42 protein-coding genes and 1 tRNA gene (1 of these 43 running past the window's edge) are annotated in these 57,671 nt (G+C 66.3%); 25 read left to right on the top strand and 18 right to left on the bottom strand.

From position 1 onward, the window contains the following. The 11 genes from KF791_14410 to KF791_14360 form a co-directional block, all read left to right on the top strand. On the top strand, positions 1-1,167 hold the end of the coding sequence (locus tag KF791_14410; protein MBX3733774.1) for an ABC transporter permease. It extends 1,281 nt beyond the left edge of the window; 1,167 of the gene's 2,448 nt are visible here — the last part of the coding sequence; its start codon lies off the left edge, out of view; its stop codon occupies positions 1,165-1,167. A 59-nt stretch (positions 1,168-1,226) separates the two neighbouring features. After that, positions 1,227-1,604: a four helix bundle protein gene (locus tag KF791_14405; protein ID MBX3733773.1), complete on the top strand. Its 378-nt coding sequence runs from the start codon at positions 1,227-1,229 to the stop codon at positions 1,602-1,604. 26 nt (positions 1,605-1,630) lie between these two features. Continuing rightward, on the top strand, positions 1,631-4,072 hold the full coding sequence (locus tag KF791_14400) for an ABC transporter permease (GenBank protein ID MBX3733772.1): 2,442 nt from the start codon (positions 1,631-1,633) through the stop codon (positions 4,070-4,072). A 344-nt stretch (positions 4,073-4,416) separates the two neighbouring features. Next, positions 4,417-5,223, top strand: coding sequence for a methyltransferase domain-containing protein (locus KF791_14395; GenBank protein ID MBX3733771.1), 807 nt, complete (start codon positions 4,417-4,419; stop codon positions 5,221-5,223). Positions 5,224-5,441: 218 nt separating this feature from the next. Further along, a complete protein-coding gene (locus tag KF791_14390) occupies positions 5,442-7,871 on the top strand; it encodes an ABC transporter permease (GenBank protein MBX3733770.1) in 2,430 nt (809 codons plus the stop codon). Between the two features lie 110 nt (positions 7,872-7,981). Next, positions 7,982-10,381 carry an ABC transporter permease gene (locus tag KF791_14385; protein MBX3733769.1) on the top strand — a complete coding sequence of 800 codons (2,400 nt, stop codon included), beginning with the start codon at positions 7,982-7,984 and terminating at the stop codon, positions 10,379-10,381. A 296-nt stretch (positions 10,382-10,677) separates the two neighbouring features. Then, a complete protein-coding gene (locus KF791_14380) occupies positions 10,678-13,206 on the top strand; it encodes an ABC transporter permease (protein MBX3733768.1) in 2,529 nt (842 codons plus the stop codon). Between the two features lie 17 nt (positions 13,207-13,223). Next, the gene (locus tag KF791_14375; GenBank protein ID MBX3733767.1) at positions 13,224-14,870 is read left to right on the top strand and encodes an ankyrin repeat domain-containing protein; all 1,647 of its coding nucleotides are present in this window, start codon (positions 13,224-13,226) and stop codon (positions 14,868-14,870) included. A 23-nt stretch (positions 14,871-14,893) separates the two neighbouring features. Then, complete coding sequence (locus tag KF791_14370; GenBank protein ID MBX3733766.1) at positions 14,894-17,356, top strand: ABC transporter permease; 2,463 nt, start codon at positions 14,894-14,896, stop codon at positions 17,354-17,356. Between the two features lie 10 nt (positions 17,357-17,366). After that, on the top strand, positions 17,367-17,666 hold the full coding sequence (locus KF791_14365) for a four helix bundle protein (protein MBX3733765.1): 300 nt from the start codon (positions 17,367-17,369) through the stop codon (positions 17,664-17,666). Positions 17,667-17,765: 99 nt separating this feature from the next. Beyond that, on the top strand, positions 17,766-20,192 hold the full coding sequence (locus tag KF791_14360) for an ABC transporter permease (GenBank protein ID MBX3733764.1): 2,427 nt from the start codon (positions 17,766-17,768) through the stop codon (positions 20,190-20,192). 271 nt (positions 20,193-20,463) lie between these two features. Here KF791_14360 and KF791_14355 read toward each other — a convergent pair whose 3' ends face one another. Together KF791_14355 and KF791_14350 are read right to left on the bottom strand one after the other, a co-directional pair. Beyond that, positions 20,464-20,982, bottom strand: a complete 519-nt coding sequence (locus KF791_14355; protein MBX3733763.1) for a hypothetical protein — start codon at positions 20,980-20,982, stop codon at positions 20,464-20,466. A gap of 250 nt (positions 20,983-21,232) precedes the next feature. Continuing rightward, positions 21,233-22,417, bottom strand: coding sequence for an AAA family ATPase (locus KF791_14350; protein MBX3733762.1), 1,185 nt, complete (start codon positions 22,415-22,417; stop codon positions 21,233-21,235). A 1,358-nt stretch (positions 22,418-23,775) separates the two neighbouring features. Between KF791_14350 and KF791_14345 the strand changes: the two genes are divergently transcribed. Then, positions 23,776-25,710: an alpha/beta hydrolase gene (locus KF791_14345; GenBank protein MBX3733761.1), complete on the top strand. Its 1,935-nt coding sequence runs from the start codon at positions 23,776-23,778 to the stop codon at positions 25,708-25,710. Between the two features lie 418 nt (positions 25,711-26,128). Next, complete coding sequence (locus KF791_14340) at positions 26,129-26,542, top strand: hypothetical protein (GenBank protein ID MBX3733760.1); 414 nt, start codon at positions 26,129-26,131, stop codon at positions 26,540-26,542. 77 nt (positions 26,543-26,619) lie between these two features. Here KF791_14340 and KF791_14335 read toward each other — a convergent pair whose 3' ends face one another. From KF791_14335 to KF791_14305, 7 genes are all read right to left on the bottom strand, one after another. Beyond that, entirely contained in the window at positions 26,620-28,638 is a 2,019-nt protein-coding gene (locus KF791_14335; GenBank protein ID MBX3733759.1) for a hypothetical protein, read from the bottom strand. Between the two features lie 10 nt (positions 28,639-28,648). Then, entirely contained in the window at positions 28,649-29,809 is a 1,161-nt protein-coding gene (locus tag KF791_14330; protein MBX3733758.1) for a hypothetical protein, read from the bottom strand. Positions 29,810-29,945: 136 nt separating this feature from the next. After that, complete coding sequence (locus KF791_14325; protein ID MBX3733757.1) at positions 29,946-30,929, bottom strand: acyltransferase; 984 nt, start codon at positions 30,927-30,929, stop codon at positions 29,946-29,948. Between the two features lie 112 nt (positions 30,930-31,041). Then, positions 31,042-31,959, bottom strand: a complete 918-nt coding sequence (locus KF791_14320; GenBank protein ID MBX3733756.1) for an alpha/beta hydrolase — start codon at positions 31,957-31,959, stop codon at positions 31,042-31,044. Positions 31,960-31,967: 8 nt separating this feature from the next. Next, positions 31,968-32,738, bottom strand: coding sequence for a DUF1080 domain-containing protein (locus tag KF791_14315; protein MBX3733755.1), 771 nt, complete (start codon positions 32,736-32,738; stop codon positions 31,968-31,970). A gap of 663 nt (positions 32,739-33,401) precedes the next feature. After that, positions 33,402-36,152, bottom strand: a complete 2,751-nt coding sequence (locus KF791_14310; GenBank protein ID MBX3733754.1) for an excinuclease ABC subunit A — start codon at positions 36,150-36,152, stop codon at positions 33,402-33,404. Positions 36,153-36,227: 75 nt separating this feature from the next. Continuing rightward, entirely contained in the window at positions 36,228-37,367 is a 1,140-nt protein-coding gene (locus tag KF791_14305; protein MBX3733753.1) for a hypothetical protein, read from the bottom strand. 271 nt (positions 37,368-37,638) lie between these two features. Between KF791_14305 and KF791_14300 the strand changes: the two genes are divergently transcribed. The 4 genes from KF791_14300 to KF791_14285 all read left to right on the top strand — a co-directional run bounded on the left by KF791_14300 (position 37,639) and on the right by KF791_14285 (position 40,821). Next, complete coding sequence (locus tag KF791_14300; GenBank protein MBX3733752.1) at positions 37,639-37,869, top strand: antitoxin; 231 nt, start codon at positions 37,639-37,641, stop codon at positions 37,867-37,869. Continuing rightward, positions 37,866-38,297 (top strand): PIN domain-containing protein, encoded by a 432-nt coding sequence (locus KF791_14295; protein MBX3733751.1) that lies wholly within the window; start codon positions 37,866-37,868, stop codon positions 38,295-38,297. Before KF791_14300 ends, KF791_14295 begins: the two co-directional genes overlap by 4 nt. A 129-nt stretch (positions 38,298-38,426) precedes the next feature. After that, positions 38,427-40,265 (top strand): hypothetical protein, encoded by a 1,839-nt coding sequence (locus KF791_14290; protein MBX3733750.1) that lies wholly within the window; start codon positions 38,427-38,429, stop codon positions 40,263-40,265. Positions 40,266-40,407: 142 nt separating this feature from the next. Next, positions 40,408-40,821, top strand: a complete 414-nt coding sequence (locus KF791_14285; protein MBX3733749.1) for a hypothetical protein — start codon at positions 40,408-40,410, stop codon at positions 40,819-40,821. 184 nt (positions 40,822-41,005) lie between these two features. Here KF791_14285 and KF791_14280 read toward each other — a convergent pair whose 3' ends face one another. Together KF791_14280 and KF791_14275 are read right to left on the bottom strand one after the other, a co-directional pair. Next, a complete protein-coding gene (locus KF791_14280; protein ID MBX3733748.1) occupies positions 41,006-42,739 on the bottom strand; it encodes a hypothetical protein in 1,734 nt (577 codons plus the stop codon). A 137-nt stretch (positions 42,740-42,876) separates the two neighbouring features. Beyond that, complete coding sequence (locus KF791_14275; GenBank protein ID MBX3733747.1) at positions 42,877-43,539, bottom strand: SOS response-associated peptidase; 663 nt, start codon at positions 43,537-43,539, stop codon at positions 42,877-42,879. A gap of 115 nt (positions 43,540-43,654) precedes the next feature. On the opposite strand from KF791_14275, the gene KF791_14270 reads away from it, so the two are divergent. The 3 genes from KF791_14270 to xseA all read left to right on the top strand — a co-directional run bounded on the left by KF791_14270 (position 43,655) and on the right by xseA (position 46,681). Then, the gene (locus KF791_14270) at positions 43,655-44,443 is read left to right on the top strand and encodes a TIGR00282 family metallophosphoesterase (protein ID MBX3733746.1); all 789 of its coding nucleotides are present in this window, start codon (positions 43,655-43,657) and stop codon (positions 44,441-44,443) included. After that, positions 44,440-45,201, top strand: coding sequence for a HEAT repeat domain-containing protein (locus tag KF791_14265; protein ID MBX3733745.1), 762 nt, complete (start codon positions 44,440-44,442; stop codon positions 45,199-45,201). Before KF791_14270 ends, KF791_14265 begins: the two co-directional genes overlap by 4 nt. A 142-nt stretch (positions 45,202-45,343) precedes the next feature. After that, positions 45,344-46,681, top strand: a complete 1,338-nt coding sequence (gene xseA, locus KF791_14260) for an exodeoxyribonuclease VII large subunit (protein ID MBX3733744.1) — start codon at positions 45,344-45,346, stop codon at positions 46,679-46,681. Here xseA and KF791_14255 read toward each other — a convergent pair whose 3' ends face one another. Together KF791_14255 and KF791_14250 are read right to left on the bottom strand one after the other, a co-directional pair. Then, a complete protein-coding gene (locus KF791_14255; GenBank protein MBX3733743.1) occupies positions 46,682-47,269 on the bottom strand; it encodes a type II secretion system protein in 588 nt (195 codons plus the stop codon). It abuts the gene before it with no gap. A gap of 23 nt (positions 47,270-47,292) precedes the next feature. Continuing rightward, a complete protein-coding gene (locus KF791_14250) occupies positions 47,293-48,258 on the bottom strand; it encodes a hypothetical protein (GenBank protein MBX3733742.1) in 966 nt (321 codons plus the stop codon). A 130-nt stretch (positions 48,259-48,388) separates the two neighbouring features. Between KF791_14250 and KF791_14245 the strand changes: the two genes are divergently transcribed. From KF791_14245 to KF791_14235, 3 genes are read left to right on the top strand one after another with little or no spacing between them, the layout of a single operon-like run. Beyond that, positions 48,389-49,210, top strand: a complete 822-nt coding sequence (locus KF791_14245) for an ABC transporter permease (protein ID MBX3733741.1) — start codon at positions 48,389-48,391, stop codon at positions 49,208-49,210. After that, positions 49,207-49,950, top strand: coding sequence for an ATP-binding cassette domain-containing protein (locus KF791_14240; GenBank protein ID MBX3733740.1), 744 nt, complete (start codon positions 49,207-49,209; stop codon positions 49,948-49,950). The genes KF791_14245 and KF791_14240 overlap by 4 nt, the downstream gene beginning before the upstream one ends. A gap of 36 nt (positions 49,951-49,986) precedes the next feature. Next, a complete protein-coding gene (locus KF791_14235; GenBank protein MBX3733739.1) occupies positions 49,987-51,105 on the top strand; it encodes an MCE family protein in 1,119 nt (372 codons plus the stop codon). An 82-nt stretch (positions 51,106-51,187) separates the two neighbouring features. Here KF791_14235 and KF791_14230 read toward each other — a convergent pair whose 3' ends face one another. From KF791_14230 to dinB, 4 genes are read right to left on the bottom strand one after another with little or no spacing between them, the layout of a single operon-like run. After that, entirely contained in the window at positions 51,188-51,913 is a 726-nt protein-coding gene (locus tag KF791_14230) for an ABC transporter ATP-binding protein (GenBank protein MBX3733738.1), read from the bottom strand. Then, a complete protein-coding gene (locus tag KF791_14225; protein MBX3733737.1) occupies positions 51,906-53,189 on the bottom strand; it encodes an ABC transporter permease in 1,284 nt (427 codons plus the stop codon). Before KF791_14225 ends, KF791_14230 begins: the two co-directional genes overlap by 8 nt. Positions 53,190-53,223: 34 nt before the next feature. Beyond that, positions 53,224-53,805, bottom strand: coding sequence for a hypothetical protein (locus KF791_14220; GenBank protein MBX3733736.1), 582 nt, complete (start codon positions 53,803-53,805; stop codon positions 53,224-53,226). Between the two features lie 38 nt (positions 53,806-53,843). Beyond that, the gene (gene dinB / locus KF791_14215; GenBank protein ID MBX3733735.1) at positions 53,844-54,932 is read right to left on the bottom strand and encodes a DNA polymerase IV; all 1,089 of its coding nucleotides are present in this window, start codon (positions 54,930-54,932) and stop codon (positions 53,844-53,846) included. A 710-nt stretch (positions 54,933-55,642) separates the two neighbouring features. Between dinB and KF791_14210 the strand changes: the two genes are divergently transcribed. Then, a tRNA-Thr gene (locus KF791_14210) sits at positions 55,643-55,717 on the top strand. 191 nt (positions 55,718-55,908) lie between these two features. Next, positions 55,909-57,186 carry a nucleotide sugar dehydrogenase gene (locus tag KF791_14205; protein ID MBX3733734.1) on the top strand — a complete coding sequence of 426 codons (1,278 nt, stop codon included), beginning with the start codon at positions 55,909-55,911 and terminating at the stop codon, positions 57,184-57,186. A 236-nt stretch (positions 57,187-57,422) separates the two neighbouring features. On the opposite strand, the gene KF791_14200 is transcribed toward KF791_14205, so the two are convergent. After that, positions 57,423-57,671: hypothetical protein (locus KF791_14200; GenBank protein ID MBX3733733.1), on the bottom strand; the 249-nt coding region annotated here is incomplete at its 5' end.

Raw genomic sequence — 57,671 nt, 5'->3', positions numbered from 1 at the left:
TTCGCCCAATCCCTGATTGTCGGTCAAATGGCGCTCTGCCTCGTGCTGCTCGTCGCCGCGACGCTCTGCCTGCGCAGCTTGAACGAGGCGCGTTCCTTTGATCCCGGCTTTGTGGTGAAGGACCGACTCGCCGTCGGTCTGAGCCTGGGCGACCAGGGGTATTCCCCGGCGCAGACGCGCGAATTCCAGGACAGGCTTTTGGCCCGCGTGGAGAGGTTGCCCGGCGTGAACGGCGCCGCCTGGACGCGGTATCTCCCGCTGGGCCCCGAGCGGAACAACGGACGCCTCCAGATCGAGGGTCGAACGTCGCCCGAGGGGGAGGCGGGCTTCTTTTTCGAACAGTTCGGCGTCGGGCCGGGCTATTTCGCGACGGTCGGCACCCGCGTGCTGAAAGGGCGCGAATTCACTTCGGCCGACCGCACCGGGACGCGCCGTGTGGCGGTCATCAACGAAGCTGCCGCCCGCCGCTTCTGGCCGGGCGAAAATCCCATCGGGCAACGTCTCTTCAACGGGGCTCCCACGCCGGAAAACACCCTGGAAATCGTGGGCGTGGTGGCGACCGGCAGCTATCGCACGCTGGGCGAAGAACCGCTCCCGGCGATCTTCGACTGCTTCCGGTCGCATCCATCGGCCATGCTCGTCGCCCATGTGACCGGCGCATCGGGCCCCGCTTTCGCCGCGATCCGCAATCTGGTTCGGGAGATGGACTCCCGGCTCGTGCTGACCGATGCGACGACCTTGGAAGAACATCTTTCCCTCGTACTGTTCCCCGCCCGCGCCTCCGGACTGCTGCTGGGCGTGCTGGGACTCGTCGCGTTGATCCTCGCCGTGTCGGGCCTCTTCGGTGTCATCGCCTATTCGGTCTCGCAGCGCACGCGGGAGGTTGGCATCCGCATGGCGCTGGGGGCGCGGCGGGGCGAGGTGCGGCGGCTCGTGCTGCGGCAGGGCATGAAGCTGGCCGCCATCGGGATCGGCGTCGGCCTGCTCGGCGCCTTGGCCACCACGCAACTGCTGCGCAGGCTGCTCTTCGGCATCAGCCCGACCGATCCGGTCACGTTCCTCGCCATCCCGCTGCTCCTGCTGGCGGTTGCGTGGCTGGCCTGCTGGCTGCCCGCACGCCGCGCGGCGCGGGTGGACCCGATGGTGGCGCTGCGGAGTGATGGATGAGCCATGAGCCATGAGCCATAAGGTATAAGTTATGAGTTAGGAGTTACGAGTTAGGAGTTATGAGCACTGAACAGAATGCACCGCAGAGTTGTCGCGAGTTGATTGCGTGGCAGAAGGGAATGCTGCTGGCCAGGCTCATTCATCGGTTGACGACCAAGTTTTCCGGCGAAGAGAAGTTTGGCTTGGTTTCCCGGATGCGGCGGGCTGCAGTTTCCATTCCCTCGAATTTGACCGACGGCCAGGCGCGGCGAACAGCGGGGGAGTTCGTTCAATTCATTTCCCACGCCGAAGGTTCCACCGGTGAATTGGACACCCAGGTGACGCTGAGCATCGAACTCGGGTTCTGCTCCATCAGTGAGGCCGGCGAAGTACTCGGCTTGATTCAGGAGCTGCGGAAGATGCTCAACGCTCTCCGCAGATCCGTCTCCCACTCATAACTAATAACTCATAACTCATAACTCTTTTGATTTCCGACCTCAAATTCGCCATCCGCCAACTGCTGAAGAACCCCGGCTTCAGCGCCGTGGCGGTGCTCACCCTGGCGCTTGGGGTTGGAGCTGTCACCGCCATCTTCAGCGTGGTCAACGCCGTGCTGCTTCGTTCGCTGCCCTACGCGGAGCCCGACCGCTTGGTGCGCATCTATTCCGAGTTTCCCGGCTTTCCGAACGGGGGCCTGCGACGGTTTGCGTTCTCTGGGCCGGAGTTCCTCGACCTGCGGCGCGAGACCACGTCGTGGAAGTCGCTGGACGCCTGGGTCACCCTGGGCGTGAACGTGGGCGGTGACACCCATCCCACGCGGGCCACGGCGTCGGCCATTTCGGGTGATCTGCTGGGTTCCCTGGGCGCGGTTCCGTTGTTGGGCCGGGTGCTGACGCCCGAGGACGATGTTCCTGGAGGACCGCAGGTCGTGGTGATCTCATACGGGTTGTGGCAGCGGGCGTTCGCCGGTGACCCGGGCATTCTGGGCCGCGATTTCTTGCTCAACGGCGGCCAGTTCAGTGTCGTCGGCGTGATGCCGGAATCGTTCCAGTTTCCTCCCGGCGAGATGAGTCCTACGGAGCTGTGGGTTCCCATCCAGGTGGACCCCGCCAACCCCGGCGGGCGGGCGGACCATGGTCTGAACCTGGTGGGTCGCCTGCGGGCCGGGGTGTCCCTGGAACAGGCTCAGGCGGAGATCGAGTCGTTGGAGAAGTTCTGGAGCCAAACAGGTTCGGGCCACGTTTTGGACGGAACGAACCACACGATCGTGAGCTACGGCCTCCATGATGAAGTCGTTCGCGGCGTTCGCCCCGCGCTGCGGATGCTTCTGGGAGCCGTCGCCTTTCTGCTCCTGATCGCCTGTGTGAATGTGGCCAATCTGCTGCTGGCGCGGGCCGAGTCCCGGCAGCGCGAGATCGCCGTGCGGTGTGCGGTGGGTGCTGGACTGAGGCGGCTTGGAACGCAATTCGTGGTGGAAGGTCTTCTCTTGGCGTCCATGGGGGTGGCCGTCGGACTGGTTATGGCCTTCGGGGGTCTGAAACTCCTCAAGTCTGCCAGCCTGGCCACCCTGCCGCGCGCGGGGGAGATTGCCATTGATGCCCCGGTGGTGCTGTTCGCGGTGACGCTGTCGCTCGTAACGGGCCTGGTTTTTGGTCTGGCACCGCTGGTTCATGTCGTCCGCCGCAACCTGCACCACGCATTGAAGTCCGCCGCCTCGTCAACGACCGGAGTGGTCCGGGCCCAGCGCTTCCGCCAGGGTTTGGTCGTGGGGCAATTGGCGCTTTCGCTGACCCTCCTCATTGGGGCGGGCCTGATGCTTCGTGGCTTCTGGAACCTGCAGGAGGTCAACGCCGGTTTTGATTCCAAGGGGGTCCTCACCATGTCTGTCGCCCTGCCGGGTGCCACCTACCGGGGACAAGAAGTTCACGAGTTCTGGACGCGACTCAAAGGCAGACTCGATGCGCTTCCGGGATTCGAGGGGGTCGCCTTGGTCTCCGGACTGCCGCCCCACTATTCCAGCACCCACAGTGACACCACCATTGAGGGCTACGTTCCAACCCCGGACGGTCCGCTGCAAAATGTGGAGTTCTACCAGAGCGTCAGCCCGGGCTACTTCGAGACCCTTCGGATCCGGCTTATCGAAGGCCGGTTCTTTGACGAACGCGACAGCCCGGACTCCCCGGAGGTGGTGATCGTCAATCAGACGATGGCGCGGACGTTTTGGGGAAGCGCCAGCGCATTGGGACGCCGCGTTCGCCCCAGCGGGACCACCAACTGGTGCACCATCGTCGGGGTGGTCTCCGATTCCAAGAATGGCGGACTGGAAAACCCGACGGGCACGGAACTTTATCTGCCGTTCACGCAGAATGCGGGACGGGGCCGATCGCAGCGCATGTTCATTGTGGTGCGCGGGGCTGGCGAACCATCGGGCCTTGTTGGCGTGGTCCGGCGCGAGTTGAGGACATTGGACCCCGCACTCCCAGTGGCGGAGATCCGCACCTTGGGTGAGTTGATGACGGCCGCCCAATCGCGCCCGCGGTTTCTCACGGTGTTGCTCACGCTGTTTGCGGGCGTCGCGCTGATCCTGGCCACCGTGGGAATTTACGGAGTCATCGCCTACTCGGTCGCGTTGCGGATGAAGGAGATCGGTCTCCGGATGGCACTGGGTGCGCAGCACCGTGATGTCCTCGGCATTGTGTTGGGACGCGGGATGCTGCTCACCGTGTGCGGCATCGCCCTGGGGCTGGTGGGAGCGTGGGTGCTGACCCGGTTCCTGGGCTCTCTGCTGTTTGGGATCACGGCCTCAGATCCGGCCACGTTTGTCGTCGTCTCAATCATCTTCAGTGCCGTCGCCTTGATCGCCACCTACATCCCCGCCCGCCGTGCGACAAGGATTCAGGCGATGGAGGCGCTACGGAGCGAGTGATGATAGAGTGGTGAGCTTTGAGTTATGAGTTATGAATATCATCCAAGAACAACGCAAAATTGCTAACGCGCTGCGGCGCTCCGTTTCTGGCTCATAACTTGTAACTCTGAACCTATAACTTTCCTATGACCGGCCTCAAATTCGCCGTCCGCCAGTTGCTGAAGACAGCCGGCTTCGGCGCCGTGGCCGCCTTGGGATCCGATATAACCGCCATGATTCTCTTGTCGACAAGGATGCATTTATCCTGCTGTCATCGTGTAGTGCGGACCATGTATGCGGCAGCAATTCCCGCTTAGTGAGCCCCCGCAAGTCAGGGCTTAGCAAGCTATAAACGACGAAAAGGTATGACTGCAACTCAAAGGTTAAATCCAGCGGGAGATGTAAACTATGGTAAGCATGGGCAACATTACTCGCTTCAAAGACGAACAGACCCGCGAATTGCGGACTGGATACACCGCGCACTGGGAGACGCGCGCACAGTGCTTAACGTCGGGGCAGGTGCCGGCTCAATTGAGCCAAAAGACCGCTATGTCGTTGCAGTTGAACCGTCGGAGGCCATGCGAAGCCAGCGCCCCAAGAGCCTGGTACCCGCGATTCATGGCATCGCAGAGCAATTGCCGTTGGATGACCAGTCGGTCGATGCGTCTATGGCGCTTGTTACCGTGCATCAGTGGAAGGATATTGACCAGGGACTGAAGGAACTGCGACGCGTCACGCGAGGACCAATTGTGGTGCTTACTTTCGACGGTGATGCGATGGATCGCTACTGGCTGGCCCACTACGCCCCTGAACTGATTGCGGTTGAGCGCAGGCGCTTTCCAACTTTGGAGAGAATCTCTAATGGCCTCGGCGGGGCGACGGAGATCCTGGGCGTTCCCGTGCCGATTGATTGTGTCGATGGATTCGCCGAGGCCTTTTACGCTCGGCCGGAATCCTTTCTTGATGCCACGGTGCGACGATCCCAGTCTGCTTGGAGTTTTATATCAGAAGAAGATCAACAACGCTTCGTGAGGAAGCTAAGTGATGACCTGAGATCCGGATTTTGGGACCACCAGTTTGGAGAATGGCGTACAATGCCAAATTTTGATGGTTCATTGCGCCTTCTGATCCGGAATCAAAGCACGCTCAATTCCTGTGCTCAACGAGTTTGAAATACGCAGAAGCTCTGCCGTGAGAACCTCAATCACAGCGAGCGCATGGGAAAAGATGTTGCGCACGCTGTTTGCCCGCGCTCTCACCCGGGGATGGCAATGTAATCGAGTGTCTCTTACGCGGCCGAGTATCCTACGTGTCTCTGGAAAGGTCTGATCCGTATGTGGGACCATGACAGCGCTTGGAAGCAATTTCGTAATCATCATGTAATAGCAAGATGAACGACCTGAAATCCGCCCTTCGCCAGTTGCTGAAGAACCCTGGCTTCACCGCCGTGGCCGTGCTCACGCTCGCGCTCGGCATCGGCGCAAACACCGCCATCTTCGGCATCGTCAATGCCGTGTTGCTGAAGCCACTCCCCTATGAGAACCCGCAGCAGTTGGTGACAATATCTGACAGCAACCCAAAGCGGGGCTTCACTCAGATCAATGCTTCGGCGGCCTCTTTCTTTGGCTGGCGCGACCGCACCACATCGTTTTCCAGTCTGGCGGCCGAGGTTTATGAATCCTTCAACGTGGCCACGGAAACAGTGCCCTTCCACGTTCGAGGAGCCTACGTCACGGCCAACTACTTTGAGGTGCTCGGGCCGAAGTTCGCCCTGGGTCGCGGCTTTGCGACGGGTGAGGATGAACTGGGCCGGCACCAGGTGGTGGTCATCACCCATGATCTCTGGCAAACGCAGTTCGGCGGCCGGAGGGACATCGTCGGGCACACGATTCGCTTAAGCGGCGAACAGACGGTTGTCGTAGGCGTGTTGGCCCCGGAGTTCCGGACCTTCAACCCGCGAAACATCGTTGGCCGACCAACGGCAGCCTTCGAGCCGAAGCTCTGGATGCCGTATCCGTTCACGCCGCAGGAGCGGGCTTCGGATGGCCGTTTCTTTATCGGCGTCGGGCGCTTGAAATCGGGCGTAACCGTGCAGTCCGCCCAGGCCGAGATGAATCGTCTCGCCGCAGTCGCAGCCGAAGAAAACCCGGACCGGGTCGATTGGGGAGTGGCCGTGCGTTCGCTGCATGAACAGGTCACCGCCGAGTCGGCACCCATGCTGGTGGTGATCCTGGGCTCCGTCGGGTCGGTGTTGCTGATTGCGTGTGTGAACCTGGCCAACTTGTCTCTGGCTCGTGGCCGGCGGCGCATCCGGGAGTTTGCAATCCGCGCGGCGCTTGGGGCGCACTGGCGGCAGCTTATCCGATTGCCGGTTCTGGAGTGTCTGCTGCTGGCGATGATCGGCGGTTCCTTGAGCCTGCTCATCGCCCGTTGGCTGTTGTCGGTCACACCGGCGTGGGTGCCGGACAGCCTGCCTCGAATCGACTCGCTCGCGCTGGATTGGCCGGTGTTTGGGTTCGCACTCCTCGTTACGGTTGTCACGGGATTCCTGACCGGTCTCTTGCCCGCGCTCCAGGTCGTGCGGAGTGATCCGCAGACGGCATTGGCCGCAACCAATCGTGGTCTTGCTGGCGGAAGAGTGTCCGGGTGGCGAGCCGGGTTGGCCATCGCGCAAGTCGCGGTCGCCGTGACGCTCCTGGCTGGCGCGGGATTGTTCCTCCGAAGTTTTCAACGGCTGGCGGCGGAACGGCCGGGCTTCGAACCGGAACAGGTGTTGGCTGCGGACTTCACTCTTCATTGGCAGGCGTACGGCGATGACTCGAAACGCCTGCGCTTCCTCGCCGACCTGATTGTGCGGATCAGCGCCCTGCCGGGAGTCGAGGCGGCAGCCACGGTGCATGGCGCGCCTTTCGGGAGCATGCTCGCCTCGACCAAACGCATCGCCTTGGAAGGCGAAAGCATGGACATGCAGAACTCCGCCCGCCTCGCCGGCTATCGGCAGGCCAGTCCGGGCTATTTCCAGTTGATGCGAATTCCGGTGTTGCGCGGACGCGAATTCGCTTCCACGGACGACGAAAGCTCGCGGCCCGTGGTGATCATCAATCAAACACTGGCGAAGGAACTCTTCGGCGGCGGCGATCCTCTCGGTCGTCGCATCACTGCAGGGGCGACGGGAACCAACCTCGCGGAAGTCGTCGGCGTGATTGCGGATGTGAAATCAACCGGGCTGGACGCGCCGGCGCGGCCGGAAGTCTATCTCTGCTGCCGCCAGTATGCCGTGTGGATTCATTCGCTCGTGGTGCGCACCCGTGACGAACCCGCCGCTCTGGCGGCGGCCATCAATCGGGAGTTCCTTGCGTTGGATCGCGAAGTGCCAGCCTACAATTTCCGACCGCTTGATGACGCAGTGAGCGGTTCAATTGCTTCCAAGCGTTTCGTCACGCTGCTCACGGCCACCTTCGGCGCCGTCGCGCTCGGTCTGGTCGTGCTCGGCATCGCGGGTGTCCTGACCAACGCCGTCGTCCAGCGCCGGCAGGAACTCGGTGTTCGGAAGGCATTGGGAGCCCAGGATGGTGACTTGGTTCGATTGATCCTCAAGGAAGGGATGAAGCTCGTTGCCTTGGGCTCTGTGATCGGCATTCTCGGCGCCCTGGCCTGGACGCGATTGATTGCCAGCCAGCTTCACCACACCAGTCCCTTTGATTTGGGAACTTGTCTCGGAGTGCTCGCCTTGCTGCTGGCGACGACGCTGTTTGCCTGCTGGCTCCCGGCCCGACAGGCGACGAAGGTCGAGCCGATGGAGGCGATGCGAACGGAATAAAATGAACGCGCAACTTCCATTGGATTCCGTGCCTCAGCCTTGGGTGTATGGCGTTGAATGTCGATTATTCGATGTTTTCATTCGCCAACACTGATTACTGCCTGCCCACCGTGAAAGATCTCAAATTCGCCTGCCGCCAGTTGCTGAAGAACCCCGGCTTCACCGCCGTGGCCGTGCTCACGCTTGCGCTCGGCATCGGAGCTACGACCGCCGTGTTCAGCATCGTGGACTCGGTGTTGCTGAAGCGGCTGCCTTACGACGAGCCAGGGCAGTTGGTGCAGGTGTGGGAGGCTCCCGGCCCCGGTCAGCGAAACTGGGTTTCCCCGGGCGCCTTTCTCGACTGGAAAGAGCACGGGAACTTCTTTGAAGACCTTTCGCTCCTGGACGGTCGCGAGTTGAACCTCACCGGCGAAGGAGAGCCGGAGCGCGTCAGCGGACTGGGAATGTCTGCCAGCGGCCTGAAGATCCTGCGGGCGCGACCGGTCCTGGGCCGGGGCTTCGCGCCGGATGAGGATCAGCCGGGCAAGGACCAGGTGGTCGTGCTGGGCCACGGATTCTGGCAGCGCAGATTTGGCGGTGACGTATCCGTCGTGGGGCGCACGATCCAGCTCAATGACCAAAGCCATACGGTGATAGGTGTCCTTGCCCCAACGGCCCTGCCGTGGGGGCCGTCCGATTTCGTCGTCCCTATTGCGGTCGGCCCAAGCGCCGTAAATGAACGCGGTTCCCACTGGCTCCAGGCCTTCGGCCGCTTGAAACCCGGCGAGACCGTGGAACGGGCCGAAACTGAACTATCGGCGGTGGCCGCACAGCTCCGTCCCCTGTATCCGGCGTGGAAGCAGGGCTGGGGCGCGACCCTCGTGCCGCTGCATGAGCAGATCACGGGCGACACCAAGCCGACGCTGCTCGTGTTGTTCGGCGCCGTGGGTTGCGTGCTGCTGATTGCCTGCAGCAACGTCGCGAACCTGTTGCTGGCCAAATCGTCGGGGCGTCAGAAGGAAATGGCGGTGCGGGCCGCGCTGGGTGCCGGGCGCTGGCGGATTGTCCGGCAGTTGTTGACGGAGAGCGTGCTGCTGTCGCTGGCAGGCGCGTCGCTCGGACTGCTGCTCGCGCTCTGGGGCGTCGAAATGGTCAAGCACCTGAATGCCGTGAACCTGCCCCGCGCGGGGGAACTCGGCCTCGACCTGCGCATGCTGGGATTCGCCATGCTGGTCTCGCTCCTCGCTGCGGTGGTGTTTGGACTGGTGCCGGCCCTTCAGACCTCGCGGATCAATCTCAACGACATGCTCAAGGATGGCGCGCGCACTTCCAGCACCGGTCCACGGAACCGTGTCCGCAGCGGATTGATCATTGCCGAGGTGGCGCTTTCGCTCGTTTTGCTGGTCGGCGCCGGTTTGTTGCTTAACAGCTTCGTCCGCCTCGCCCACGTTCCGCCGGGCATCAATCCCCAGAACGTCCTGACCATGCAGGTGAGCCTGCCGGAGAAAAAGTATCCGGACGCCGCGCGACGGACGGATTTCTTCGAGCGGGCGCTTGAACGGATCGGCGCTCTCCCAGGCGTCGAAGCGGCCGGGGTGGTCGGAAAGCGGCCGGTGAGAGGTGGGTCCATGGACACGACGTTCACGATCGCCGGCCGGTCGGATGCGCCGCCGACCGGCCACGGCGTGGACTTTGATTTTTGCACGCCATACTACTTCCAGGCAGCGGGAATTCCGCTGCGCAAGGGCCGGCCCTTTGCATGGAGCGACAAGGTCGGTTCGCCACGGGTGGTCATCATCAACGAAGCCCTGGCCCGTCAGCATTTCCCGAATCAGGACCCGTTGGGGCAGCGCATCCATCTCGACGTGGCCACGGGCAACCTCGACGAAGGCTGGGAGATTGTCGGCGTCGTCGGGGATGTCCGGCAGCATGGGCTCGGGAAGGAGGTCCGCTCCTGCGTGTATCGACCGCAGGCCTACAGCTTCATGGGGAGTGGAAATCTGCTGGTTCGCACCGCTATCGCCCCGCTCGCCCTGGCGGAGACGGTGCGGAAGGCGGTGCTCGAAATCGATCCCGACCAACCGGTGGCAAACATCCAGACCATGGAGAACGCGATCGCCGGTTCGCTGTCGCAACAACGTTTCGTGCTGGTGCTGCTGGCTGGATTCGCCGGCGCCGCGCTGCTGCTGGCCGCCATCGGCCTCTACGGAATCATCGCTTATGCCGTCACGCAACGCACCCGTGAGATCGGCATCCGCATGGCGCTGGGGGCGAGCCGTCGCGACGTGCTCGGGCTCGTCGTGAGCCACGGCATGAAGCTCGCCGCGGTCGGCCTCGTGCTCGGCCTGGCTGGGGCGTTCGGGCTGACGCGCGTGCTGGTCAGGATGCTTTACGAGGTCAAACCGACCGATCCGGCGACCTTTGCCGGCGTGTCCCTGGTCCTTCTGGGCGTGGCGTTATTTGCCTGCTGGCTGCCTGCGCGGCGCGCGGCGCGGGTGGACCCGATGGTGGCGCTGCGGAGTGATGGATGAGCCATGAGCCATGAGTTGTGAGTTATGAGTTATGAGTTATGAGTCTTCAGTCAGCAGAGATCTGCGTCAACGGGCGTCGCGGAGTTGCCGGGACTCGATGGCGTGGCTGAAGCGAGGGCTGCTGGCCAGGGTGAGCCGTTGTCTGACCGGGCGAACACCCCATCATGGAAGGCTCATGACTCCTCGTCATGCCACTGAAGCCGATCGTCTGATCCGGAAACTGAATGGAGTGCTCCACGTGCTCCCCGCTCCATCTCCAACTCACTACTCACAACTCGTCACTCATAACTAGCAAAATGAACGACCTCCGCTATGCCCTTCGCCAATTGCTGAAGAACCCCGGCTTCACCGTTGCGGCTGTGGTTGTCCTCGCGCTGGGCATCGGCCTGAACACCGCGATGTTCAGCGTCCTCTACGCGCTCGCCTTCAATCCGCGGCCTTTTCCCGAGCCCGAGCGGGTCGTCCAGCTCTATTCCCAGGACAAGAAGGAGGCGGCCAACTTCCGGGCGTTCTCCTACGCCGCCTACCGCGAGGTGCACGAACGTCGCGATCTCTTCACCGGCGTCCTCGCGCAGGCGCTCGCGTTCGTCGCCGTCGGCGAGGGTGCGGAAGCGCGCCGCGGGGTTTCCGCCATGGTCAGCGCCAACTACTTCGAGGTGCTCGGCGTGCCGCTCCTCCGGGGCCGCGGCTTCACCGAAGCCGAGGAGACTCCCGGTGCCAATCTGCCCGTTGTGATTGTGAGCCATTTCTACTGGCGCAACTCCGGCTCCCATCCCGATCTGGTCGGCTCCACCCTGCGCATCAACGGCCGTCTCTTCACCGTCGTGGGGATCACGCCTGAAAAATTCACCGGGGCCAATGCGACGTTCGGTCCTGAGTTCTACTTTCCGCTGGGCGTCTTTGATTCGCTCGGAGGCGAGGGCCGCTCGCTTCAGGATGCCAAGAGCTTCGCCCTCAACCTCGTGGGTCGGCTGCAAGCCGGCATCACCGCCGACAGCGCCCAGTCGGCGCTGGCCGGCACTGCTGCAGGGTTGGAGGAGCTGTATCCCGTCGAGCAAAAGGACCAAACGTTCATCGTCGGTCCGCTGCCGCGATTCGTCGTCGGCTCGGAGCCAAAGCAGAATGGCATCATGCCGGCCCTCCTCGGCACCGTGCTCATGGGCCTGACTGGCTCCGTCCTCCTCATTGTCTCGCTCAACCTCGCCGGGCTTCTGCTCGTCCGCGGCCACGCGCGATGCAAGGAGTTCGCCATCCGTCTCGCGGTCGGCGCCACCCGCGGCCGCCTCGTCCGCCAGCTCCTCACGGAAGGTCTCGTGCTCGCGCTCGTGGGCGGCGCGCTCGGCTGTATCTGCGCGGTCTTGGGCACCAAGCTCCTCATCGCTGCGGTCTCCAGTCGTCTGTCATTCGCGCTTCTTTTCACGACCCCAGCCCCGGTGGTGCCCGTCGTCGCTACGCTGGTCTTCTGCACGATGGCGACGCTGTTCTTTGCCCTCGGTCCGGCGCTCACCCTCCTGCGCCGCGATCTCCTCCCCGATCTCCAGCAAGCCGCTGCCGAAGACACCCGCCGGCACCGGCGCTGGCTGCCGCGCCACCCGCTCGTCGTCGCGCAGATCGCCCTGTCGCTCACCCTCCTCATCGGTGCGGGCCTCAGCGCCCGATGGGTGGGCCGCGTGCTGGGCGCGGACACCGGCATTGATGCGCTTCACACGCTCGTCGTCGAATTCGACGCCAGCCTTGGGGGGCGGGATCAGTCCCGGAACTTCGAGATTTTCCGCACTGTCGGCGACCGCCTCGCCAACGTGCCCGGGGTGGCCTTCGCCAGCATCGCCACCGCGACACTCTACGGCTTTAACTGGAACGAAGGGTTCGTACGGCGGGCCGGCACACGTCCAGCGCCCGATGCCCGTCCGTCCACCGCGGCGGAAGGACTCGCCTTCCTCGCCCCATTCAACGCCGTCGGTGGCGATTACTTTGCCGCCGTCGGCCGGCCGCTGCTGCGCGGCCGAACGTTCACCCCCTTCGAAACCGATCAGGCCGGCGCACCCCTCGTCGCCATCATCGACGAGGCACTCGCCGCCCGGCTCTGGCCCGGCGAAGACGCACTGGGCCGGCGTCTCGATTGGGCCGGCGGCGAGGTGCCAGCGGCCGCCGGTTCGTCCGGCGATGGGACGATCGAAGTCGTCGGCATCGCGCGCAGCCTGCGTCCCGACTCCGCCGAAGCGAAATCGCCCGGCGCGATCTACCTTCCGTTCGCGCAGGGCTTTAAGGAGAAGGTCCACTTCATGGTCCGATCCGTGACCGCCGGCGAGACCACGCTGGCCGCGTTGCGCGAGCCCTTGCAGCGCGAGCTCCAGGCGGCGGCTCCCGACGTGCCCCTTTTCACGGTGCGCACCTTCCGCGAGCACAAGGACGCCGCGCCCGTGCCCTGGCTCTTCCGGCGCATCGCGACGGTCCTGGCGGCGTTCGGTGCGGTGGCGGTGCTCATCGCGATCATTGGTCTTTACGGCGCCAAGGCCTACAGCGTTTCCCGGCGCACGCGCGAGATCGGCATCCGCCTCGCGCTCGGCGCCGAGCCCTCGCGCCTGCGCAACCTGATCTTGCGCGAAGGTGTCATGTTGAGCCTGGTCGGCATCGCCCTCGGTCTGCTGCTCAGCGCGGCGATCGTCCGTTTGCTCGGCAGCCTGATCGCCGATTTCGAGGGCTTCGATCCGGTGGTATTCTGCGTGGCCGCCCTGGCGCTGTTCGCCACCGGGCTCGCGGCCACCTGGCTCCCCGCCCGCCGCGCCATGAAGGTCCAGCCGATGGTGGCGTTGCGGGCGGAATGAGGTGAAAGTTCAAGATCATGACCCAGCCTGAAGAACTGAAACACGACCGGCCGCTGAAGTGGTCGGCCGGCACCGGCACGGATGTCTGGGCGCTGTTCTGCGCCTGCCTGGCGGGTGACTTGGAAACTGTGAAGCGGCTGCTGGCGAAGGACCCGGCGCTGGTGCGCTGTCACCACGCCTACCGCAAGCCGCTTTACTTCGCGGTCCGCGAGAACCGCCTTGAGGTCGCCGCCTTCCTTCTCGACCGCGATCCCGATCCCTTCGGCCTGGCGGTCAACGACAGCCTGCTCGAGATCGCGCGCGACCGCGGTTACGCGGACATGGAAGACCTGCTCGCCTCGAAGCTGGCGGAGCGATGCGGCGCCTCGCCCCGCGGCGAACCCATGGCTGCCGCCATCCGGGAGCATGACCTCGCAAGGCTGTGCGCGTTGCTGGACGCCTCGCCGGACCTGCTCCACGCGGGTGACCAGCGGTCCAATCAACCCATCCACTGGGCGGTGATGACGCGGCAGTTGGATTTCGTTGATGAACTGCTGAGACGCGGCGCCGAACTCAACGCGCGACGTTCCGACGGTGCGCGGCCAATCCACCTGACCAATGGCGACTACCATTTCCGCGGCTGGCGCGACGTGCCGGACGAATGGCCGGTCAAGCCTCGGGAGGTTTACGATCACCTGGTCCGCCGCGGCGCGAACGTGGACCTCGGCATGGCCTGTGCCACCGGCAATCAAACCCGTGTGCGCGAGCTGCTGGATCAGGAGCCGGCACTCGTCAACCGGCTTTCCGACTATGCCGGCTATTACACCGGCTGCGGTGCGCCGATCAAAAACGCCGCCGCCGGCGGACACATTGAGATCGTCCGGCTGCTGCTGGAGCGCGGGGCCGATCCGAATCTGCCCGAGGAAGGCATCGCCCCGGACGGCCACGCGCTGCATTCCGCCGTGGTTCGGGGGCACATCGAAATCGTGAGGCTGCTGCTGCAGCACGGCGCACATCCGAACGTGGAAATCGAGAGCTCTGCGGACACCCTGAGCGCGGCGCTGGGTTCGGCCGGGTACTCCACTCCGCGGAACGCGGCGATGATCGAACTGCTCTGCTCTCATGGCGCCTCGCGGGCGGTTCATCTGCTCGCCTATAGCGGCGACGTGCTCACCGCGGCGGCGGTTTTCGCGGCGAATCCGGCGCTGGCCAACGACCCCGGAGCGCTCGCCAACGCGGCGAGCGAGGGCAGGGAAGCCTTCGTGCGTCTGATGCTGCGCTACCAGCCCGATCTTCCGCGCCGCGTCGAGTTCCCCGGATGGGCAGTCGGAGCAAAGACGCGCGAGCTGAACGAACTGCTGTTCCAACATGGCATGAATCCCGCCGCGCCCGATTGGCTGGGCATCACCCCGCTGCATCACTGCGCGCGCAACGGCGACGTGGAAAAGGCCGCACTCTTCATTGACCACGGCGCGAACCTGCACGCACGGGACGAAGACCTCTGCTCCACGCCACTGGGTTGGGCCGCGAAGTTCGCGCAGAAGGCGATGGCGGAACTGCTGCTCCAGCGCGGCGCAAAGCCGAATCTGCCGGACGACCCGCCTTGGGCCACGCCCCTCGCCTGGGCCACTCGACGCAATCACACGGACATTGCCGCGCTGCTGCGAGACCACGGCACGAAATGAACCGACACACCGCGAGCCGAACCATGAACGACATCAGATTCGCCCTCCGCCAACTGCTCAAGAACCCCGGCTTCTCCGCTGTGGCCGTGCTCACGCTGGCGCTCGGCATCGGGGCCAACACCGCGATTTTCAGCGTGGTCAATGCCGTCCTGCTCCGGCCGTTGCCCTATCCTGAACCCGGCCAGCTGGTGCAGTTGCTCGCGAACCTGGAGGGCGGCCCCGGCACCTACATCGGCAGCGACGCGTTCGTTGAAGTGAAGGCGCAGAGCCAGTCGCTGGCGCGCATCGGCGCCTACAGTGGGGGCGACATGACCCTCACCGGGGCCGGAGCGGCGGAACGCATCGTGTCCGGCGCGGTGACGGCGGACTTCTTTCCACTGCTCGGCGTCCAGCCGGCGTTGGGACGCAACTTCACCCTGGAAGAGGACACGCCCAGCGGCCCGAAGGCGGTCCTGCTCGGATATGGCCTCTGGCAGAGCCGGTTCGGCGGCGACCCGGACGTGCTGGGCCGGACGATCACGTTGAACGAACAAGGCCACACCGTCGTGGGCATTCTCCCCTCGCACTTTCAATATCCCGAACCGTTTCAACTTTGGACCCCGCTGGCGCTCGGAGAAACGGGGGGAACCTTCGTGATCCACGGTGAAGGCATGATGCTGCTGAAGGCCATTGCCCGGTTGAGACCCGGGGTGACGCTCGAGCAGGCGCAAGCCGAGCTGCAAACCATTGCACAGCGGATTCAACCAAACGGACCGGCGGCGACCGGGGGCGAAGGCGGCGCGGGTGGAGGTCGCGAAGTTGGCAGAGGCGTTTTGACCCTGGTTGGCCTGCACGAACAGGTCGTCGGCGAGGTGAAGGGGCCGCTGCTCGTGTTGCTGGGCGCGGTCGCGTTGGTCCTGCTGATCGCCTGCGCGAACGTCGCCAACCTCCTGCTCGCACGCGCGGCGGCGCGACAACGGGAGATGGCCGTCCGCGCCGCCCTCGGAGCCGGACGCTGGCGGGTTGCCCGCCAGTTGCTGACGGAGAGCGTGCTGCTTTCCCTGGCTGGCGGCGGGTTGGGATTGTTGCTGGCGTTCGGAGGCGTCCGGGCACTCGGGCAGTGGAACGACGTCAGCCAGCGGGCGATGCAAGGGATTGGCATGGATGCCTGGGTGCTCGCGTTCACGGTCGGCGTGTCGGTGATCACCGGCCTGGCGTTCGGCCTCGCGCCGGCCGTTCACGCGTGGCGCACCGACGTCAACGCCGCACTCAAAGTGGAGAGCCGTGGCGACACCGGCAGACAGCGCAACCGGCTCCGGCAATTCCTGGTCGTCTCGGAGGTGGCGCTGGCGCTGGTGCTGCTCATCGGCGCCGGGTTGTTGATCAAGAGCTTTTCGCGGCTGACCGATGTCCAGCCCGGCTTCCGGACCGAGGGCGTGTTGACGTTCCAAGTCACGCTGACAGGCGGGAAATCCTCGCCGCAGAAAGTCAATCTCATCGAACAAATCGTCGAGCAGTTGAAGGCGCTGCCCGGCGTCCAGACGGCCGCCGTCACGGATTCCCTGCCGCTCACCCAGTTCAACCGCATTGCGGTGGCGGATGTTGAGGGCCGGCCACCGATTGACGTGAGCAGGCTGCGGCGGGGAGAGCTGAAGGTGACGCCGGTTTCGCGACCGACGGTCACCTTCGATTACTTTAGCGCGATGGGCATCCCGCTGAAGAGTGGACGAGCCTTCACTGCGCAGGATGCGCGCCCCGGCGCGGGCGTGGTGATCGTCAATGAGGCGTTTGAGAGAAGCTTCTTCCCCGGCCAAAGCGCGATTGGCAGACGCATCCGCCTGCTCGGATCGAGCGCCGAGACGCCCTGGCCGGCGGTGGTGGGGGTCGTCAGCGATGTGCGGCAGAGCGGACTGGCCGGCGACGTCATGCCGGAGGTGTACAGCCCGGAGCTGGAAGACGCGGGCGACGCGCTGAGCTTCGTCGTCCGCGTTAGCGGTGAGCCTGCCGGTCTGATCTCCGCCGCGCGGGGCGTGGTGGCGAAGGTGGATCCGAGCCAGCCTCTCCACAACGTGATGACGATGGAGCAGCGCCTGGCGGACACCACGACCTCGCGGCGACTGAACACGGCTTTCCTCGGCGGCTTTGCGGCGGTCGCACTGTTGCTCGCCGTCCTGGGCATCTACGGCGTGATGTCGTACGCGGTGACGCAACGCCGGCGCGAGATCGGCGTGCGGATGGCCCTGGGCGCGCAACGAAGCGATGTGCTGGGCCTGATCATCCACGGCGGGTTGCGGCTGACGCTGCTGGGCGTCGTGATCGGGCTCGCCGGTGCGTTTGTCGTGACGCGCTACTTGTCGAGTCAGCTTTACTCCGTGAAAGCGTCGGACCCCGTGACCTTTCTGGGCCTCGCGGCGGCGCTGACGGGCGTGGCCGTGCTTGCCTGCTGGCTGCCCGCCCGTCGGGCGGCGCGGACCGATCCGATGGTGGCGCTGCGAAGCGAGTTATGAGTTATGAGTTATGAGCACTGAACTCCGAGCGCCGAGGAATTGCCGGGAGTTGATCAGTTGGCAGAAGGGTGTGCGTCATGGCAGACGGACCGACCGACTGACCGCCAAGTTTCCCAACGAGGAGAAGTTCGGGCTCGCTTCCCAGATGCGAATAGCCGCAGTTTCGATTCCCTCCAATCTCGCAGAGAGTCAGGCCCGGCGAACTTCAGGAATGGTTGTTCAGTTGATCGCTCATGCGAGAGGGTCCACCACCAAACTCGACACTCAATTGACGCTGAGCATTGAACTTAGAGTTTTGCACTGCGGTTGAGGCCGCCAAAGCCACCGGCCTGACCCACGGACTCCGCAAAATGCTCAACGCCCTCCGCCGCTCTGTCTCCAACTCATAACTCATAACTCATAACTTCCCATGTCCGACCTGAAATTCGCCCTCCGCCAATTGCTGAAGCACCCATTCACCAATGGCGTGATCCTGCTGACCGTCGCGCTCCTGATCGGCACCGTGAGCGTGTTGTACGCGTCAATGCGGGATAATCAATTGAAGCTGATGCCGTTTCCCGAACGCGAAAGGATGGTGAAGTTTTTCCGCATCGGCGAACGCCAGGTCGAGGCGGCGTTCCCCGCCTCGCTGGCGCTGGGCTATCGGGAAAATCTGTCGTTCCTGGACGAGGCCGGCACCATGGTGTGGGGCGACCCCATGACGCTGACCGACGTCGGCGAACCAACGGGGTATGCAGCGGTCGGCATTTCCGCGAGCCTGTTGCGCATGACGGGAGTGGTGCCGGCGCAGGGCCGGCTGTTCCACGAGACGGACGAACTGACCTCGGGCGCGGGCGCGGGTGGGGTTATCATTTCGGAACAACTGTGGCGCGAGAAGCTGGACGCCGACCCAGACATCATCGGCCGTGAACTGCGGCTCAACAACGAACTCCACACGGTGGTGGGCGTGTTGCCTGCGGCGATGCGTTCCACCTGGCTGGCCTTCAACACCGACCTTTGGTTGCCCGTGCGTTTTGTGCCCGAACATTCCGGACGTTGGCTGTGGCTGTTTGGCCGATTGAAGCCGGGCGTCTCCCGGTCACAGGCCCAGGCGGAACTGGACACACTCGCGCCCGTACTGGAACGGGAGTTCTCTTCTGCTTCCAACTCTGCGGAGCCCGGCCGGCAACCCTTCGCGTACCAGGGCGCACGGGTCGCGCCGCTGGACCGCCGACTCGACCAGGAACAGCATGGCATCCCGCCCGAGGCGATGATCATGTGGCTCTTCGCCGGGATCATCCTGGCAAGTGTGGTGGGCATTGCGTGTTTCAACATCACCCATCTCCTGCTCGTGCGGGTGCTCGCCCGGCAGCGTGAATTCGCCATCCGGCTTGCGCTCGGCGCGAATCGCTGGCGCGTGGTGCGGCAGGTCATGGGCGAATCCATCCTGGTCGCGCTGCTCGGCGGCGCGCTCGGACTCGCGGTGTCGTTCTGGTTTCACGATCTCCTGCGGTTGCAGCAAATCGACGCCAAAATGGACTGGCGCTTGTACGCCCTCGCGGCGGGAGGTTCGGTGCTGCTCGGATCACTGATCGCGCTGCTGCCCGCGCTGCAATCCTCCCGCGCCAACCTGACGGACGCCTTGAAGGAGGGCGGACAGATGGTCAGCGGCCGGCGACGACATCGCTTTCGCAACTTCCTGGTCGCTTCCGAGGTGACGATGGCGTTGATCCTGTGCGTGGTCGCCGGGTCGTTGCTGCGCGTGTATCTCAATGTGCGCAACACCGACCTCGGAATACAACCCGCGCACCTGCTCGCCGTCAGCGTGGACTTGCGGAACGATTCGCATCCCGAACCGGAGGATCGCAACGCCTATGCGGACCAGGCGCTGCGCGCGCTCGGGGAGCTGCCGGGCGTTGAACTGGCCGCCGTTTCCCGGAGCGGGGTGCTCTCCGCCTGGGCGCATCAAATGGAGTTCACGCTGCCCGCGACGGCGGACGGGGTGGAACACCGCCTGACCGCCGCGACCCTGTACACCAGCCAGGGGGCGGCCGCCCTGGAGGGGATGCGGTTGCTCGCCGGTCGCGACTTGTCGGCGGACTCGCGGCAGGCCGCCCGCGAGGCGCTGGTGAACGAATCGTTCGCCCGGGACTATTTTCAGGGCGGCGATCCCTTGGACCGGCAGTTGAGCATTCCCGGGAGCACGAACCGCGCGGTCATCGTCGGCGTGGTCGGGGATCGCCATCCGCTGACAAATCATCAGCGGGTTGGCCCGGAAGTAATCTGCGGGCATCGTGCCACCGCCCTGCCCAGTCCGTTCACCTTCCTGGTGCGCACGCGGGCTGAGGCACGCACGATGGCCGGACCTGTTCGCGAAGTATTGCGCCGGATCGACGCACGCCAGCCTGTGGCGCAGGCGGTGTTCATCAAGGATCTGATCGACCAACGCCAGGGGGAGGTCTGGCAGCGCGTGTCTGTCCTCGGAAGCATTTCCGGAGTGGGGTTATTGATTGCGCTGCTGGGCGTTCACGGCGTGGTGGCGTTCTCCGCGATCGAGCGCACCCGCGAAGTTGGGGTGCGCCTCGCAGTGGGTGCGACCCGGGCCCAGGTATTGCGCCTGATCATGTGGCAGGGCGGCCGGTTGCTGATCCTCGGTGCCGTGCCGGGGCTCCTCATCGGGACCGCCATCATGTCCGCACTCCCAAAGCGCGGCCGGGCGAAAGCCCTGAACGCGCTGGATCCCTGGACACTGCTGGGAGTGATCTTGGTGGTCGGCCTCGTGGGCCTATTGGCGTGCCTGCTGCCCGCGAGAAGGGCAGTCAGCCTCAATCCCATGGAAGCGCTGCGAACCGAGTAACGAAATGAACATCCCGCCCCGAGACAGGGGACAGGACAACTATTCGCCCCGAGCCAAGGGACAGGACAGCTATTGGTGCGCGTATTGGAGTCCGTCTGGCACTTTCAGAGGAAACGAACGGGACGAGCGACCGATGGGGCTTCTCGGCTCAGGGGCGAACTGGAATCACATTCTCCCGAATTTCTGGCGGACCCAAGGCGGCAGGCGGCAGCCCGGCTGGAGTGCTTGAGCCATCTCGAGAGTCAGCTCACCCTGCGACTTGATGGGGTATTCAGTCCGCACCCGATCCCCCCCTCAGCCAAAGACCTGCTTTCGCAGATCCCGCAGCACGCACTGGTCGCCGGGCAGACCCGATCATCGGCCGGGCGCCGTCGCGGCGCCGGTGGCCCCAGCGCCCCTGCAGGGCGTGGAACACCCCGTCCACATACTCCCGCGTTCCCAGCACCGCCCCGTCGGCGAAGTACCGCACCCGCAGTTGCAGGTACTCCGGCAACGAAACCTTTCCCCGCGCCGCCAACACCGCCAACACCGCCAGCACCGCCTCCCGCGAAAATCCCTTCCGCGCCGATCCACCGTCCGGAGCTGTTCCTTCCCGCTCCTCCCCCTGTCCGAAGAGCCACATCCGGTACGTCGCCAACGCCTGCCCGGGTTCTTGCGCGACCTCCCGCCGTCGTTGGGCCATCGCCAATACCGCGGCCAGAGCTTCACGGGCCGTGGCATTCCCGGCGGCCGCCGCCCCGTACCCGCACCAGCGACAGTCCTTGGGATCCTCCACCAATCCGGCCCGCACCGGATTGAGATCAATGTATGCCGCTTCACCACCCGCGACAGGCAGTGATCATGGGCCACCGGAAATGAGGCGGGAGCCTTCAGACGACGCTGGCGCATGAAGACAGCATCCAAGGCTCCATCAGCCACCCGTCATCGCCTGATCTACGGATCGTTGTCCTGTCCCTGCTGGTTTCTTGTCCCTCCGCTACTTGGGCGCGCATCCATTGCTGCGGGGACGCCGGCGGACATCCACTGACAATCAACGAAGATCAGCCCGTGGTCAGTTCGCCAAACGAGGCGTCGTAGAGGGTCTGACAGCGGGTGCACTGCGCCTCGTCAAGATCCAGCTCCGGGGTCCAGGAATAGAGGGCGCCACAGGACGGGCACTTGAGCTGATAGCGCCGCGAAGACGGGGGCGGGAGCACATCCGTGAGTTCGGGGGGCCACGCCAGATCATCCAGCACGAATTCGCTGAGCGCGCGGGCGTTCGGAGGAGGTCCCGCCACCAGACGTGACGCCTGGGCGGCGATGAGATGCTCAAAGCAGTTGCGCACCAGACGGGCGTTCCCGAACCGGCCATCGCGCTGGTGATGATACGCGTGGAACAGGGCGATGAGCCGCTCCTTCAACGTCGGGGCCAGGCGGAGGTCGTGGCGGCGGCACATCAGGGCCAGGATGCGACAGAGCTCATGCGGACTGTAGTCTGGAAACGAGATGATGCGGTTGAAGCGGGAGCGCAAACCCGGATTCGAATTGATGAAACTCTCCATCTCCGCTGGATAGCCAGCCACGACGACGACGAGTCGGTCCCGATGGTCCTCCATCCGCTTGAGCAGCGTGGCGATCACCTCCTGACCATAATCCTCCCCCTCGCGCGCCAGAGTAAAGGCTTCGTCAATGAACAGGAGTCCATCGAGTGCCGAATCAATGACCGCGTGGGTCTTGGGCGCTGTTTGCCCGACGTATTCCCCCACCAGCGCGGCGCGGTCGCATTCCACCAGATGGCCTTTGCGCAGGACGCCCAGCGCCTTGTAGATGCGGGCCAACAACCGCGCGACCGTCGTCTTGCCGGTGCCGGGATTGCCGATGAAGACCACATGATAACTGGTGGCAAGGGTCGGGAGTCCCTGGGCGACACGAAGTTGTTGTAGTCGGGCGATGTTGGCCACGTCGCGGACCTTGGCCTTCACGGCTTGGATGCCGACGAGCCCATCAAGTTCACCCAAGACTTCAGCGATGCCCTCCTCGGTCAGCTCCGCGCGACTGTGGACCTGTGCGCCATATTCCTCGACCGATCGGGTGGTCTGATGGATGAGATACTGGAGGAAGCGGTCCTCCCGCGCGGCCAGATGTCCATCGAGTCCTGCCAGGGCGTCGCAGGCCTCGCGCATCAGGTAGTGGCAGAATTGCATGACCAGCGGAGGCAATCCGATTTTCATCGCCTGCCGGGTCATTTCCGCGAAGAGCCGTTCGGGCCCTTCCCGAACCCCGGCGGCCACCGCTTCGTGCAGCTGGCGGAGCCGGTCGTGAGCGGAATTCACGTGCTCGCTGATCACGTCCCGAACCCGCAAGGTGCGGTCGGGCACCAACCCGGAATTGAGTGCCCGAAAGCGGTCGGCGTGAGGGAGGCGGAAGTAGCCAATGAAGCCCGAAGCCATCTCGTCCGGGCGCGCGTGGTGCAGGCAGGCCACCCAGAACTGCGCCGACGCATCGGCCACGAGTGACATTTGGTCCGCAGGGAACAGCACGGACCAGGTGGCTCCCACGATTCGGCGAAAAGCCTGGGTGAAACTCTCCAGCACGTCCACCGTGCCTTGTGGCCCCTGTTCGTAGGAAACCTGGGGCGGTGTGAGCACTTCCAGACATTCGGCGACCAACCGGAAGGCGAACAGCGCCCGGGCGAGGCGATCCACGCTGAGTTCGTGACAACCCGTCACAGTCGAGACTTCCGGCAAGACCCGCCTCAGGTCGGAAAAGCACTTCCCGAATTCGCGATGGGCGTCCCGCAAACGGCGGGTGGCATCAGGACTGGCGCCGGACTCGTGGAATTCCTGCACGACTTCCTCCCAGGGCCGCTGATTCAACTGGGCCACTTCCAGAGGGGAGGTGGGTGCTGGGGATCCCGCCACGCTCAATCTGGTCAGGCGGACCAGCACCGCGGTGGGAAGGAGCGGGTGTTGCGTCTGGTCCGCGAAGACACGCGTGAAGGGCATGCGACCGGCGGAGTGTCGCAACGGTCCGGCCCTCCTCGCCAAGAGAATTCCGTCGGATTTCGGACCCCAATGATCTGGCACACTGTGGTGATGGACTCCGCAGCATCTGAAACGGTGGTGCCGACCGACGCACTTCGCCCCGCCTCGTCCACCGCCCTCGGCGAGACGGGCAAGGGACAGGACAGCTATTAGCGAGCCGGGTGGAGTCTGTCCTTCATTTCCCGCGGAAGCGATCTGAACAAGCCCCCGACCGGGCGGCCCAAACCAGAGGCGAACTGGAGTCGCCAGAGCCACCGACAGGTGTCCTGTCCCTGGTGGTCCCGACAATTTGACTGTCGCGAGGCGTAACGCGGAGGTGATCGCTGCCGCACAGAAGTTGATCCTGCTCGATCCCGAATCCCGCGCGCGCCAACGAAATCCGGGCTGGGCGTTATTTCTCGCCGGTCAATCTGACGATGGGCTGAAGGTATTGAGCACCGCGACCTGGACGATGTGGGTGACGCCGTGCGGATCGTGGACCGCGGCCAGGTTCCGGCAGCCGATGAAGACGCGGCCAGAAACTCCTGTCCCTGCCCAACCTCGTCGGGGGACCATCGGTCATGCCGATCGCTTCCGGTCGCCTCAATACCCCCACCTTTGCGTCCTTGTGCTCCGGTGTCGTGCTGTTGGCAGCGATCGGCGGGTCGGGCGGTTGCGCGATCCCCATTGGCGCGGAAAAGGTTTCTCCACGTCAGAGCTTCCGTGAGGAGACCCGGACGGCACTGGGCAGTCCCGAACTCAGCAATGAGACACGGGAAGTCCTGGGCCGGTTTGGCCTGCATCGTCAGTACACCCGGGCCCCGGAAGAAACGCTGCTCGCGCTGCATCAGCGGGCGCTGCTGGACGACCGCCGCGACCTGCTGAGTGCGCTCGCCGAACTGAACTACGCCCAGGCGGAGCAGTCCGCCCGCAGTCCCCGGCCCTGGGTGCCGCGACAGGCCCGGGATTACTACTTGTCCGCTGCGATTTACGCCCACCTGTATCTGGTGAGCGCCAGTCGGGAAAAGCCGCCCAGTCCGTTCGACCCGCGATTCCGGATGGCGTGCGAGGTGTACAACCGGGGCCTCGCGGAAGGTCTCTCCCCGGCGGGCGAAACCAATCCGGTGGTGGTCTTGGAGGCCGGTGCTCGGACGCTGCCGGTCGGCCCGATTTCGCTGGATGTTCAGCCATCCCCGGACCTGCCGGTCCGGGCGGACGAGATCGAGCAGTTGCTGGCAGCCGATCGGTTCCGCGTGCGGGGTCTGACCGTCCGCAACCGCGAGCCCGGCCTTGGCGCGCCGTTGATCGCCATCACGCCGAACACTGACGTGCCGGACCTGGAGCGCCGGATCCCGTTGACCCTGTTCCTCCGGGTGCACGGCGACACGAAAGAGTGGAGCGAGGGCAGGCTCCAGGGGGTGCTCGAACTGCACTCAGGCTTTGATGGGCCCACGGTGGACGTGGATGGCCGGACGGTGCCCCTGCAAACGGACACCACCGCGCCGCTGGCGCACCTGCTGACCGATCGTTTCGTCTGGCGGGTGGGGCGGATGCAGTTTTTTTCATCCCAACAGCGGGTGCCCAATGGCATCCATCCCGTCCTGCCGTATCGGCCGGGTCGGATTCCCGTGGTGTTCGTTCACGGCACCTTCAGCAGCCCCGTCTGGTGGGCGGAGATGTGGAACACACTGGCGGCGGATCCCGTGCTGGCGCGTCGGTGCCAGTTCTGGAACTACGTGTACAACACGGGGAATCCCCTGACCCTGTCCGCGGCCGCGTTTCGCGAGTCGCTGAGGGCCGCCGTGCAGGACTTGGATCCGGAAGGTCGGGATCCCATCGTCCGCGAAATGGTGGTGGTGGGGCACAGCCAGGGCGGCCTGCTGGCCAAGCTGGCCGTGGTGGACCCCGGCGATGCTTTATGGCGCTCGGTCACCAGCCGCGCGTTGGACGCGTTTGAGCTGACGGAGGCCCAGCGGGCCGGTGTGGCGCGGAATTTCTTCTTCGAGCCGGTTCCCTACGTCCGCCGGGTGGTGTTTGTGGCAACGCCCCATCGGGGAAGCTACCGCGCCAGTGCCTTTGCGCGCCGGTTGGCGGCCCGCTTCATGCGGCTTCCCGGAGAACTCGCCGAGTTGATCCAAGGCCTGGGGGACGACCGGGAGCATGTCCAATTCCCTCCGGGAGTGCGCAACCGGGTTCCCACAAGTCTGGACAGCATGGCCCCCGACAACCCGCTGCTGCTCGCCCTTGCCGACCTGACCCCGGTCCCCGGGGTGAAGGCCCACTCGATCATCGCCGTTCGCGGCACGGGTGATCCGGAGTCGGGATCGGACGGCGTCGTGAGCTTTCAAAGTGCCCGGGTGGATTTCGCGGAATCGGAACTCGTGATCCGCAGCGGCCACAGTGTCCAAGGGACGCCCGAGGCCATTGAGGAGGTGCGTCGCGTTCTCTTGGAACAGGTGGCCCAGGTGTTCGGTCCGGAAGGCACCCGGGCGGCGCCTCCGGCGGCAGAAAAGTGATCTGCGGCAGCCTGACCCGTGCCGGCCCGGGCAGGACCCGACCCTAGGGCACAGCGTGGCGGGCAAGGTGAGGCACGGAGAGGATCGGGGACGCTGCGCATTCACGGGCGCTTCAACGGCCGCATGGCCGTGTGCCGTCCGGAGTTGTGCCTGGTTGGGGTGGCGGGTGAGATCCGGGGATGGAACGCCGCCGGGAACCGGCGATTCCGGCCCCTGCTGCCCGGTCCAATCCCGAAATGGGACTTGGAAACCCGGCAAGCTCGTCGCTAAGTCTGGGGCAGTGAGCTCAGCTGAATGGCAATTCTCTGTCACCCGCGGAGCGTCGGCGAAACCGTTTTCGAACAGTCCGATTTGTTGGAATCTTGGATTGTGTCTGGGCCTCCTCGTCCTTACCGGCTGCACTGTTGCCAAACCCGACTTGGACCGCATCTCGCAGGATGCAGAAAGGGCGGTCCTGCTCCATTTGCACCACTTCCTCAGCGAGGAAATGCTCGGCGGGCATCCGGTCCTTTTGCTCGGTACAGAAATGCTGGCGTCAGAACACGATCGTTCCGGGATGAACCGCTTGACCCTTTTTCGTGAAGGGTTGGCTGGTGACCGAAGGTTCAACGTCATCATCGAAGTCATGCACCCGGACCGGTACGCGTCACAACGGTCCGGCCGGGAGTTCGCGGAAATGCCTTCGGACGCGCAGCTTCCCGAGGTGCTGGGCATTCGATTTCACCCGCTCCATCCCGATTTTCACATAAAAGTGGTGGTCGCTCACGCCGCACTGCCGAAGGGATCCGGCCGCGAATGGTTCAACCGCCTTCTTAGAAAGTTTGGCCTTTAGCGTCCTGTCCGGGTGCGCCTTTTCGCGGCGCACCCGGACAGGTCTTCGCAGCAGCCGCGGTTCCCAGCCGCTGCATCCTATTTCCTGCCATCGAAGCCGAAAGCGCGGTGCGGCACTTGCGCTGAAAGCACGTACATCACCGCGACAAAAATGGAGCCGACGAGGATCACCGCGATGGCCGCCCCGGCACCTGGGTCGCCCCAAGCCACCGCGGCGGCGCGCCCGGCGGGCACCGCCGCAGCAGCCACCAGGACGGCCACCAGGGCAAATTCAATGAAGGAGCTGGGCGGTCGGCGCAGGAGCACGCAGCGTTGCTCGTGCGCCTCCCAACCGCGCCAGGCCGTCACGAGGGCCAGCCACGGGAGCACCACCCAGGCGGCGGTTCGCATGCACGCCCACAGCACCTGGCTGACTCCTGTCCCGGTGCCTGCGTCGAAGCCAATCGTACCCGCGGCCCATGCCATCAGGGCCCGCCCGGCATGGACGAACGGGTCCGCCTCGAGCCAGATCAACCCGATGCCGCCGAGCAGCGTGATGGCGCGCAACAGCACCAGGGCCTGGACGCGGTGGGTTCGTCTGCGGGTGGCGCGCGCGAGCAGATCCGAATCGCTCGCGAGCAAGCGGTCAACCGGCACGCCCAGCGCAGCGGCGATGCGCAGGCCGAGCGGCAGTACGACCTGCTCCGTGTTGCGCCAGTACGCGGTATGGTCACTGACCCAGGAGGCCTGGTTGTTGACGGGTTGCGACGGCAGTTCGCCGTGCCGCGCGGTGGTCTGGTCGAACAGTGGGCCGTGCGGCACCGGGTCATGGGTCGCGTAGATCTCGCTCAGTCGCACACCGAGTGTCTGCCACGACTGGAACCAGGCGGCGGTCGCCCCGACGCGCAGGATGAGCACCAGCCGAACGATCCCATACAGGTAGAAGCCGACCGCGAGCAGGGTGACGATGACATTGCCCCATGACAGTCCGTTCTCCTGGATCGCGGTGATCTGCGACCAAAGCACGAACGGCATGGTGGCGACCATCCAGCCGGCGGTCACGATCGTGTCGTCCCGCTCCGCCGAGCGCAGGACTTCCAGTTTGCGCAGACCGGAGCCGATCCAGGTGACCTCCCGCAGCTCCGCGGGCAGGCTGGAGGTCAGCGCCAGATAGCTCACCGCGCAGCCCTGGGAGTGCGCCACCAACAACACCGTGTCGCAGCGATCGCAGAGCCACTCCAAATTGCGCGTGCAGCGCCCGACAATCATCGCTCTCGAGACCGGACTTGCCACCAGGAGGTAGCTGTCCCCAAGCGCTCCAACCATGGACGACTGAAGGCTGCGGGCCAGGTCGCGTACGGCGCTGATCGGCACCAACGCGAGCAGGGCGATCGCCATCAACAGGCCCTGGATGGGTAGGGTGAGTGGCACCGCGATCAGCAGAGCAACAAGCGCCAGCAGCGCCGCCGCGGCATGCCAGGCGCGACGCAGCCGTCCGACCGGCGCATCGGCGGCCTGTGAGAAGTGCCGACGGACGATGTCGCCGAAGTGCATGCCGACGGCCAGCGGCAGCACGCGGAAGGTCCAGCCCGTCAGCGCCCACGGACCGGCCGGCACAAAGCTGCGCGCCCACCAGCATTCGGCCAGCAACGCCGTGCCCTCATGCACGTCGTAGTGTTCACCGACGGTGTGCAGGTGCAGCACGGAGTGCGGAGGTCCATCGGCGTCCTCGGGTGCGACCGCGTCGCTGAGCGTGGCCCCGCCCGACCAGAACGGACCCGCCAGGACCGCTGCCTTCTGAGCTGCGGAAAGCCGGGCGGTACTCCACTCCCCTGACCATGCCATCTCGAGCGCCTGCTCGCGGATCCGTGCAGACGTCGCCAACGAGCCGATGCGGTCCGGCATGGCGGCGGCCCAAGCCTGCGCGGCATCCGTTCCGACCGCTTCGGCGCGGCAGCGGGCGGCACCATGGAGCCACAGATCCAGACTCTTCACGACCGGATCCACGACGGCGCGCAGGGTCTCCCCGCGGAGTTGTTCGCCAATCCCGTGGACGAACAACACCCCGAGCCGATGCAGCTTGGCGGCCGGGGTGGCGTTCGGATTGGTTGGGGTCATAAGTTCGATTTCACCGCCGGCTGCGCGCTTCGATGCGGAAGAACCGCGCGGCTCCCGGAGCATCCGGATTCACCAGGTAAGGCCGGGGCCATTCTGCTGCGTATTCGAAGTGGATCTGCTCCCAGTCCGGCGCTTCCAGGGTGTCGGACTGCCAGACGGTATAGGTCACATGCGGAATCTCTGGAAATCGGATGGCGACTCCTCCGTCGCGGGCTTCCAGGCGTGCATCCAGATGCACCCAGGTCAGCGTGCCGTCCGCTGTATTGAACCGGTGCAGGTCGGGTCCTGCGGCGAAGACGAAGCCTGCGGCGGGTGCCGAGAGGCATGCCAGGTCCGCATTCACTGGCACCTCCCCGAGATCGCCCAAGACCTCCAGAGCCCCACCCGATGGGCGGATCCGAAACAGACACCGCCGCGTGCGGAGTTCCTCGGCCGGGGCCACCACGTTGCATCCAACTCCGTACACCCACCCGTCGGGTCCGCTGACCACACTGCTGACCCCGAGATCGAAGTTCACCTGCGACCGGCCGAACTGGACCACGGCACCCCGATGGATTGCGACGGCACCGGTTGCGGGCAAGTCGAAGCCGGTCCCGTTTATGACGGGAAGCCAGCGGGGTTCGGGTGGCAGCCCAAGGGGAACCGGCTCATTCATCCGCCGGTCGAACTCAATCTCGCGAATTTCCCGCGGATCGTCGGGAAGGCGAAGCCATCCGTAGCGGACCTCACCGGGAGCCGACGTGATTGCCACACCCAGGAGGGGCAGGGCGCGGCCGTCCGAGAATGGTGCCGCCGGGAGCGGGCTGAAGAACGGCTGGGCCGGAAGGATCCAAAGTCCTCCCCGAGGCGGCAATACGACCGGTGCGCCGAGGGGGGCCGGTTCCGTGGTCGCGGGACCCAGGAGCGTCACGCCGGGCTCTGCATAGAGATACCCTCCCGCGCTGAAACATTGACGAAGCTCTCCGAACGGCCAGGGATATCGCCGCTCCGTGATCACATCGGTGACGCCATTCGCGTCCAGATCGTGGAAGGTGATCGAACGGCCGCATGGCTCCTGAGCGTGGGCGCCCACACCGGTTGCCAGGCATCCGGAAACCAGCATCCACAGCCGCCACCCATTCCCGGGTCGCACCATTCGACGGGCACTTGATTCCGGGTGTTTGGGGATCACGGGATGCACTAGTGGAACGTTCCGCCGTTTCACTAAGATTTACAATCTTAATCGATGGGAGCGTGCGGTTTTTCAAGCCAGGGAAGTTCCGGAGTGGCTTCTTGGATCCCTTCGGGTGGGTCGTTGCCCAGGGAAATCACTCTTCGAACTTGAGCGTCCGGGCGTCGGACTCCCCGCCGGTGCGCACGGCCAGGGGACCGTACAGTTCCGGGCGGCGGGCCCGGAGCCACAGCCGGCCGGTGGCCTGCTCCAGCAACCGGCGGTCGAGGGTGGCGACGGCCATGGCGTCGGCGGCCTCGGACGTCTCCGCGAGAATCCGGCCATAGGGATCGAGGATCATGGCGTTCCCGGTGCGGATCTCGTCGTCATCCACCCCCACGCCATTGCTGAAGACGAGGAACAGTCCGTTGTCGTGGGCGCGTGAGGGCAGCCAGCGCATCAACCAGCCGCGCCCCTTGTCGCCAAGAAACTCGCGCCGGATCGTCCCGGGATCTTCATGGCGCCGATCCCAGGCCTGCCGGTCCACCAGTCCCATCAGGTTCGGGTTGCGGCTCCGAACCCCACCGGTCTGATGCGGGGCGATCAGGACGTCGGCGCCCTGGAGTGCGGCCAGCCGGACGTTCTCGACGAGGTTGCAGTCGTAGCAGATCAGGATGGCGGCGCGGAACCCTCCGGGAAGATCGAACACGCGAATCGCATCGCCGCTGCGGATGAGCGGGTGCTCGAACGCGTGGAGTTTCCGGTGCCGGTTCCAGTGCCCGTCGGGACCGGCAACCACGTAGCTGTTGTAGAAGACGCCATCGTCCGCGGCCTCAATCCAACCGGCCCCGATGTGGATGCCATGACGGCGGGCGAGCTCCAGGAGCCGCCCGGCGCTGGGGCCGTCCGGAATGCGTTCGGCCAGCGCCGCGAGCGCTTCGGATGGAAGTCGTCGCAGGAACCAGTAGCCGCTGACGCAGCACTCGGGGAAGACCACCAGGCGGACGCCGGATTTGGCGGCCCGATCCGTCCAATGCTCGATGATCTCGAAATTGGCCTCCTTGTCGCCCGCCCGGGACTCCATCTGGACGGAGGCCACGGGCAGTGTATCGGAGGGCGTGAGGCGGGGCGGCGTGGTCATCCTCGGATACGTTCAACCTGGATCCGGCGTCCCAGTTCCCGCCGGGCGGCAGGCACTTTCCCCGGCTTCAATTTGCAAATCCGCGGCGCAAGGCGTCACGGCGGGGAGCCGGCTATTGCGGCGTTGATGACGCCTTCACCCCGCGCAAGTGCTCGTCGAACCAGTCGGCGAACAGCCCGATGTCCTTGTCCATCCCCGGCCATCCGTGGTCCGCGCCCTCGCGCCGCACCAAGGTCACGGGGGCGGTGACGCCGGCCTCCCGGCACTTTTTCACGAACTGTTCCGCCTGATAGATGGGCACCAGACGGTCGGCGTCGCCATGGATGATGAGCGTGGGTGGGACCGATGCGGTGACGAATTCGATCGGCGAGATTTCACGTCCGTAGGCATCGCGGCTTTCGGCGGTCTCGCTGCGGGGGCCGAACGCGGGTTTGAAGTCCTTCAACACGCCGACCCCGACGGCATCGTCCCCCGGTTCCCTCCAGTTCCTGAAATCCACGGGGGGAAAGAAGCAGGCCACCGCCTGGACGGCGCTCGATTCCCGGTCGAGCGGATCCCTGGCGTCGGGGGTGCCCGGACCGCCCTGGGTGCCCAGGGTGAGTGCGAGGTGTCCGCCCGCACTCGCGCCAAACACGCCGAGGCGATCGGGGCGCACGCCGTGCTCGGCGGCATGTCGTCGGACAAATCGCACCGCCTGCAGCACATCGGAGGTGATCTCGGGGATGATGAAGCGCGGCTGGGATCCGTGGACCACCGCGAACACGGTGTATCCCCGCTCGAGGAGCGGTGTCAGCAGCCCGCCCTTCAGCGCGCCGTCAATGGCCTCGTGACTGGAAAAAAATCCCCCGGACACCATGAACAGCAGTCCGTAGCCGTTGGGGTTTTCCGGACGCACCACGTCGAGGGTCAGGGCGGTGCCAAATTTGCGTCCGTAGATCAACTCCGTGCGGGTCACCGGCGGGGGTTCCGCCGCCTGAAGGAACGGGGGCAGCGAAACGGCCAGCAGCAGACAAAAGATGGGGAGTTTCATGGCGGAGGTCATTCGGTGAAGTCGGTGTCCGCGGTCTTCAGATCGAGGGGCTGGATCCAGATGTTGCGGTAGCGGACGTCGTGGCCTTCGTCCTGAAGTTTCAGACCCTGCGGGGAATCGGTGATGCCCTTGCCGCCGTCGTTGCCTCCATCCACGCCGGAATTGGGCCCGCCCCAGACCTGGCTGATCGTCTGGTTCAGATGCACCTTTTGTCCGTTGAAGTACATCGTCACCAGCGGCTTCTCCACCAGCTTCCCGTCCCGAAAGCGGGCGGCCCGGAACGTGATGTCATACGCGTTCCATTGGCCGGTGCCGTTGTAGGCGTGATAGGGCGATTCCGTCTCATTGATCACCGCACCCATGCCGTGGGAGGTCTTGTCACCGTCGAGCACCTGGATTTCGTAGCGGTTCTGCAGGTACACCCCGCTGTTGCCCCCCGGCTTGGCCACGAGGAATTCGATGTGCAGGCGGAAGTCCCGGAAGGGGGTCTTGGTCACAATGTCCGCCGCGCCATAACGGCCGCCGGCGGCTGCCGGGTCATCCGTCTTCATCACCGTGCCGCCGTCCACGGGGTCCTCCACGATCTTCCATTGGATTGGGAGCGACGACTTGAACCCGGGTCCTTCCCAATAGGTCCATTTGTCGTCGAGCATGCGGCGCGTGCCGTCGAACAACACCTCGGCTCCGGGCGGCGGCGAAGCGCCGACACCGATGGTGGAGGCGGCGTCGAGGCGCGGAGCGGTGGCCAGCAGGGTGCAGAGGATCCCGCCGAGGATCATGGCCGTGAAAAGTGGGCAATTCATGGAAGGGGTGTCAGGCTAGTCAGGCTGCAGGAGCCCCACAAGCGCGGACGGCTCGCCGGAGGCTCGTACCGTGGGTGGGGACCCGGTGTGCGACCCGGTGGGGTGAGGCTCCTGCCGAACCGTGCGGACAACTGCGAGTTGGGCCTGTGGTGACTCCACAGGCGAACGGCTCGCCGGAGGCGCGTACCGGGGCGGAGGACCCGTTTGGGTGACTTGGTGGGGTGAGGCTCCTGCCGAACCGTGCGCGCCAGCCAGCGATCTGGGCCTGTGACGACTCCACACGCGAACGGCTCGCCGGAGGCTCGCCCTACCGGGGCGGAGGACCCGCTTGGGTGACTTGGTGGGGTGAAGCTCCTGCCGAACCGTGCGCGCCGGCCAGCGATCTGGGCCTGTGGCGACTCCACAGGCGGACGGCTCGCCGGAGGCTCGCCCTACCGGGGCGGAGGACCCGCTTGGGTGACTTGGTGGGGTGAGGCTCCTGCCGAACCGTGCGCGCCAGCCAGCGAGCTGGGCCCGTGGCGACTCCACAGGCGAACGGCTCGCCGGAGGCTCGCCCTACCGGGGCGGAGGACCCGTTTGGGTGACTTGGTGGGGTGAGGCTCCTGCCGAACCGTGCGGGCGGGGCCGGCGCTTTTCCAGTCAGGTGCGCCGACGCCCGGGCCGTCCGGCCGGGCGCTTGCCGACCATCGGCCGCAGGTAGCGTCCGGTATGCGACTCCCGGACCGCGGCCACCGCCTCCGGGGTGCCTTCGGCCACCAGCCGGCCGCCTCCCCCTCCCCCTTCCGGACCGAGATCCAGCACCCAGTCGGCCTCGGCGATGAGGTCCAGGTTGTGCTCGATCACGATCACCGTATGGCCGGCATCCACCAACCGTTGCAGGACGGCGACCAACCGCTGCACATCCTGGAGGTGCAGCCCAATGGTGGGTTCCTCCAGGATGAAGAGGTCGCGGCGTCGGCGTCCGCGCGGGACGGCTGCTGCGTCCGCCGCGGGTTCGCCGGGGGACGGACGCAGCCCGCCGAGCAGATGGCTGACGAGCTTGATGCGCTGGGCCTCGCCCCCGCTGAGCGTGGGGCTGGTCTGGCCCAAGCGCAGGTAGTCCAACCCGGTGTCCCGCAGCGCCTCGAGCGGACGCCGCAGCTTCGAATGGGCGGCGAAAAACTCGAGCGCCTCGGCGACGCTCAGGTCCAGCACGTCGGCAACCGTCTTGCCGTTCCACCGGACGTCCAGGGTCTCGAGATTGAACCGGGCCCCACCGCAGCGCTCGCAGCGCACCCGGGCCGTCGGCAGGAAGTTCATCTCCAGTTCCCGCACCCCCTTGCCCTCGCAGTCCGGACACCGGCCCTGCACGGCATTGAAACTGAAGCGGCCGGGTCCGTAACCCCTAAGGCGGGCCTCGGCAGAGCCGGCGAAGAGCTTCCGGATGTCGTCGAACAGGCCGACGTAGGTGGCCGGTGTGGACCGTGGGGTGCGACCGATGGGCGACTGGTCCACCTCGTGGACCGCCGTGAGGAACTCGTGGCCGGCGACCCGGGGCTCCGTGGTCGTGCGCCCCGGGGTCCGACCCGACTGGAGTGCCGCGGCGACGGCGGGGAACAGGCACTCCTTGACGAGCGTGCTCTTTCCGGACCCGCTCACGCCCGTGACCACGATGAATCGCTCCAACGGAAACTGGACGGTCAGGTCCTTGAGGTTGTTGCGCGCGGCCCCGTGGATCGTGAGCCACTCGACGGTCGCCGGTGCGCCCTTGCGCCCTCGTGGGGAGGCCGGGACCGCCGTGGGGACCGGACGCCGCTGTCCCCGCGTCGGATAGGATTTCGATTCCAGCGCTTTCAGCGACTGTCCGGTCACGGAATCCGGATGCGCCAGCAGCTCGCCCAGGGTCCCGGCGGCCACGACCGTGCCACCGCGGACGCCTGCGCCCGGGCCGAGGTCCACGATGTAGTCGGCCCGGCGCATGGTCGCCTCGTCGTGCTCGACGACGACAAGCGAATTGCCCCGCGCCTGGAGCTGTCCGAGGGCCAGGAGCAACTGGTCGTTGTCACGGCTGTGGAGTCCGATGGTGGGTTCGTCGAGGACATACAGCACGCCGCTGAGGTTGGATCCGAGCTGGGCGGCGAGCCGGATGCGCTGCCCTTCGCCGCCGCTGAGCGTGGTGACGCCGCGGCCGAGCTGCAGGTAGCCCAGTCCGACGTCACGGAGGAACCGCAGCCGCTCGCGGATTTCCGGCAGAATGTCCCGCGCGATCTCCGCCGCTCGTCCGGTGGGACGGAACGCCGCGGTCCAGTCCGCCGCCTCATCCACGGTCTGGCGGGCGAGGTCCTCCGGGGTCAGGCCTCCGCCCCTGGCGGTCCTGGGGTCGGCGGGGCAGGGAGGCAGCCGGACGGCCCGGGCCTCGGGACGCAGGCGGGATCCTCCGCATTCCGGGCAGGATTCGCGCGCGCCCTCGGACCAGCGCCACCAGTTCTCCTCGACAGCGTCCCCGTTGGCGCCGCGCTCCACTTCGGGAATGTGAAACAGCTCACCGAATCCCTTGCAGCGCGGGCACCACCCTTGGGCGGAGTTGTAGCTGAAGTTCTTCGGATCGAGGACGGCGAAACTGCGGCGGCACCGCGGGCAGGCCCGCTCCGTCGAGAAGACGGTGAGACGTCCCTTGCGGTCCAGGGCCTGCAGGACTCCCTTGCCGACCTCCAGCGCCTGCTCGACGAGGCGCCGCCGGTCCGCGGCGCCGGCGGTCCCGCCCCCGCGTGCGAGCGTGCCGATCACCACCTCGATGTCGTGCTCCTTGAACCGGTCGAGGCGGAACGGCTGGTCCACCGCGTACCATTTGCCGTCGGCGCGGAGTTCGCTGAAGCCATGCTGGCGCGCCCAGTCGGCCACCTCGGAGTGGAACCCCTTGCGGTTGCGGACGACGGGTGCAAGGAGGGTGATCTCGCCACGGCCGGCGACTTCGGTCTCAAGCGTCGCGAGGACCTCGTCGCGGGTCTGTGCCGAGACCGGAATGCCGCAATCGGGGCAGTGCGGCGTGCCGATCCGGGCCAGAAGGAGGCGGTGAAAATGATGGATCTCGGTGACGGTCGCGACCGTGCTCTTCCCGCCGCCGCGCGTGGTGCTCTGCTCGATGCTGACCGTGGGTGGCAGTCCGCTGATCAGGTCCACATCCGGACGTCCCAACTGCTCGACAAACTGCCGGGCGTAGGCGCTCATCGAGTCGAGGAAACGGCGCTGTCCCTCGGCGAACAACAGGTCGAAGGCCAGCGTGCTCTTGCCGCTGCCGCTCACCCCGGTCACGACCACGAAACGACCCCTCGGGATGTCCACCGAGAGATTTCTGAGATTGTGTTCCCGGGCCCCCCGGATGGCGATGACGCCGGCCGGGGGCGACACCATGGCGGCATCCAGTTCCTTCAGCACGGACGGGACGTTGGGGTGACCGTGGCCGGGGCGCAACTGCGGGCGGGCGGATCAGATCCGCAGCAGAATCTTGCGGCGATACATCCACCAGAGGATGCCCCACAGCAGCGCCAGAACCGCGGCGCCGTGGAGGAACGGTTCGTAGGGGCGTCCGGCGAAGGCGAAGAAGTCCTGTCCCAGGTGGGTCTTCAGGTTGCGGGCGAGGAAGCCGTCAAAGAGGTGGGCCATGCAATAGGCGGCGATCGAATTCATGCCGATGACCCGCAGGGGAAACGACCAGCGTTGGATGCCGGCAACGTCCACGACGGCATAAAATGCGGCCAGCAGCAGGAAGCACCAGCCGCCGCTGTAGAGCACCCAGCTCGGGGTCCAGATGCGCTTGACCACCGGGCAGAGGCCGGTGACGCCCAGCAGCCATCCGCCCGCCAGTCCGGTGACGCCGGCGACGACCAGCCAGAGGAGCTTGTCGCGGACCGGACGGGAATCGCGGAGCACGGTGCCGGCGAGCAGTCCGAGGACCATCGTGCCGAGGGTGGGAATGAAGCTCAGCGTCGAGTAGCCGCCCCCGTTGTAGCGCCACGGTTGGGCGCGCGGAAACCAGTTCAGGATCACGCCATCGGCGGCCCAGGCGAAGTTGCTGTTCTTCTGCCAGTGCGCGGCAAACCCCGTGTGCCCGTGTTCCCGCAGCCACTCGGCGGAGACGCCGACGGCCTCGTAGTCGAAATCGGGCCGGACGGGATACAGGGCAAAGGCGAGCCAGTAGCCGGCCAGCAGGACGGAGAGGCCGGCCCAGTGCCATCGGCGTCCGGCGAAACCGAGGGCGAACAGGAACGGATAGCCCAGACCGATCTGCGACAGCGTGTCCTCGAAGGTCCAGTTCGTCTGGCTGGATCCCGTGGATCGCAAGGCGACGCCGAGCAACACCAGGATCAGCGAGCGGAGCAGGGCGTGGAGCCAGAGGTGGCCGGGCGTCTGGCCCCTGGCGAGGCGTGCCGCAATGGAGAACGGCAACGCGACCCCCACCAGGAAGGAGAACGAGGGTTGAATGAGGTCGTGCAGCACGCACCCGACCCACGCGACATGGTCCTGATGCCGGCACAGGAAATCCCAGAAGGCGCTGGGCGTTGCCGCCTGGCGCAGGTTGGCGGCGACCCGGCAGAGGTGCAGCACCTCGGCCATCATCAGGAACATCACCAATCCCCGGTAGGCATCGAGGGAGGCCAGACGTCCCGGCGCGGACGCGGGTGGCACGGGGTCGCTTTCGATGGTGTTTCCCACAAGCGTGGGCGGAGCGTGCGGGTCGCCGTCGGGACTGTCACTCCGGAAAGCGCGTGCGGAACGCGGGCGGGTCCGCCGGCTCCCGTCGGGCGCATCCCGACGTGAACTGTGGGTGTCGCCTCAACGGGAGGGGGCGAATGGGCGGATTGACGCTTGGGTATCAGCGCATCAGCGTATCAGGGAAATGAGAACGACCGTCACGCTGGACAACGATGTCTTTGAAGCCGCTCAGGCGATGGCCCGGGCGTCCGGCAAGCGACTGGGTGAAGTGTTGTCCCAACTGGCCCGCCGGGGGTTGCGCGCCCCGGCGGAGACCGGGAGGTGCATCGGGTTTCCGGTGTTCAAGGTTCCTCCCAATGCCGCCGTCATTCCCAGCAGCCGTGCCGGCGACCTGCTGGCAAACGACGCGCCATGAAGTCCACGTTGCTGGATACCAATGTGCTGCTGGCACTTGCCTGGCCCAACCACCAGCACCATGGCGCGGCCCACCGATGGTGCGCGCGCGAGTCGAGGCGCGGCTGGTCCACCTGCGCCTTCACTCAGCTTGGGTTTATCCGACTGTCCTCCAATCCGGCCTACACGCCGTGTGCGGTATTGCCCCGGGAAGCGGCGGCGGTGCTGGAGCAACTGACGAACCACCCGCAACACACGTTCCTAGGGTCGCCGGTCGCCGCGTCGCCTGGAATCTATGTCCACGCGCTGGGCCACCAGCAGGTCAACGACGCCTGGCTAGTGGCGGTTGTCCGCCAGTCCGGCGGATGCCTGGCAACTCTGGACACCCGCCTGCGCGTCCACGATGCCGCTAAGGGGCTCATATTGGTCCTCGACACCGGGGACGGCTGAGGTCCGGCCCTCGACGCGCAGGAACGCTTTTGGAGATGACGCTGGATTCCATGCCTGGAATCAGGCGCCGGGAGGCCCGGGATGCCGCTTTGACTCCCGGCGCGAATTTCAATCAAGTTCCGTTCCATCATGAAATCCCGCCTCCTCCATGTCGCGCTGGCGCTGGTGTGCGCCGCCGTCGGGTCCGTTGCAGCCGCGCCCATCGCACTGCATCCCGACAACCCGCACTACTTTCTCTGGCGGGGAAAGCCTGCGGTCCTCATCACCTCGGCCGAGCATTACGGGGCGGTGCTCAACCTGGACTTCGACTACCGCAGGTACCTCGACACCCTGGCCGCCGAGGGCATGATGATGACGCGCACGATGAGCGGCACGTACTGCGAACCGGACGGCGCGTTCAACATCACCCGCAACACCCTCGCACCGTTGCCGAACCGGTTCATCACCCCGTGGGCGCGCAGCGATCAACCGGGGTACGCCGGCGGCGGCAACCGGTTCGATCTCACCCGATGGGACGAGGCCTATTTCCGGCGGCTCAGGGATTTCATCGGCGACGCGGAGCAGAAGGGGATCGTCGTCGAGTTCACGTTCTTTTGCCCGATGTACGAGGACAAGCAATGGTCTCTCAGCCCGATGAACGCGAAGAACAACGTCAACGGCCTCGGCGCCATCGGTCGCAACGATGTCCATACGCTGGACAAGAACGGCGGCCTGCTGGCCGTGCAGGAGGCCCTCACGCGCAAGCTGGTCACCGAATTGAATGCGTTCGACAATGTCCTGCTGGAGATCTGCAACGAACCCTACTTCGGCGGCGTGACCCTGGAGTGGCAGCGCCGCATTGCGGACGTGATGGTCGAGACGGAGCGCGGTCTGCCCAGGAAGCACCTCATCACGCAGAACATCGCCAACAACCAGGCGAAGATCGAGAACCCGCATCCGGCCGTGTCGGTCTTCAACTTCCACTACGCCACGCCGCCGGACGCGGTCGCCATGAACTACCACCTCAACAAGGTCATCGGTGACAATGAGACCGGTTTTCGCGGAACGAACAATGCGCCTTATCGCACCGAGGCATGGGACTTCATCCTGGCCGGCGGCGGGCTCTACAACAACCTCGACTATTCGTTCGTCGCGGGCCACGAGGACGGCACGTATGTGTACCCGGCGACGCAGCCCGGCGGCGGCAATCCACAGTTCCGGCGCGAGATGCGAATTCTGCGCGACTTCATCCACGGCTTCGACTTCGTCCGCATGCAGCCCGACAACTCGGTGATCCGGGGCGGCGTGCCGGCCGGCGGCACGGCGCGCGCGCTGGTGGAGCCGGGCAGGGCCATCGCGATTTATGTGCGCAACGAAGGCTCCACCGGGCCGTGGTCCGCACGGTGGACCGGTTTCATCGAGGCACCGGCGGGCGGTGAGTTCGCCTTTCACACGTTCTCCAACGACGGCATCCGCCTCTGGGTCAATGGACAGAAGCTCATTGAGGACTGGACCGACCATGGCGAGAAGGAGGACACGGGGAACATCACGCTGGAGGCCGGCAAGCGATACGCCGTGAAGCTCGAGTACTTCTACAACGGCGGCCAGGGCGTGTCGAAGCTGTGGTGGACGCCCCCCGGCGGCACGAAGGAACCGGTGCCCGCGAATGCGTTCCGGCTTCCGGACCAGGACGCGTGGGGATTGCGTGGCGAATACTTTCGCGGCACCGACCTGAAGAACGCCTGGGCGACGCGCGACGATGGTACAATCAATTTCGCGTGGGGCGTGAAGCCGCCCCTCAGCGGCGGGGCGGAGGACGGCTCCACCGCATTGCAGGTCGCGCTGCCTGCGGGGCACTGGACCGGCGAATGGATGGATACCCGGACCGGCGCGGTGCGGGCCACCGTCGAGTTGAGCGGCGGCCAGACCTGCACGCTGGGCGCTCCCGCCTACGAGGAGGACATCGCGCTCAGGCTGCGGAAGAAGTAGAGATCGAATGCAATGGTTCCCATCACCCTCCGACACAGGCAGCTCGTTCGCGGGAGGGGCTGGGGCGTGCCGCGAGGACTTCCCCCGTTCCTCGCTGGCGCGTTGGACTGCGGTTGCCTGTGCCTGTCTGCTGACTTCCTCGATGGCCGATCCCGCCGTGCCGGACGCCGCTCCGCCGGAGGTGCCCCGGTGGATCCTCGTCGGGGTCGCCGGCACCGAATCGAGCAGCTTCTACAACGATGATGGTTCCCTGACGTACGTAAACCGCGCACGGGGCCGTCACGGCGAGATCGGGCCGTGGCAGATGACCCGCCGCGCCTTTCTGGAGGTCCGGCGCCCCGGGGAGGTTTTTGAGAAAATGGGTGCCGACATCGCGTTTGCCGAGGCCATGGTCATCCGGCGATTCCAATGGTTGCAGGAGCGTACCAAGGACTGGGATGAAGCCGTTCGCGCCTATAATGCCGGTGTGTCCGGAGCCCGGCGCGGGCTCGGCCGCGATTACCTGAGGGACGTCAAGCGCTGGGTCCGTCGCATTGAACCGGAGCTGCTTCCCTGAACCGCGACAAATCGGATGGGATGCCGGGGAATCACCGCGTCTGGATTGCGACAGTGGGACGCTCAGGTTGGCGGGGCGTGCGGGATTGGGGCGGCACCTCCTGCCCCTGCGCGCCGCAAAGAAAAAGGGCCGATGACGGGAGCCCGTCATCGGCCCGTTGTGGGGGATCGTGAAGTCCGATGGATCAGGGTCCGCCAATTACGCGGAAGTACGATTCGTCACCGGCGGTCTGGGTGGAGTAGGACCGGACCTCCAGGTTGGTGGCGGCGTCCTGCCAGGTTCCACTGAGTGGGGAACGGCGCTGGACGGTGAACGGGGGATTTCCGCCGGACCAGGTGAACGTGAGGCTGCCGTCGGCAACCTGCGGGGCGCCAATGGCGATGGTCCCGGGCACCACCGACGCGTCGGCATCGAAGATGCGGAGGGCAGCGATGTTGTTGGGGGTGATGTCACTGTTTCCGCGGGATTCCCAGACGATGGCGATGGTGTCCCCGCGCCAGGCGACGCGCGGATGCCGGGACAGGCCGAGGGCTTCGGGCGGGTATTCGCCGGGCTTTTCGCTGACCCGGAAGATCGGGCCGACGGCCTGGCCGGTGGCGGTGAACATCCGGCCGAAAACCACGCGGCCCGAGTCCGGGAAGTCGGGGTACTGGTTGCTGGCATCGAACACGACGATGACCCGGCCATCGGGCGCGATGGCGGCGTCAACGCGATCGGTGTTGGGAGGGTTCTCATCGCCCTCATCGGCCACGGGACGCGACCAGCGCAGGGAGCCGTCGGCGTTGAGGACGGAGAGGTGAAGAAGGCCGCCGGCGGTGGCGGCATAGACGTAGGCGTCGGCACCGTTGCCCTGGAACCCGGTGCCATCCCCGCGGCCGCCGGCGGCGGCCTCGGGCACCTCGATGGCGTCGGCGAGGTCCACGTTCTCGGAGACGGGGACGCCGTCGTTGTCGAAGAAGCGCAGGGTGGTGCGCTGGCCGGAGCCGCCATTGAACCCCCAGCGGATGGCAAAGCCATTCGCGGTGACGGCGACGCCGTGCCACATGTCGGAGGGTCCCGGGGCGGAGGAGACGGCCGACCAGGGCTGGACCTCCCCGCCATCGGGTCTGACAACGCGGTAGGTGGTCACGTTGCCGGATTCCTGCCCGGTGAGGGCGTGATCGGCGGCCTGACGGGATTCATTGACGATGACGATGTTGCCGTTGGCGAGGTAGTGCCAGTCGGCGATGCGGACGGCGCCCTCGGGGGCGTAATCGTCCTCGGTGCCGCCGGCGAGGGTCAGGCCCGCGGAGGTGCCGTCGTTGTTGACGAGCTGGACGGGGGCGAAGGCGGCGCCGACGCGGAGCCCTTCACCGTTGAGACTCAGGTCATAGTTGATGGGGAAGAGATGGGCGATCTCATTGCCCGGGCCGTTGAAGCCGGTGGCGCTGATGGGATCGCGGACGGCATAGGCGGTGGCGCCCATGCCGAAGCCGGGGCCGAAGGGGTTGGCCTTGATTTTGGGACCCCAGGCGGTGCGTGCGGGGGTGGGAGTGCCGTCGGCGCGGAAGAAGGCCCGATAATAGGTATCAATGGAGGTGGGCGGCTGGGAGGCCAGCTCGGGGTTGGTGCTGGAAACCGTGATCTCCGGGGTGAGGCGGGATCCATCACGATCGTAGAGAGTCCAGGCGGCGGCCCAGTGGCCGATGACGGTCCCGGGGCTGTGATCATCCTCGAACCCGACGACGACATCCTGATTGGAAGTGATGCCGACGCCGAGGGAGGAAACCGTGTTGTTGTTGTGATCCTGGTTGACGTAGAGCGTGCCGGTGCGGGCTGTCAGTCCGACATCGGAGGGGTCCACGGGTTGCGCGCACACGGGCAGAGCCAGAAGGCTCAGTCCGGCGATGATGGGTGGGATGAGTTGGTCTCGTTTCATGAATTGCGGCATTGTCACACGCACCTGCGGTCAGACTCCAACCCTTTTCGCCACGAATTCGAACTCCACCGCACCGGCCGGGGAACGCCTCTCCCGGGCCGCAGCCGAAGATGATCCCGTCGCCTGTCCGCGAATCCTCACCCGGATTCGGGTTCGATGCAGGAGGGACCTTCGTGGCGGCTGTTGTTCACGTAGGTCGAGACCCGGGAGACGGTCAGCAATGGGTCGGGTGCCGGCTTCAGCAGGGAGAGCAGGGCATCCGGAGATGCATCCGGGTCGAGCCAGGTGTGGGCCCCGGGGCCGGAAAGGATCACCGGCATCCGGTCATGCACCCGGGCGGCCAGGCTGTTGGGAGTGGTGGTGAGCACGGTGAACGTTTCGATCGGTGCTCCGTCGCCCGCCGGATCGCGCCACGCCTCCCAGAGGCCCGCGAATTCGAACACCGCGCCGTCCGGGCGCGTGAACCGCCACGGACGTTTGCCCTCCGCCGCGACCTCCCATTCGTAGAATCCGTCGGCCGGAACGAGGCACCGGCGCCTGCGAAACGCACTGCGAAAGGCGGGCTTGGTGGCCACGGTTTCCGCGCGGGCGTTGATGCATTGAAACGCGAACTTCTCATCCTTCGCCCACGATGGGACCAGGCCCCAGCGGAGTGTGGCCACCTTGAGGGATCCCTCCTCGATGCGAAACACGGGTGCCGTCTGGCCGGGCGCGATGTTGAATCGCGGCTGCAGACTCCGCAGCTGGATCCGTACTTCGGCCAGTTCGTCCTGGACCACGGTCCGCCCCTGGAGCGTCAGCGAGTAACGTCCGCACACGCCCGCGGCATAGCATTGGGGAATCCTGGCAGGCGAGCCCCGAAACTGCGGCACCACCGCGGATTGCCTTTCCCGGCCGCTGACGCAGGCTCCGCCGGTGCGCGTGCTGTTTGTCGGAGACGTCGTTGGCGAGCCCGGACGCCGTGCGGTCCGGCAGTTGGTGCCGGGGCTTCGGCAACGGCTGCACGTTCACTACGTCGTTGCCAATGGGGAGAATTCGGCCGGGGGCGCCGGCATCACTCCGGCAACCGCCGGTGAGCTGTTCGACGCCGGTGTGGATGTCGTGACTTGCGGCGACCATCTCTGGGATCAGAAGGAGGTGCTGCAACTGCTGGATGCGGAGCCCCGGTTTGTGCGTCCGGCGAATTATCCGGCGGGGGTGGCCGGCCGGGGGTGGACGGTCGCCGAAACGCCCGGATGCGCCCCGCTGGCCGTGATCAATCTTCAGGGGCGAACCTTCATGGCGGCCCTGGAGAATCCCTTTGTCGCGGGTTCGGAACTCGCGCGACAGGCCCGGGTGCAAACCCCGGTGATCCTGGTGGATTTCCATGCGGAGGCCACCTCGGAGAAGATTGCGCTGGGCTGGCACCTGGATGGACAGGTCAGCGCCATCATCGGCACCCACACCCATGTGCAGACGGCGGACGAACGCATCCTGCCCGGGGGGACGGCCTGTCTGACCGACGCGGGGTTTACCGGCGGGCACGACGGCGTCCTCGGCCGCGAATGGCGCCCGGTCGTGGAGCGGTTTCTCAGGCAGACGCCGCAGAGATTTGGCGTCTGCGGGACCCGGGTGGTTTTGCACGGATGCCTGCTGGACCTGGAGGACGACACCGGACGCGCGCGCCGGATCGAGCGCATTGCGGAACCCTTGATGGAGCCGTGAGCCAGGAACCGCCGGCAACCCGGGCGGAAGGGGCTGAATGCGATGCTTCCGGCTCCCGGAGGACGTGGTGGCGACTGCGGCCGGTGCTGTCCGCGGGCGCGGCGATGCTGGTCGTGGCGGTTGTTGCCTATGGCTTCCTCCGGTCGTCCGCAGTGGAGCGGGAGGCTTCGCGGTGGGTGCGTGACTTCCATGAAACCCGCATGCGGAGCGACGCCCGGTGGCCCGACTGGCCGCTCTCGTACGCCGGGCAGCAGGCGTTGATCCGCAGGTTCACCCGGCCCGAATCCCCGGTGGCTCCGGTGTGGGACGGTGCCCGCCGGTTGCTGCCCGAGCGGATCCGTGCGGTGGTTCCCCGGTACCCGGGGGCCCGCGAGCGCGCCATCGTGCTGGGGCCGGTGCTCATCGAGATTCCGAAGATGCCGGCGGTCCGGCAGTCGTTGATGGAGGCGGCACTGAATCCCCGGGGGGCCAACCGGCGGTTTGCCGTCCAGTTTGCCTGCATGGACTGGCCGGTTCCGGTGAGCCTGCTGCCCTGGCTCGAGACGCTGGCCACGGATGCCGACCCGGTGATCCGTAGCGAGGTGGCCCGGGCCCTTCTGGGGATCCCGCCCGGCAATGCAGCGGTGGAGCGTCTGCTGGCCCAGTTGCAGTCCGACCAGGTGGCTGTCGTTCGCGAAGCGGCACGTTCAGGCTACCGCTCCGATGCGACGGGTGAGAGAGTTCCCTGGCCAGCAGACGATGCCCCGGAAACAAAATAGCCAGTGGGACTTTGGGGATCTTTTCGCCCGCCCCGCCGCCCGGACACCCCCGCGTGAGGAGACGCCCCCGCCTCCGCCTCCAGTGTCGTCCCCGATCGGGGCGGATCCGGATCCGGTCCCGGGAACGAGGAAGGTCCTCACGGTGTCTGAACTTACGGCGGGAATCCGCCGGGAACTCGAGGAGGCATTTGGCACGGTCACCGTGGGCGGGGAGATCTCGAATTTCCGTCTCCAGCCCAGTGGTCACGCCTACTTCGTGCTCAAGGACGCCCGCTGCCAGGTGAGTTGCGTGCGATTCGGCAGGAAGGGGGCGGCGGTGCCGGAGGTGCTTCGCGACGGCGCCCATGTGGTGATCTGCGGGGAGGTCACCGTTTACGAGCCGCGGGGCCAGTACCAGCTCCGGGTGCTGTCCGTCGAACTGGAAGGCGTCGGCGCCCTGCAGGCGGCATTTGAGCGGCTGAAGGCCCGGCTGGCCGGCGAGGGGTTGTTCGATCCGGAGCGGAAGCGTCCCATTCCCCGCTTCCCCCGCCGGGTGGGACTCGTCACGTCCCCTGCGGGCGCGGCGATCCGCGATGTCCTGCACGTCGTGACCCGTCGGTACGCCGGGCTGGAGCTGATGCTCGTTCCGGTGCGCGTGCAGGGGGACGGGGCGGCCTCGGAGATCGCGCAGGCCATTGCCCGCCTCAACGAGTTTTCCCTGACCGTGGCGCCGCTGGATGTCGTCCTGCTCACCCGCGGCGGCGGGTCCATCGAAGACCTGTGGGCCTTCAATGAGGAGATGGTGGCGCGGGCCATCGTCGCCTCCGCGATTCCGGTGATCTCGGCCGTGGGGCACGAGGTGGACTTCACGATTGCGGATTTCGTTGCCGACCTGCGGGCGGCAACCCCGAGCGCTGCCGCGGAAATCCTGACGGCGGCGTATGTGGACAGCCGGACCCGTGTGGCCGAGGGCGGCCGCCGGCTTCGCTGGCTGGCGCGGCGCCATCTCGATGAATGGATCGAGGCCGTGGCAGGCGGCTCGCGCCGGCTGCTCCGGCGGCATCCGCGTCGGGAGCTCTCCGAACGCACCCAGCGTTTGGACGAATCGTGGGAGGCGCTTCGGCGCATGACGCGCCGGCTGTTCCTCGATCGTTGCCGCCGTCTGGAGACCGTCCGGCAACGCCTTCTGGCGGTACGGCCGTCCGCAGTGCTGTCCCGGCGCCAGAAGGACTTGTCGGAGTGGCACCGGCGGCTTGCCGCCGCGCCCCGGGGGCGGCTCGAACCCCTGCGGTCGCGTCTGGACCGTCTGGCCTCGGGACTGCGGCTGTTGTCTCCGGAACGGGTGCTGGAGCGAGGCTACTCGATCACGTTTGCAGCGGAGACCGGCCGGGTGGTTCGTGCCGCCTCGGCGGTGTCCGCCGGGGACCGGCTGCGCACCCGCCTCAGGGACGGCACCGTGGATTCCACGGTGGCGTCGTCCGCTGTCGGGCGCGGGGAGTGATCACTTCAACATCGAGACGTGTCCGTCGGCGTAAACCGCATTCATCCCGCCGGAAACGCCGCCGGAATGCCAGGGCTGGTAGTCGTACATGAGGCGCTGCCGCGCGAAGTCCAGCGACGCCATCCTGCGGCGTCCGCGCAGGCCGATGGTGCGCCCGTTCAATTCCTCGGGCCATTCGTAGCTGGAGCCCTCGCGGGTGTACCAGCCAAAGCGGGTGATCACTCCATTGGTGGCGGTGAAGTCCTGGGGGCACTTGAACACGGAATTCGACGGCAGGTTGGTGGTCGCGGTCCGGCCCACGTACGGGGCCAGCACGTCACAGATCCGCGGATCGGGGTCGGCCGGATTGGTTGGCATGGAGGGCACCCGCTCGGCGGCCGGCAGGCGGTCCCGATTGTCGCCGGCGTAGGTGACGACGGCGATGCCCAGTTGGCGCAGGTTGTTGACGCAGGCGACTTCCTTGGCCTTGCGTTGGGCCTTGGCGAGGGCCGGCATCAGCATGCCTGCAAGGATGGCGATGATGGCAATGACGACGAGCAGCTCGATCAGGGTGAAGCCGCGCGCGGCCGGTTGGATTTGGGTCTTCATGGATGGAGAGGGGAGGGCGGCGTTCAGCGGGGACCCCCACGGCCGCCACCGCCACCACCGCCGCCGCGGCGGCGCTGGTCGCGCTCGGCGCGCTGCATCGGGGTGGAGTTCAACAGCGAACGGATCTGGCGTTGTTCCATGCGTTCCTGAAAGCCCGGATCCTGGGCCATCTGCTCAAAGCGGGCGCGCATCTGTTCCGGATTGGGCATGCGCTGGGCAAATTGCTCGCGATCCTCCTCGGACGGACGTTCGCGTCGGCGCTGCGGTTCCAAGGCATAAAACTTGGCCCACTTGCGGTTCGAGGCCTTGGCCAGTTTTGCGACGGCGGTGTCCATCGGGGCTTCCTTCAAGGTCAGGTTGATGCGCAACTGGGTGCCATCCTCGGGAACCACCTTCACCCGGCCAAACTGACGAAGGGACTGGGCAGCCTCAAGGGGTGCGGCCTCCCGCCATTCCACGGTCACGGGGCGCAACGCGGCGCCGCCCTCGAACGGCCCGCCCGGGCCGCCGGGTCCGCCGCCGAAACCCAATCCCATCGGGCCCGAGTTCGTCGAAGCGTCCGCCCCGTCGAGGGCCGCCTGGATGCGGGCGGCCATCGCGGCGAAATTCGGACGCGCGTTCCAGTTGGTCCAGCCCGGTGCTGGTTGTGGGGCGGTCCCGGCAGCCACCCGGCGGGCGGTCTTCAACCGGTCGCGGGTCGTGTAGAGGGGGTAGGCCACCGCCCACTGGGAGTTCACCTGCTCGGCAACGAGGTCGAGCACCACGGTGAGTGGCTGGTCGGTCACGTTGAGATTGACCCGGCCGTCCAGATCCTTGCTGACCTCAATGGATTCCCAGGTCTGCCACTTCAGCTTCCGGACAACGTCGCGCAGCGGCAGGTCATACGCCTGCAGGCTCACCACGTCCCGGTGAGCCCTCCAGGCTAGGCGGCCGGCATAGGCGGCCACCAGGGAGGCGGCCACGGTGATTAGGACGGCGCGGCGGTTCATAGTCGCCCATAGTGACGCCGGCCGCGGGGAATGGTTACGCGCGATCCGGGAATCGAACTGGGCGGCGGCCGGATGCTTCCGTCCTTTCCCGGGGCTCGCCGTGCGTGGGCCGCCGGTCTAGCCTGCCGGCGTGTTCGCTCCCGTTCGATGGTTGGACGCGCTGCTTGGCCGGATGGGCCGGCGGGTGCTGCGGCAGGTGGACACGGTGCGGCAGATCGGTGCGTTCACGTTGATCACCCTGGGGGTGACCGTCACCCAGTTCGGGATGGCACCGACCGTCGTGCGACCGCGGATCCGGGAGCAGATCATCCGGGCGGGTGTCAGACTGCTGCCGATTGTGGCCTTCATTGGGCTGGCGGTCGGGCTGTTGTTCATCGGCCAGACCCAGCGGCTGCTGCACCAGGTGGGACAGCCGCAATTGATTGGAAACCTGGTGGTCACCGTGCTGGTGCGGGAGCTGGCGCCGCTGACGGCGGCGCTGGTGGTGCTGGCCCGCGTGGGCACCCCGACGGTGGTCGAACTCGGCACGGCCCGGGCGCTCGGCGAAGTCGAGGCGCTGGAGGCCCTGGGCATTGACCCGATCCACTACCTCGTGCTCCCACGGGTGGTCGGCATCACGGTGGCCGTGTTCGCCCTCAGTGTGTACCTGCTGCTGTTTGCGCTCGTGTCGGGCTGGATGGTGTCCGCCGCGGCCAACGTGGCGCTGCCGCTCGGGCGCTATTTCGCCGAGATCGCCGGCGCCCTGCGTTGGCAGGATTTCCCGATGCTGGCGGCCAAGTCGCTGGCCTTTGGCGCCACCGGTGCGCTGATCGCCTGCTACCAGGGGCTGGCACGCCCCCTGCGGCTTGAGGAAGTACCCGGGGCGGCGACGCGCACCGTGGCGGAGAGCGTGGTGGCCTTTCTCGTCCTCGACGCCGGTTTCCTCGTCGTCCAGATGTTGACCTTCGCATGAGCACGCCGGCGGTCATCGAACTGGTCGGCGCGCGCATTGCGTGGGAGCCCGACGCCGAACCGGTGCTTACGGGAGTGACGTGGCAGGTCCAGGCGGGAGATTTCTGGATCCTGAGCGGTCTTCATGGGTCCGGCAAAAGTCTGTTGCTGGAGACGCTGGCCGGGATCCGCCCGTGCGCCGGCGGGGAGCTCCGGTGGTTCGGGCAGCTCGTCGCCGGGGGAACGGGTCCCGCCACCGGACGTGGGCCCCTGCGACGACGGGTGGGGATGGTGTTCGATGGCGGCGGACGGATGTTCGGGCAGTTGTCCGTGGCCGAGAACATCGCCCTGCCGGTGAGCTACCACGACGGGCTGCGGATGGATGAGGCGGTTGAGGCGACCGCCCCGCTGCGCGCCGCGCTGGCGCTCGACCGGCTCGCGGCGGCACCGGCCGGCCGGATCGGGCGCGCCTGGATGCAACGGGTGGCCCTCGGCCGGGCGCTGGCCCTGGGTCCGGAGGTGCTCCTGCTCGACAATCCGACCGCCGGCATGGACCCGGACCATGCCCGGTGGTGGCGTCAGTTCCTCACCGCGTTGGCCGCCGGGCATGCGCCGGTGTCCACACGCCCCATCACCCTCGTGACCACGGTGGATGAGGCCCAACCTTGGGCGGGGCTGGGACGTCAGTTTGCGGAGGTCGGCGACCACAGGCTTCGCACCCTGAATCCGGGGAACTCCGGCGACCGCGGGTCCGGGGGTTGACCTTCCACGACCGGGCGTCCTTGCTGTTCCCAGAACATGGCCCTCCAAGATCTCACCCCCCAGTTGCGCACACGGCTTGGCCGCGTCGAGCGACTGGTCGGCCTCTTTCTGCTGCTGACGGTCCTCCTGATGCTGGCCGGCCTGGTGTATTTCGTCCGCCACACCGCGCGGGAGCGCGGCTGGTTTGTTCCCAAATTTCCCTATTACACGTTTGTGGGCGAGGTGACCGGACTGCGGGTGGGCACGCCCGTCACGATGATGGGCTTCACGGTGGGTGAGGTGACGCACATTGATCAGGGACCGCCCGACGAGTGGTTTGTCGCCAACCGATTCTATGTGTTCCTCGGATTCAATGTGCGGAAACCCTACGACGGCTACATCTGGACGGATTCGCGGGTCCGGATCGGCGGGGGCGATTTTCTCGGGACGCGCACGCTGGAGATCACCCGGGGCAGCGAGGGGGAGGCGACGGTGAAGCGCGTGGCCGGGGAGCCGGTGCGGATGCTGTCGGATGACTTTCTGTTCGACCCGACGATCACCCAGCGCACCTACCGTCCGCTGGACGAGGTGGGCAACGGCTTCTGGCTTCAGTCCGTGGAGACCCAGCCGCTTCAGAGCCGCCTCGCGGAGATTGCCACCACCGTCAGCGAGGCGTTGCCGCAGGTGTTCGCGCTCACCAATGAACTGGGGAAGGTGCTCGGCAACCTGGCCTTGATGACCGATGAGATGAATGCCGCGATCCCGAAACTGGACGCCACCGTCGAGCAGATGAACGGGTTGCTTGGCGATCTGCGTCCCGCGCTCAACACCCCCGGGGGCCTCGGCGACCTGCTGGTGCCCACCCCTGTGGCGTCCCAGCTCACGCTGACCCTGTCCAATCTGAACCCGGGCACGGGCCCCATTGCGCTCACCTTGAGCAACCTCAACGGGCGCATGGCGGATGTCGGCCTCGCGCTGAGCAATGTGAACCTCCAGCTCCAGCAGAACACCAACCTGCTGGCCGACGCCAATGAGCTCACCCGAAGCGTCGGGTCGCTGGCCGTCAGCATCGAGACGCTGCTCAAGCGCCACTGGCTCCTGCGGTCCGCCTTCCGCACCAACACGCCGCCCCCCCCAAGGCCCGCGAACCCGCCGCGGAATCTGCGCCGCTTCTGAGCCGGATCCGCACCGGGAACATTCCCGGAGGTTGCGGGATGCCGCCACGGGCGTCCGGTGCGGGATGCGTGCCGGCCCGCGCCTACGTCAGCCGATCCCAAGCGTCGTTTGCGAGCGGTTCCTCCGTTGCGGAGTCCATGATCCGCCCGTCGGCCATCGCGACCACCCGACCCGCATGCGCGGCGACCCGGGTGTCGTGCGTGGCGATCACGAGCGTCGTTCCGAGCTCCTGACGCAGCTCGAGCAACAGCTGGAGGATTTCCTCGCCCGTTCGCGAATCGAGGTTGCCGGTGGGTTCGTCGGCCAGGATCAATTGCGGACCATTGACCAGGCTGCGTGCGAGGCAGACCCGTTGCTGCTCCCCGCCGGAGAGCTCCTGGGGCAGATGGTCCAGCCGGTCGCCCAAACCCACGCGCCGCAGCAGCTCCCGCGCCCGACCGATCGCCTCGCCAAAGGGGTGCCGGGCCATACGCGCGGGCAGGGCCACGTTCTCCAGGGCGTCGAGCTCCGGGAGCAGGTGATACGACTGGAAGACATACCCGACATGGCGGTTGCGGAACGCGGGCAGCGCCGACGAGGACATCCGCCCCAGGGACGTCCCTTGAAACCGCACCTCTCCGGCATCGGGACGATCCAGTCCGCCGAGCAGGTGCAGCAGGGTGCTCTTGCCCGCGCCGGAGGCGCCGCAGAGGGCAACGAACTCGCCGTGTTCCACCGTGAGGTCCACCCCGCGAAGGACCTCAAGGGTCCGGTGGCCGATCGCGTAGATCCGGCGGAGTCCGGTGGCCTGAAGGCAGGGATTACTCATTGCGCAGGGCCTGGACGGGCTGGAGCCATGCGGCGCGCAGGGCCGGGAGCACTCCCGCCATCAGGCAGATGACCAGCGAGCCGCCGCAGATGATCGCCACGTCCGAAGGGACGATCCGCGCCGGCAGATCCATGAACTGATAGATGGAGGATGGAAACAGGTCAAAGCCCAGCCGTGCATTCATGAAGTGCAGGAACTCATTCCGGTAGCGCAGCGCCAGCATGCCCAGGACGAAGCCGCTGGCGACGCCCAGCACGCCCACCACCGCGCTTTGTCCAAGGAACAGCATGGCGACGCTGGACGGCCGTGCGCCCAGGGCCTTCAGGACGCCGATCTCGCGCGTCTTCTGCACGACGAAGGTGATGAGCGCACTCATGTTCCCGAACGCGGCGACGATCACGATGAAGAACAGGATGTAGAACATCAGGGCCTTCTCGGTGGTGAGTGCATCCAGGAAATCGCGGTTGCCCGTCAGCCAGTTGCCGACCGAGTACCCGGGACCCAGCGCTTCCTGGAGCTGACGGGTCATGCGGTCGGTCGCCACCTCCCCGGGGTCGTCCAGCATCACGGCCAGCCCCTGCACGCCCTCCCCCTCGCCCCAGAGGTCCATGCCGTCCGTCAGCGAGGTGACCACGACGGTGGTGTTCAGATCCTCCAATCCCAGGTCGAGCAGCCCTCGCACCCAGTATTCGTCCCCGGTGACCACCTCCTCCTCCTGACGACGCTGCGCCTCGCGCATCCGTCGGAAGGACGGGACCGAATACACGTCGAGCCGGTCGCCCACCCGGATTCCGTGCTCCCGTGCGAGCCTGGAGGGAACGAGCACGCTTTTGGGGGAAAGGCGAAATTCGCCCTGGACCAGGTTGCGGCGGATGTCCGAGACCCGGTCCTCGAGTTCCGGGTCCACGCCGCGGGCAATGACGCCGAACACGTGGGAGGAGCGGCCGTCCTCCGGTTGCGTTTCGACCAGCACCTGGGCGTTCACGTACGGCGCCGCGCCGCGGACGCCCGGCTGGTTCGCGATCCGCTCCATCAGCGGACGCCACTGGGTCATCGCGCCCGGCCCCGCCAGTTCGACCCGGACGTGGGCGCTGAAACCGGTGAGCCGTTCCCGCAACTGGATCCCGAACCCCGTCATCACCGAAATGACGATGATGAGCACCGCCACCCCCAGGGCCACGCCAAGGATGCAAATGAGGGTGATGACCGAGACGAAGGTGCGCTTGGGCCGGAGGTATCGCAGGGCCAGGGCGAGTTCGTACGGCAGCGGCGACATTGCGTGGCGTGGACGCTACTTGCCGGTCCGGGCTTTACAAGAGTGAGGCGACGCGCCGTCCCGCCGCAGCGAGCAACGGCTCGCCATGGGCAAACATCGCGTGATCGAAATCGGGCAGCCCGCGCAGGGATTCGCGGAGGAGGCGAGAATCGCGGCAGTACTGGTCCGGCAGGATCTCCAGCCCGCGCCCCGGAAGGTTCACCACGGCGTCCCCGAAGATCATCAGGGACCGCTTCGGGAGGAGGAATGCGGTCTCACCCGGAGGGCCGCCTGCAAGGGGAATGCGGATCCAACCCGGAGCCGGGTCCGCGTCCGGGTTCGCGTCCGCGCCGGCCCCCCACCGTTGAATTCCCGGCTGGGTTGTCCCGGCTTCCGGCGAACACCACACCGGGACCCCTTCGGCCAGCCAGGCGGCGGCGGCGCGTTCATGATTTTCGTTGGTCAGGAGGACCCGGTCGCCGGACGACCGGGGTAGCGCCACTTCGGAGGGCGGGACGATGGGGTCGAAGATCCGCAGCCCGTCATCCGATCCCACCGCGTGGGCGGTCAGCTCCACCCGATGCGCCGGGGAGAACGCCGACCAGCGGAAAACGGCGGGCAGGATCTCCTCGATCATTCCTGACGAGGCTACCGGTGCCGGGAACCTGGCGGAACTCAATTGAGGTTCAGCTGGAGCTGGACCGACTGGAGTTCGAGGAGATTGCTGACGCCAAGGCCGAGGAGGCGCAGGGGCCGGTGCACGAGATGCTCGCGCGCCAGGAGCCAGCAGGCGAGGCGGTAAAGGTCGGCGGCCTCGAAGACCGGGTCCCCGGCACTGTGCTGGCGGGTGAGGGTGGTGAAGTCGCCGTACCGGACCTTCACCTGCACGGTGCGTGCGGCAAGTTGATGCCGTTGGAGCTTCCCGGCGATTTCCGCGGCCTGTTCGCGCAGGCAGGCCCGCAGGGTGGGGCGGTCGGCGGTGTCGGAAAGGAAGGTGTTTTCGCTCGAGATGCTCTTCACGGTGTCCCCGAGATCGAGCGGACGGTCGTCATCACCGAAGGCGAAGCGCTTCAGCGTAGGGCCGAAGGAGCCGGCGAAGGACTGGAGTTCCCCGGGGAAGTCCTGAAGGTCGCCAATGGTGGTTATTCCAGCGCGTGCCAGCACTTCGGCGGTCACGGTGCCGACACCCGGCAATGCGCGGCAGGGCAGGGGGCGCAGGAATGCGGTGCGATCCCGGTCCGGAATGAGCGTCAGGCCATCGGGTTTGGCCAGGTCGCTGGCCAGCTTGGCCAGCAGTTTGTTCGAGGCAATGCCGACACTGGCCGTGAGCCCGCGCTCGGCCTGGATCCGCTGTTTCAATCCGCGGGCCAGGGACAGGACTGCCAGCAATGCCGCTTCGGGATCTCCCACGCCGGAGGCACTCACCAGTCCCGAGGCGTCAAGATAGGCCTCGTCCACGGAGACCTGCTCGACGGCCACCCCCGTCTCGCGCACCCGCCGGAAAATTTCCCGGGACTCCTCCCGGTAGCGGTCCATGCGCGGACGGACAAAGACCCCGTCCGGACACAGCCGGCCCGCCGTGCGACTGGGCATTGCGGAGCGCACGCCGAACTTCCGGGCCTCGTAGCTGGCGGCGGCGACCACTCCCCTCTGGTCCGGGGGTGATCCCACGATCACCGGGCGTCCGCGCAGCGGCGGGTGGTCGCGCTGTTCCACGGAGGCGAAGAAGGCGTCCATGTCGAGGTGCAGGATGACCCGCGGCACCCGGGCATGATGCGCACAGTGCAGTTCCAGGGAAGCATGGGTCGCATCGTTTGCCCGGCCGGGATCGAGCTGGGTGCCGCGACTCACTCAGCGCCTTCGGTGCCCCCTCTCGGTGGGGCAAGCCTCTGGCGAGCCGTCCGCGTGTGGAGTCACCACGGGCCCAGTTCGCGGTTGGCGCGCACGGTTCGGCGGAGCCTCACCCCACCGGGTCACCCCAAATCTCCTCCACCAATTCACCCATCAGGACCGCCTCCGGGTGGGGGAGCCTCCGGCGAGCCGTCCGCGTGTGGAGTCGCCACAGGCCCATCTCGCGGTTGGCGCGCACGGTTCGGCGGAGCCTCACCCCACCGGGTCACCCCAAATCTCCCCCACCAATTCACCCATCAGGACTGCCTCCGGGTGGGGCGAGAGTCCTCGCGAGCCGTCCGCATGTGAAGTCGCCACAGGCCCATCTCGCGGTTGGCGCGCACGGCTCGGCGGAGCCTCACCCCACCGGGTCACCCCAAATCTCCTCCACCAATTCACCCATCAGGACTGCCTCCGGGTGGGGCGAGAGTCCTCGCGAGCCGTCCGCATGTGAAGTTGCCACAGGCCCGGTTCGCGATCGGCGCGCACGGCGGAGTCACGCAAGTGATTTGTCGCTTGCGAGGCACGAACAACTTCCTCAACGTGCCAGCGGTGGACGGCACCCCTGCGGGGACGTCCGGAATGCCGGTGTAGCTCAGTGGCAGAGCAGCTGTTTCGTAAACAGCAGGTCGTCGGTTCGAACCCGACCACCGGCTCCAAATGTTTTGTACATAACATGTTGCTGGGTCTCAACCGGGTAGCCAGGCTCCCTTAGCGTCGTTTGTTGGCGGTGCTGTGGCTCCGCTTGGCAGTCAATGGGCGTATCATCCCAGAAGGCTATCCATTCTTCCTGCCCTCCTTCGTGTCTGCACCTGCCTCTTTCGACGCCTTCGCCTCACGCGAAGCGGGCATTGCCGTTGTCGGTCTCGGATACGTGGGATTGCCACTGGCCGTGGTCCTCGCGTCGCGCTTCCGCGTGACCGGCCTCGACATCAACCCGGTGCGCATTGAGGAGCTGAAAAGGGGCGTGGATCGCACGCGCGAGCTGACTTCTGAGGTGCTGCAGCGGCACCCCGTTGAGTTCACCACCGACCCGGCGGTGCTGTCCGAAGCCCGCCTGATCCTGGTGACCGTGCCGACGCCGATTGACGGCCATCGGCTCCCGGACCTGGGCCCTCTCCAGGGTGCCTCGCGGATGATCGGACGCCATCTGAAGCCGGGGACCACCGTGGTCTATGAATCCACGGTCTATCCCGGCTGCACCGAGGAGGACTGTCTGCCGCTGATCGAGGCCGGGAGCGGGCTGCGGTGGGGGGAGGATTTTTTTGCGGGCTATTCGCCGGAGCGCATCAACCCCGGGGATACCGAGCACACCGTGGACAAGATCCGCAAGGTCGTGGCCGGCGATGGTCCGGCGACGGCGGACCTGCTGGCCCGCGTGTACGGCGCGGTGATCAGCGCGGGCGTCCATGTGGCGGCCACCATCAAGACTGCGGAAGCCGCCAAGGTCATCGAGAACACGCAGCGCGACCTCAACATCGCCCTGATGAACGAGCTGGCGTTGATCTTCGAGCGGCAGGGCATCAACACCCTGGACGTTCTTGAGGCGGCGGGCACCAAGTGGAATTTCCTGCCGTTTCGTCCGGGTCTGGTGGGCGGCCACTGCATTGGGGTGGATCCCTACTATCTCACCTTCAAGGCGGAGAGCCTGGGGTATCATCCGGAGGTCATCCTCGCCGGACGCCGGATCAACGACACCATGGGCAAGCATGTGGCGGAGCAGGCGGTGAAGCGTCTGATTGCCACGGACCGGGCGGTGAAGGGGGCCCGGGTGTTGATCCTGGGATGGACCTTCAAGGAGAACGTGCCGGACATCCGGAACACGCGGGTGGTGGACATCCACCGGGAACTGCGGGCGTACGGCATTGAGAGCCGTCCGCACGATCCTCTGGCGGACCCGGATGAAGTGGAGGCCGAGTATGGGATTCGTCTGGTGGCGGACGTGGATGCGTCGGGACCTTACGACGCGGTAATTCTGGCGGTGAAGCACCGGCAACTGGTCGAGGAATACACCCTCAAGCGTCTGCGTGGCCTTGGCAACGGCCGCCCGCCCGTGCTGCTGGATGTGAAGGGATTCTTCCCCGCCCGCGCCTACCGCGAAGCCGGCTTTGATTTCTGGCAATTGTGAGGAGAGGCGGGGCTGGAGGCGGCGGCTGGAGACCGGAAGCTGCAGGTCCATGGGCTCCATCCGAGGATTTGGGCGTGAGCCAAAGGCTGACCTCTCGGTCGCGAAGCGTCGTGGAGTGCGGTAGCCCTCTACCGCTTTCCCCCAGGGTTCAATGAACGCGGGAGGAGAAGGATGCGCCCCCGACGCGGAAGGACGCCGCGGTGGCAAAGCGCCAGGGGGCTGGCGCAGTCCAAGACCTAGCGGCGTGCCGATGGCTTGTGGGGGTCGCGAAGCGTCGTGGAGTGCGGTAGCCCTCCGCCGTTTTCGAACACCGCGCCACCGCGACCACCGCAGACTTCCACCCGACAACTCCACCCGCCGCGGTCCCTGAACTCGGGGCGGCCTCCGGCCTCCAGCTTGCGGCCATCCCCGCCCACCGCGTGACCCGCAAATTGCCGGTTGCCCGCGGCCCGCTCCGAAAGCGGCGGAGGGCCGCCGCACTCCAG

The organism is Verrucomicrobiia bacterium, assembly GCA_019634635.1.
In the GTDB taxonomy this organism is placed as follows: Bacteria; Verrucomicrobiota; Verrucomicrobiia; order Limisphaerales; family UBA9464; genus UBA9464.
This window is presented reverse-complemented; position numbering and strand designations above follow the sequence as displayed.

What these genes read in the sequence shown, in the direction of transcription:
- KF791_14280 (MBX3733748.1), bottom strand. Translation starts at nt 42,739, where the DNA reads ATGAAACGAGACCAACTCATCCCACCCATCATCGCCGGACTGAGCCTT.
- KF791_14285 (MBX3733749.1), top strand. Translation starts at nt 40,408, where the DNA reads ATGGCCGATCCCGCCGTGCCGGACGCCGCTCCGCCGGAGGTGCCCCGG.
- KF791_14390 (MBX3733770.1), top strand. Translation starts at nt 5,442, where the DNA reads ATGAACGACCTGAAATCCGCCCTTCGCCAGTTGCTGAAGAACCCTGGC.
- KF791_14365 (MBX3733765.1), top strand. Translation starts at nt 17,367, where the DNA reads ATGAGCACTGAACTCCGAGCGCCGAGGAATTGCCGGGAGTTGATCAGT.
- KF791_14395 (MBX3733771.1), top strand. Translation starts at nt 4,417, where the DNA reads ATGACTGCAACTCAAAGGTTAAATCCAGCGGGAGATGTAAACTATGGT.
- KF791_14310 (MBX3733754.1), bottom strand. Translation starts at nt 36,152, where the DNA reads ATGGTGTCGCCCCCGGCCGGCGTCATCGCCATCCGGGGGGCCCGGGAA.
- KF791_14405 (MBX3733773.1), top strand. Translation starts at nt 1,227, where the DNA reads ATGAGCACTGAACAGAATGCACCGCAGAGTTGTCGCGAGTTGATTGCG.
- KF791_14305 (MBX3733753.1), bottom strand. Translation starts at nt 37,367, where the DNA reads ATGTTCCTGATGATGGCCGAGGTGCTGCACCTCTGCCGGGTCGCCGCC.
- KF791_14370 (MBX3733766.1), top strand. Translation starts at nt 14,894, where the DNA reads ATGAACGACATCAGATTCGCCCTCCGCCAACTGCTCAAGAACCCCGGC.
- KF791_14255 (MBX3733743.1), bottom strand. Translation starts at nt 47,269, where the DNA reads ATGAAGACCCAAATCCAACCGGCCGCGCGCGGCTTCACCCTGATCGAG.
- KF791_14220 (MBX3733736.1), bottom strand. Translation starts at nt 53,805, where the DNA reads ATGATCGAGGAGATCCTGCCCGCCGTTTTCCGCTGGTCGGCGTTCTCC.
- KF791_14295 (MBX3733751.1), top strand. Translation starts at nt 37,866, where the DNA reads ATGAAGTCCACGTTGCTGGATACCAATGTGCTGCTGGCACTTGCCTGG.
- KF791_14230 (MBX3733738.1), bottom strand. Translation starts at nt 51,913, where the DNA reads ATGAGTAATCCCTGCCTTCAGGCCACCGGACTCCGCCGGATCTACGCG.
- KF791_14380 (MBX3733768.1), top strand. Translation starts at nt 10,678, where the DNA reads ATGAACGACCTCCGCTATGCCCTTCGCCAATTGCTGAAGAACCCCGGC.
- KF791_14350 (MBX3733762.1), bottom strand. Translation starts at nt 22,417, where the DNA reads ATGACCCGGCAGGCGATGAAAATCGGATTGCCTCCGCTGGTCATGCAA.
- KF791_14360 (MBX3733764.1), top strand. Translation starts at nt 17,766, where the DNA reads ATGTCCGACCTGAAATTCGCCCTCCGCCAATTGCTGAAGCACCCATTC.
- KF791_14240 (MBX3733740.1), top strand. Translation starts at nt 49,207, where the DNA reads ATGAGCACGCCGGCGGTCATCGAACTGGTCGGCGCGCGCATTGCGTGG.
- KF791_14325 (MBX3733757.1), bottom strand. Translation starts at nt 30,929, where the DNA reads ATGACCACGCCGCCCCGCCTCACGCCCTCCGATACACTGCCCGTGGCC.
- KF791_14320 (MBX3733756.1), bottom strand. Translation starts at nt 31,959, where the DNA reads ATGAAACTCCCCATCTTTTGTCTGCTGCTGGCCGTTTCGCTGCCCCCG.
- KF791_14335 (MBX3733759.1), bottom strand. Translation starts at nt 28,638, where the DNA reads ATGACCCCAACCAATCCGAACGCCACCCCGGCCGCCAAGCTGCATCGG.
- KF791_14225 (MBX3733737.1), bottom strand. Translation starts at nt 53,189, where the DNA reads ATGTCGCCGCTGCCGTACGAACTCGCCCTGGCCCTGCGATACCTCCGG.
- KF791_14250 (MBX3733742.1), bottom strand. Translation starts at nt 48,258, where the DNA reads ATGAACCGCCGCGCCGTCCTAATCACCGTGGCCGCCTCCCTGGTGGCC.
- KF791_14300 (MBX3733752.1), top strand. Translation starts at nt 37,639, where the DNA reads ATGAGAACGACCGTCACGCTGGACAACGATGTCTTTGAAGCCGCTCAG.
- KF791_14375 (MBX3733767.1), top strand. Translation starts at nt 13,224, where the DNA reads ATGACCCAGCCTGAAGAACTGAAACACGACCGGCCGCTGAAGTGGTCG.
- KF791_14315 (MBX3733755.1), bottom strand. Translation starts at nt 32,738, where the DNA reads ATGATCCTCGGCGGGATCCTCTGCACCCTGCTGGCCACCGCTCCGCGC.
- KF791_14235 (MBX3733739.1), top strand. Translation starts at nt 49,987, where the DNA reads ATGGCCCTCCAAGATCTCACCCCCCAGTTGCGCACACGGCTTGGCCGC.
- KF791_14345 (MBX3733761.1), top strand. Translation starts at nt 23,776, where the DNA reads ATGCCGATCGCTTCCGGTCGCCTCAATACCCCCACCTTTGCGTCCTTG.
- KF791_14290 (MBX3733750.1), top strand. Translation starts at nt 38,427, where the DNA reads ATGAAATCCCGCCTCCTCCATGTCGCGCTGGCGCTGGTGTGCGCCGCC.